We start from the raw sequence: 57,671 nt of genomic DNA on the forward strand, positions 1-57,671 counted from the left end.
TTAAGTAGAAGGAGGAACTATTTTATGAGAAAGAAACTCATATCGGTACTAATGGTAACAGCAATGACCGCAGGTCTGTTGATAGGCTGCGGAAGTTCCAGCTCAAATAAAGAGGATGGCAAAACCGAGGACGGCAAAAAGAAAGTAACTGTCTGGGCCTGGGATGTAGAGTACAATATCCCTGTAATGGAAGAGGCAGCAAAGCGGTATGAGGCAAAACACGATGATGTAGACATTGAAATCATGGAATATGCTTACGATGATATTACCCAGAAGCTCAACACAAACTTAAGTTCTGGAATCACAGACGGTCTTCCTAATATTATCTTAAGTGAAGATGCAAACGTTCAGAAATATATCCAGTCTTATCCTGGAGAATTCAAAGATATGTCTGATATTGTAGATTTTTCAAAATTTGCGGATTACAAAATAAAAGTTCTCACATTTGAAGATGGTATATACGGTGTTCCATTTGATATCGGAACAGAAGGACTTTTCTACCGTAAAGATTACATGGAGCAGGCAGGATATACGAAAGAGGATCTCACGGATATTACCTGGGATGAACTCATTGAGATTGGAAAAAAAGTAAAAGAAGTAACGGGAAAAGATTTGATGACAATGGATCCCAACACAATGACTATCATGAGAGATTTTATGCAGTCTTCCGGTACATGGTATTTCACAGAAGATGGGGAGCTTAATATTTCCGGCAACCCTGTCATAGAAGAGGGATGCCGCATATACAAAGAGCTGATGAACAGTGGATCTATCAAACTAACAACCGGATGGGGAGATATGGCAGCAGCACTTAACAATGGAGATGTAGCTTCCATCATAAGTGGATGTTGGATCGTACCGACCATCACGGCACAGGAAGACCAGTCCGGCCTTTGGGAAGTTACAAGAATGCCGCGTCTTAATATTGATCAAGGCACCAACTACGGAAATCGCGGCGGGTCCAACTGGCTCGTTTTGGAAAATGCAGAAAACAGCGATGTAGCTGCAGATTTTCTTAATGAGATTTTCGCAAATGACACGGAGTTCTATGAAAAAATCCTTATCGACATTGGAGCTATCGGGGCATATATTCCGGCGCAGTCAAGTGAAGCGTACAATGAACCGATTGAATATTTCAGCGGAGAACCAATCTGGGCCAACTTCGCAGAGTGGGCAAAAAAGGTTCCGCCGATCCAGGTAGGAGTATATTCTGACGAAGTAGATTCTGTTCTTGTCACACAGATGGCAAACATTTTGGATGATTCTCAAGATATACCGGATATGTTGGAAAAGGTAGAAGAACTTGTAAAAGCGCAAATACAATAGAAACAGATTTGGAGTGTAAGCTATGAACAGAAAAACATCAAAAAGCTGGTTCCGGCTTGCAAGCAATGGATGGGCATTTGTGCTCCCATCCATTGTCCTCTTCCTCTGGCTCGTACTTTGGCCGATGATCAGTGCATTTCTCATGTCACTGCAGAAAGGAAAGGGTACAGTAACAGAGTTTGCAGGTTTGGATAACTATATAAGATTATTCCATGATCCGGTCTTTATCAGCAGTACAATCAACACGATTACTTATTTCATTATTCAGGTTCCAATCATGCTGATTCTGGCCTTGATTATTTCCTCGATTTTAAACAATCCTAGGCTTCGGTTCCGTGGATTTTTTCGAACAGCCATCTTTGTACCATGTGTGACGAGTCTTGTAGCATATTCTCTTTTGTTTAAAAGTATGTTTGCACCAGACGGCATAATCAACCAAGTTCTTATGGCAATGCATATCATAAGCGAACCGATTCCATGGCTCCTGGAAACGTTTTGGGCAAAAGTTGTCATCATCTTTGCAATTACATGGCGCTGGACTGGATACAATATGATCTTTTATCTTTCCAGTATGCAGAATATCGACAAAGGGGTTTATGAAGCAGCAGAAATCGATGGAGCAGGAGCATGGCACAAATTCTGGTACATCACAGTACCCCTTTTAAAACCGGTCATCCTTTTGACTGCCATTCAGTCCACTACCGGAACACTGCAGCTTTTCGACGAAGTTGTAAATATTACATCCGGCGGACCGGCCAACAGCACGATGACCATCTCCCAGTATATTTACAATCTGTCCTTTAAGTATGCCCCAGATTTCGGATATGCATCAACTGTATCGTACGCAATCTTTATCATGGTTGCAGTGTTGTCTTTGATTCAGATGAAAGTGAGTGGTGACAGAAATGACAAATAAGCAGACAGTAATCAATACCGGAAAGACAAGAAAAAGAGTGATATATGCCGTACAATATCTGTTTCTCGGAATCATTTCCATCGTCTCTATCTTTCCCTTTGCATGGATGATCATTGGATCCACAAATAAAAGTATGGATATCACGCTTGGAAAAATGACATTCGGAGATCAGTTTTTTATCAATCTTAAAAATTTGTTAGAAGCAGGGGACTTGCTGACCTGTCTGAAAAATTCGGCAATTCTCAGCATTTTCATTACATGCCTCAGTATGCTGGTGTGCTCCCTTGCAGGATACGGATTTGTAGTATATCAGAGTAAAAAGAAGGAATTTTTCTTTTCACTGATTCTTCTATCGATGATGATTCCGACCTCCTCACTTGTAATCCCGATGTTCAAAATGTTCAACGGTATGCAACTTCTGAACACTAAAATAGGCGTGGTACTGCCGGCCCTCAGTACAGCTTTTTTGATTTTTTTCTTCCGGCAGAATACAAAAAACTTTCCTTTCGAGACGATCCAGTCTGCCCGTATTGACGGACTTGGGGAATTCGGTATATTCTTTAAAATCTATATGCCTATGATGAAATCCACATATGCGGCAGCGGCTATCATCACATTTATGTCCAGCTGGAACAACTACATGTGGCCTCTCATCTCTCTGCAGACAAAAGACCAGAGGACACTTCCGCTCTTGATCAGCTCCCTCGGGACTGCCTACACACCGGACTACGGCATGATCATGGTCGGTATCATCATAACGACGATCCCTTCCGCTTTGATCTTCTTCCTGATGCAGAAGAATTTTGTAAACAGTATGATGGGATCTGTAAAATAAATCAGGAAAAGGAGAAAGACATGCAAAGAGAATTGGTTAAACAACATTTGGCAGATCCGCGATTTTTCGAGGAAAACAGACTTCTTCCAACATCTGATCACTTTTGGTATGAAACAGAAGAAGAAGCCTTGAAAAAAAGAAAAATGAAACTTTATTTCTCGTTAAATGGTGCCTGGAGTTTTTTTTATGCACCAAATCCAGACAGTGTTCCGTCTGGATTTGAAAATCCGGATTTTTCCTGCTCTGGATGGGATACAATTCCAGTTCCGTCACATATAGAGCTGAATGGATACGGGAATCCACAATATACTGACACCGACTATCCATGGGATGGAACAGAACAGGTCATTCCCCATAGAATACCTGTGAAACACAATCCAACCGGATGTTATGTAAAAATGTTCCAGATTCCACAATACATGAAAGGGAAACGTCTAATCCTCCAGTTTGAAGGTGTAGAAACCGCTTTTCACTGTTGGCTAAACGGCACATATGTGGGCTACAGTGAAGACAGTTACACACCTGCTGCCTTTGATATTACTGAACTTGTAAAAGAAGGTGAAAATAAACTGGCCGCGGAAGTATATCGTTTCTCTACTGGGAGCTGGCTGGAAGATCAGGATTTTTGGAGAATGGGCGGAATCATGCGGGATGTTTCCATTTTTGCATTGCCAGATCTTCATATGAAAGATCTGGATATATCAGCAGATTTAGATTCATCCTACAAGAAAGGGATACTAGATGTTCGGTGTACCTTTACCGGGACAATTCCTCCCGGAAGTTCTCTTGCTTGGAAACTCCTTGATGGAAGGATTCGGATGGAGGACATTGCAGAACGAGAAGAAGACATCATACTCTCTGGAAGTATGGAGCTAAACAAAAATAATTTATCATTCCATCAAGAGATTACGGATGTAAAAGCTTGGAGCGCAGAAATTCCCTATCTCTACCGTCTAGTCCTGCTTCTCCATTGCAAAGATGGTCAGATTATAGAAGCAGTCTCTCAGGATATCGGATTTAGAAAGGTGGAAATTCGCAATTCTATTCTTTGGTTTAACGGAAAACGTATGCGTTTGAATGGAGTCAACCGACACGAATTTTCTGCCAGAAAAGGGCGTGCCATTGGAAAAGAAGAGATGGAATGGGACATCCGGTTCTTGAAACGAAATCATTTTAACGCGGTGCGCACAAGTCATTATCCGAATCAAAGCTACTGGTATGAGCTTTGCGATCGCTTTGGTGTCTATGTCATGGATGAGACCAATCTTGAAACACATGGCACATGGCATACGAGAAATTATGACTACACACTTCCAGGAAACTTTCCTGAGTGGCGGGATGCCGTCTTGAGCCGCGCCAGTGCAATGCTGGAGCGTGATAAGAATCATCCTTGCATTTTTTGCTGGAGTGTCGGAAACGAGTCATGGAGTGGACAGAATCTCTTCGATATGAGTATGTATTTTCGCAACAGAGACAAAAGCCGTCCTGTACACTATGAAAATGTCTGTCATGACCGGATGTGGGGGAAAACTACAGACTTTGAAAGCCGGATGTACGCCACACCTGCAGAGGCGGAATCATATCTGAAAAACAATCCTGAAAAGCCATATCTGTTATGTGAATATTCTCATGCTATGGGGAATTCTTGCGGAAATCTTCATGAGTATACTGAATTGCTGGACAAATACCCACAATATTGTGGCGGGTTCATCTGGGATTATATCGATCAGTCTTTGTATAAAACTGGACCGGATGGAAAAGAGTATCTGGCATATGGGGGCGATTTCTCTGATCGGCCAAGCAATTTCAATTTTTGTACAAATGGCATCCTCTGTGGAGATCGTACGATTTCTCCGAAGCTTCAGGAAGTCCGCTATTTGTACCAACCATATCGGCTTTTTCCGCAGGCAGATGGAATCCGTATCGAAAGTCTTCAGCTTTTCGAAGATGGTCATCGATATTATGTCAGATGGAGATTGGAAAAAGAAGGAGACTGCCTGAAATCCGGAAGCGTTCCTCTTTCCATAAAAGCAGGGGAAACCGCCTTTATTCCTGTAGACTTTTCTCTGCCGGATGAAGCAGGGGAGTATGTGCGGACCGCTTCACTGATTCTGACATCAGATACACCATACGAAAGGGCGGGAGAGGTAATTTGCTTTGGACAGTCGGTAGAATGTAGGACTAATAATTCTTCTTGCCACCCGGATATACACGCCACTATCCAAACCGTAGATGGGGACAGTAATTTTTCCGTTATCGGCACGGATTTTCGGATCACATTCCAAAAAAATACTGGAAAACTGATTTCATTTCATATCGGCGATCTAGAGCTTGTGTACGATCCTGTCAACACACTGAAACCTGAATTCTGGAGGGCGCCTACTGACAATGATGAAGGGTTTCATATGGCACAAAAATGCGCTGTCTGGAAAACGGCGTCTCTTTATCCAGAGGTAAAGCAGACTGTTTTTCGCTCAGAAAATAGCACCGCACTCATTTCAATTTTGTATGATCTTGGAAATGGTGCATCCTGTCAGGTAGATTTTCAGATTGATTCCTTAGGGACGATGGATATTCACGAGACTTACCATGGATTAGCTGGACTTCCGTATTTGCCATGTTTTGGACTTTCCTGGAAATTTCCAAAGGTATTGTCCAGGGTCTCATGGTACGGAAAGGGTCCCGAAGAAACTTACCAAGATCGCCAGTCCGGAGGGTATCTAGGCGTCTATGAGACGACAGCGGAGCACAGCATATCCCCTTATGTCGTACCGCAGGAGTGTGGAAACCATACAGAAACTCGCTGGGTGGAACTTACAGATACTAAGGGAACAGGTATCCGTGCAGAAAGTAGCGTTCCATTTGAATTTTCCGTACTTCCATACACATGCCATGAAATGGAATCTGCAAGACATCACTATGAACTCCCTGCTCCTTACGCGACGGTCCTTCGCCTTCTGGAAGCGCAAACCGGCGTTGGCGGCGACAACAGCTGGGGTGCCTGGGCCCACGAACCATACATTCTAAAGGGGGATGAAGACCGTATTTTCCATCTCCGCATCAAAATCGTCCGGAATAACAATGGCCAGCAATAAAGCTAAAGAAAAATTCACGACAGCGGGAAATAATCCCGCTGTCGCCGTAATTATAAACGCATCGGGCCAACTATAGAAGAATCGCTTTTGTAAACGTAACTGTATGAATATACTACTCTTTTTGGGGCAAATTTTTTGTTCGTATATGTTGATTCCGCAAAAACTTTCAATTCTTCTTTCGAGATGATCCCTTCTGTATGATTACTTTTATCTATACTGACCGTCCGTCAAATGATAGATTGAGCCTTTTTGAAAAATGAGGTATAATCAATGAAACAACTACCCAGAAGGAGAATATTTCCATGTATACGAATAACCTGATAATCAGGCCTGCCGTTCCGGGAGATGCAAAAGATCTGATATCGATCTATGCACCTTATGTGAAGGAGACAGCTGTAACATTTGAGTATGATGTTCCCGACATCCCAGAATTTCAGCGCCGCATCAAACAGACACTAAATCGGTATCCTTACCTCGTGGCGGAGGAAGGGGAAACCATCGTCGGCTATGCCTATGCAGGCCCGTTCCATACCCGTGCAGCATATGACTGGTCTTGTGAGATCTCCATCTATCTGAAAAAGGACAGGAGAAGGCAGGGACTTGGAAAAACTCTTTATAAAACACTGGAGTCTGTCCTTGCAGCTCAGAACATTCTGAACGTGTATGCCTGTATCGCAGCTCCAAAAGAGGAAGATCCGTATCTTACGGAAGACAGTATGCGCTTCCACAGTCATATGGGATTTCGGCTTACTGGAAGATTTATAAGCTGCGGCTATAAGTTTTCCCGCTGGTACGATATGGTCTGGATGGAAAAGCAGATTGGTCCCCATCAGACATCCCAGCCGCCTGTCCGTTCTTTTGATGAAGTAAAGGATTTCTTTTTCTGATCTTCTGATTTTTCTAAGAAAATTCTTTCGTTTTTCCTGTTATGGAAGCACTGGAATTGCGAATCAACCAACTTACCAAACAATACAAATCAAAAACTGCTGTAAACAACTTAAGTGTCACATTGACGCCTGGAATCTACGGACTTCTCGGAGCAAACGGAGCGGGAAAAACGACGCTTATGAGGATGCTCTGCGATATCCTGGACCCGACGTCCGGCTCGATTACCTATAACGGTATGGATATCCGACAGGCAGGGAGCAGCTACCGTAACCGTATCGGCTACCTTCCTCAGGATTTTGGATATTATCCTAATATGACAGCACCGGATTTTCTTTTGTACGTAGCTGCCCTGAAACACCTGCCATCTGATGAGGCATCGGCACGCACTGGGACTCTATTAAAAGCGGTAGGTCTTTCCGATATCGGGAAAAAGAAGATCAAGACATTTTCAGGTGGGATGAAACAACGGCTTGGTATCGCTCAGACGTTTCTGAATGATCCTGCTGTCCTGATTTTGGATGAACCGACAGCAGGGCTTGATCCAAAAGAGCGGATACGTTTTCGAAATATGATTCAGGATTTTTCCGAAAATCGAATCATCCTTTTTTCTACTCACATTGTCTCTGATATCGAACATATTGCCACTGATATCCTTATCATGAAGGAGGGCAGCCTTCTTTACAAAGGACGGCCTCAGGACATTTCCACAACATTGGAAGACTTTCTTGCGACAGACTTTGTCATGGAACGCCTTGTAGATGATTACGGAGTACTGCACAGTGTAAAAGATCTAACAGGTATGGATGAACTTCCGCGTCTTGAGATGGCGGATTTCTATGTGGAGACCGTCCATGATATCGGATCTTCCATGATGTTTCTCTTCGGGAAACCAGGCTGTATGGACCTATGCTGTCTACGGTATGGCATCCCTTCTCCTTGCAACGTTGTTTGCCTGTGGATCTGTAAAAATCTTCCGGAGCAGACAGATTACATAAAACGAAAACAAACCACAATGCCGATTGAAAAGATCGGAAATTGTTTGCAATTTGTCATTTATATATTGTATAATTGCATAATAGCGAAAAGACTGGAAGGAGATAAGCAAGGATGCATCACGACACACAGACAGCAGCCAAAATGTTAAAAGAAGGTAGTTATACCTGCGTATTTTGTAAAGGAGACTCCTATATCACAAGTACAGAACGCGGAGTAAAGCCTCTGCTTAGGCTGATTGACACCAAGCGTAATGTACATGATTTTTCCGTGGCAGACAAAGTGGTTGGAAAAGCAGCAGCGCTATTGTATGTGCTTCTTGGAGTAAAAGAAGTCTACGCTATTGTCATAAGCAAGGCCGCTTCTGAAGTTCTTCATAAAAACGGCATTCCTTTCACATGCGGCACAGAAACTCCTGCCATAAGAAATCGGACAAACACCGGATTTTGTCCAATGGAAGAGACAGTCCGGGAGATAGAAGATCCATATCTTGCATATGATGCAGTCTGCAGAAAATTAAAAGAAATCGAAAATCCCAGTTGATGGGATTGTGAACACTATCAAAAGAGTCAGCGTAAGCTGGCTTTTTCTGTTCTGAAGTAACAGAGGAAGAGCAACAGGCAATTCACAGCCAAGTTTTACGTACAACCAACGAAGACTTACGCAAATTTTCCGAACAGTTAAGTAAACTTTGCGAGCAGCTGTCGCTGTGTGCTTTGGGAAGCCAGAATATGCTCGACACCTGTAAAGACCTCCTCGAACAGGAAGATGTTTGCGGGGGCTGAAATAAATAAAGTTGGAGAGAACACGGGAAAAGTCATGAGAGCCTTGCATATTTTGCACAGAAGGTTTTCATGACTTTTTTCTGTATTTATTGTTTTGTATCTGTCAAAACAGCAGTTTATCTCTGAAAATAGTTTAGCGGACAAATACAGATTTATCCGAAAAAGTATGGTAATTTCCATTGTTTTATGTTAAACTACTCTCAGAAACCATATTTTGGACTGATTCATACAGACATCATTTTGGAGGTATATTTTATGGCAAAACCTGTTTCCTACCGTGAACAAGTAAAAATTGAAAATACTGTACGGCTTCGTGAATTCTTATCGGAACTTCCTCCTTACGTAAAGGAATATTTCCGGGCCAAGGAACCTACGACATCTGATAAAACCAGATTGTCATACGCGTATGATCTGCGTGTGTTTTTCCGTTTTCTTCAAGAAACCAATCCTTCGCTTCATGACAAACCGCTTTCCGAGATTTCTCTTCAGGATCTTGCTATGCTAAAACCCGTAGACTTCGAAGAATTTGAAGAATATCTCAAAGCCTACCGCACGCCTGACAACCGGACTGAAACCAATTCCCGTACCGGAATTGCCAGGAAAATGTCTTGCCTTAGAAGTTTTTATGACTACCTTTGCAAACGGGAACTTTTAAGCAATAATCCTGTTCGTCTTGTCGATATGCCGAAAATCAAGGAAAAAGCGATCATCCAGTTAGATACCGATGAAGTTGCAGCACTTCTGGATTATATTGAAAATTATGGAAATGATCTGACCGGTGTGAAGCTGTATCATTATCAAAAACAGAAATACCGTGATATCGCAATCGTTACTCTCCTGCTCGGAACAGGCGTTCGAGTTTCTGAGCTGGTTGGGCTGAACATTCAGGATGTAGATTTTAAAAATAACGGCATCCGGATCATCCGGAAAGGTGGAAATGAAATGATCGTCTACTTCGGCGAGGAAGTGGAAAAGGCACTGAAAGAATATCTGGAGCTCCAGAGAAACGGCATCACTCCCCTCTCCGGCCATGAAGATGCACTATTTCTTTCCGGTCAGAAAAAGCGGATCAGCATCGATGCTGTGGAAAAAATGGTAAAGAAATACTGCTCTGCTGTCTCTGTGAAAACCATTACTCCGCATAAGCTTCGCAGTACCTATGGCACTGCCCTGTACCGTGAAACCGGAGACATCTATCTGGTAGCAGATGTACTCGGTCATGCCGACGTCAATACCACAAAGAAACATTACGCCAAACTAAGCGATGAACGCCGCCGAAGTGCTTCCAAAGCCGTGGTTTTACGAGAGAAATAAGACATCCTCCTAACAGTCCCATATACATTTTTTTATATCCACATGTGTACTGTCCCGAAACGGTACACCTTCTTCTTTCAGGAGCTCCCCCTGTTCCTTCCATCCCGGAACAAGTCTTCCTGCATGATTTACAACTCTGTGACAGGGGTAGTCTCCATAATACTGGGCCACGCTGAGGGCTTTACCGACAAGCCTTGCATTTTTCTCTCTTCCGATCAGCCTTGCAATCTGCCCGTAAGTCGCCACATTCCCTTGCGGTATCTCTTCTACGACCGAAAGGATCTCATAAATCAGGTCTTCTTTCACGCTCTCTGTCTCCTCTTTTTGTTATTTAGAATCCTATTGATACACAATTTTGCAGAATTGTCCAAAATTCCCCCATTTTCCCATCCGTGTCCAATGACATTCTCCTCTTCTTCTCTTAAGATAAAATATAATATGATCCATTCATACAAGCAATATGATTTTGCTGTTACTTACAGAGGAGATCAGAAATGTAGAAAATTATAAAAAAACATTCCGCATCGAAGGGCAGAACTCCTTTGCGGAATATTTTTCCTCTGTTATATTCAATATTTTGTCTGAAGATCTTTCCGGAATATTCGGGGAAAAATCGGTACATCCATATGCCGAATTTTACACCGACGCCATTGTTTGTTCATTTAAAAAATGGATCACAACAAAAGACTGCATCCAGCCTCAGCAATTTGCTCTTTTTCTCAAAAAGACGATTATCGGCGTATCAAAGCATGTGTGCGACCAGTGTCCGCCTGATCTTACAGATGAAATTCTTTCATAATTTTTATTCTGGCAACTGCCTTGTATACCGGATGAGCATACATACCACATAAACAGCTGTCATCAGTTCCGTTAGAGGCATTGCAAACCATAGAGAAGATGCCCCTGCGGCAATCGGGAGGAGTAAAATCAGGATTCCGCTGATGACCAGCCCGCGTGAAATGGAAACAACAAATGCCGCCTGCGGTTTCATGAGAGCCTGAAAATAGTATGTAGAGAAAATTCATACTAATCTCTCCAGCATTGTTTTATCTGATGTTTTGTTTTTCTGCTTCCTGCATTGAGGCTCATCAGCAAACATCTGCCCTATCATTTGTTGATCTTTCTCAAGTTCCATATAAAATATCGGATACCTCTGGTTCATTCTGACAGACACAATGTGTTCATAAATCTCATCTTTCTCGTCCTCACTCACAGATTTGTCTGCCTGCAAAAAACAAAGTGGGGATGGAGGGGCAGCTGCCTTTTTAGCCATGAGTCATTTAAAATTTCCTCTCTGTTCCCTGTTCCATAGTCGGCATGTACACCGTAGAGAAGCCCTTTTTCGTGCATCTGTCTGCAAATTCTGCCGGCTTCTTTATTTTCCCGAACGGATATCAGTGCATTCCCAATTTTCCTGACTGTCTCAAGAAACAAATCTGATATTTCTGTATGTCCAAGCAGAACGCAAAAAGCACATTCCGCATTTTTCTTCAGTATCTCGGCCAGTTTCATCAGATTGCCTTCCTCTAATTTCAGCACATAAGTTCCACGCACCGGTAAAATCTCTGCTTCAGACAATCATCCAGGTGTTTGAAGATTACATTGCCGGGCAGTGCAAAGAAGCCTTCATCCTCGGTGTTCTATGCTTTTGTGGGATGACAGTACTAAACCTGGACTACGCCGGGCTTATCAGTGTAGTCATCACATTTACTGCCCTTGTACTGATACTGGGAGCCTATATCGGCGGCGCGATCGGCGTGCTTCTCCTGTTGTTTATTTCTCCAGGAAAAGCACTCCTGTTCCTTGTTTTTCTCATTGTATTGCAGCAGTTTGAAGGCAACGTGATCTATCTGCGGGTCGTAGGCCGAAAAATCGGGCTGCCCGGAATCTGGGTATTAGTGGCGATCAGTGTCGGTAGCGGGATTATGGGTATCTGGGGTATGCTGATCGGTGTTCCGCTCACAACGATTTTGTATCAGCTGATCCAAAAAAATGTAAGAAAACAGGAGCTTCGGATCAGCAATTCAGAAAACACGAAAGGGTAAAACAAGCATCAAAACACGGTTAAAACTCTTTTTTCTCCATAATACGGACCGAAATGAACGCAGATAAAATGACGAACAGTGCTGCCACCGCTGCGACAACCGGTATAAAAAAGTTTCCGGACATGAAGACATTCATATTCTTCAGAATTTTTTGAAGCACTTCTGGCGCCGCTTTTCCCAGCACTCTGCCTCCAAGGACAAAAGCGACGGTAAGGGCCATCAGGATCAGAACAGCTACGATCCGGCCCTTTTCCCCGCCCATTTTCAGCTGAATCGGCATAGAAACACTCATGAACAGCAGCCCTACAGCAAAGAAAATGACTCCCTGAAGCAGGATGACCAAAGGGCTTTCTGCTTTTGGCGTATTGAGCATCTCATTTCCTATACTAAGTACCATCCCGAAGATCCACCCCAGCAGCAGAAGAAGAATTCCAAGTATATACTTTTCTATTACGTACTGCTTCCGTGTTACCGGGAATGTCATGAGAAATGGAAAACCATTGTTCATCTCATCGTACCCTATCGTCATGACAGCCATCATGGACATCATGATCATCAGATATCCGAAAATAAAAGAGATGGAATTTCCTTCGCCCCCATTTCCGATAAACAGAAAGAAACATACCAGCACCATGACTACAATAAGCCGTTTGATCTCTTTTAGTTGATACCAATCTTTTACCAATAATCCTTTCATATTTCTTCCCCCTTGATCGTCATCATGATTACATCATCGATACCGCTTTTTTCGATGACCATATCCGGATAGTTTTCTCTGTAAAATCGAATCTGGTCTGTCATACAGCTGTAGCCGTAGTGCTCCTTCTTTACCCGCAGAAGATAGGATTTGTCAAGTTTGCGAAACTGTTCTTCGTCCGCCTTTAACAATCCGTAATTGGAGAGCAGAATATCTGTCTCTTCATGCAGAATGATCTTTCCATTGTGTATCATATAGAGATCATCACACAGTCCTTCCAAATCCCCTGCTATATGGGAGCTGATTAAAATAGAGCGTCCGGCGTCCTCTTCCATGTATTCACGGAGAAGATTTAAAAGTTCATCTCTTGCCACCACATCCAGTCCCGCCGTCGGTTCATCCAGTATGAGAAATTTTGCCTCGTGACTCAGCGCGGCGGCGACTTTTAGCTTCGCCTTCATACCGGAAGAAAATCCTTTGATCTTCTGATCCAGTGGAATTGACAACTTCCCGCACAGGTTTACAAAACGATCTTTCCTGAAATTACGGTACATGCTGTCCATGATCCGAATGATCTCTTTCCCGCTCAAAATCTCACTGAACATACTTCCGGAAAGCACGATTCCCATCTTCTCTTTGTCTTCCAGTGTCATCTCCGTATGGCGTTTTCCAAACACTTCTATTTCTCCGCTGTCGATAAAAATCAATTTTTCAATAGCTTTAAATGTTGTACTTTTCCCTGCGCCATTTTCCCCTATCAGACCGGTAATACATCCGTCCGGCACTTCCAGTGTACAGTCAAGCTGAAAATTTCCATAATTCTTTTTCACATTTTTCATCTTCAACATAGCCTATTCCTCCAAAATGAGTGCAAATATTTCTTTCAATTCCTCGTCGTCCATGCCATACCGTCTGCCTTTTTGAATGGCCAGTTCAAATTCGGCTTCCACTTCTTTTCTCTGTTCCTCTTTCATCAATTCGGTATTGGCTGCTGCCACAAACGTTCCTTTCCCGTGAACTGTGACCGTAAATCCCTCCTGTTCCAGATTATCGTACGCTTTCTTCACAGTGAGGGCGCTGATCTTCAGTTCTTTTGACAACGCACGAACAGATGGAAGAATCTCATTTTCCTGAAGCGTGTGATTCAGGATCATCGCTTTGATCTGATCTATGATCTGTTCGTAAATTGGAACCATTGAGGAAGTGTTAATGATCAGTTTCATTATCAAACCCCCTTCTTATAAACAGTATAGAACAGTATATAACTGTTGTCAACTGTTCTTTACTGTTTATTCAAGATTTTTTCAAGAAAAAAGACAACCTCGGACTGCAAGGCTGTCTTTTTGTTCTTTGTATATTAAATTAATTCCGTGTACTCTTTTTGATAACGAGGTCTTTCTCCGGTAAGCACGAGGATATCGTCACAGAGCGCCAGCAGTTTTGCCGTCTCTTTCATACTTTTCGGAGCTGCCGCTTTTCTGAGTTCCTGTATGATTTCTTCCGTAACCGCTTTCTTTTCTTCCGGGAAACCAGATTTCACTTCGTCAAATCTTCGATTTTGCATATAGATTTCTTTTAGAGCAAGTTCATTTTTTGCCTGTGTCAGCAAATTTTCCGGAATTTCTTTGTGAATTACGGCGCTGTGGCATCTCCACAAAAGCTCTGCGTCATACAGCGCATTATGCCATTCCCCATCAAGTCTGATATCGAGCACTCTTCCCAGTTTTTCCAAAGAAATACTCCCCTCTCTGTCAAACAGGGACAGAAACAGCTCTTCTGCAATATCTTTTATGCCGTCTGTAAGATATGTGACTTTATCAGGGATTTCGTTCAGCTCTGCATTGTTGCGCAGAACCGGACTGTCTGCATTTCCGTAAACATAGGTCTGCCGGATTCCCCATTTTCGGTAAAATTCTTCTACCTCCGCAAACACCTCCGCAAACGAACGTGCATGGTCGATTTCCTTCTGCTTAAGGCCTGTAAGTTCCATGCAATATGGATTTAGTGTTGTGTTGATCCTCGGATGGACAAGAGAGTAGTATGTCTCTTTCTTTTTCAGATTTTTTCTGTCTGCCACGACGATCCCCACAGAGATGATCTCTGTGGGAATTCCCGGCTCCTCTCCTGTGTTGTATTCCAAATCCAGGAAAGCAAGGTACTTTCCATACATGCTTTCCTGGTATTGATTCCATCTTTCCAAGGATATCCTTCGGATAGCCCGGATCTGATTTTTATATTTTTTTCTGGCGGCCGGGATGGACTGCTGCCCCTTTACAATCTTTGTGCTGCCATCCGCCAGGCTGATTTCGTACCATCGGTTTCGATGTATCTTTTGATTCTTTCTCATCCCATCACTCCTGTCCTGACATACAAGCCTATTATATGGGCATCAGTAAGAAAAATCAAGACAAAACCTGGTACTGTCTCCGTGCTCTCTATCGTCCTGAAGTATTGGTAAGGGTAACTTCCACTTCTTTTTCTGCATAACTTCCGCTGTTGTCCGGATATTGTACCGTCAATGTAACGGTTTCCCCCGCCTTGCAGTAGCTTAGCTGATTCTGCAGCTTTTCTGCAGTCGATACCTTTGTACCATTGATTCCCGTAATGATATATCCCTGCCGAAGTCCAGCTTCTTCTGCATTGCCTCCCTCGGTAAATCCTCTGATATACACACCCTCCGGCATCTGATACTGTTCTGCTGTGGCAGCATCAATATCCAATACCTGTACCCCGAGACTTCCTCGTTCTTCATCTGCCACCTTTTCCTTTGTCGCCTGATTCATCAGGTCTTCAATGATTCCGGACACATCCGATATCTGAATTGCATATCCCATACCCTCAACAGATTGATCATTGATCTTTGCGCAGTTAATTCCGACAACTTCTCCTTTGCTGTTTAAGAGAGCACCGCCGCTGTTTCCCGGATTGATAGCCGCATTCGTCTGAATAAGCTTTCCATTATATCCGTCGATTTCCCGGTCTTTCGCACTTACAATACCGTTTGTCACGGACTGCCCGTATCCAAGTGCATTTCCGATAGCAATGACTTCTTCCCCTACCTGCAGATCATCGGAACTTCCAAGTGTAGCCGTTTTGATCTGAGACTTTGTGTCACTTCCAATATCGTCAAGTGAAGCGGCTACAACAGCCAGATCCCTCTCTGAATCTGTACCTTTCACATTGACTTCAACGCTTGTTTCATCTACAAAAGTTACCGTCAAAGTATCAGCGCCCTCAATCACATGATAATTTGTTACGATCAAAAGTTCATTGTCTTTTTCGCCAATAATGAAACCGGACCCTGCTCCCTCCTGAGTCTGCTGCTGCGTCCCTCCAAAGAAATCCTTTACCTCCTGTACGCTCATACTCTGTATGGAGACAACGAACGGCATGGATTCCTCCACAAGTTTTGTCAGGTCGGTTTCGGTTGACCCTGAATCGGACACCTGGGTAAGTCCGCTCGTATCTGCCTGAGCAATCTGATTTCCTTCTCCTATTTTTCCTCCGATATAATTTACTCCCTGAAATGCGACGCCGCCGATCACGCCGAATAAAACGGCACACCCGGTTACAGCCACTGTTGTTTTCAACATTTTATTCCATCTTGTTTTCATAACCGTCACTTCCTTTTTTCACTGCTTCTCTTTTACAATACCTACTATAAAGCATGTGTTTGTTAAAGCTGTGATGAAATTTTGAAAAAACGATGTCCTTTCTTTCTTTATTTTTTTCTTAAATTGTAAAAATGAGATGCAATCATCCTGTCTTTGAAATATAATGGTACTACCACATAATATAAGGAGGGGAAAGGAAATTATGCCAAGACGAAGACGAAGGGGAAGGAGACGACGAAATCAAAAAAAACGGATGTTTTGGATCCTCATTCCGATCATCCTTGTGATTGCTCTGCTTGCAGCAGCCGTTTTCTTCTTCAAATGGAAAAATAAAGGACCCGAACCGGAGAAACTTCTCAAAACCTACATGTCCTATATCGAAAAGCAGGATTATGAAAAGATGTATGAAATGATCGATCCGGATTCCGAGAAGAAAAAAGAGTTTTTATCACGCAATGAAAATATTTACGAAGGGATCGGCGCATCAGACATACAAATCAAGATCAAAGAGACGAAAGAAGATGGTGCAAAAAGAATCGTCTCCTACACAACTGTCATGCAGAGCCTTGGCGGGGAGATTTCCTTTGATAACACAGCCACTTTTCAAAGGGACAAAGACAAGGGATATGTACTTGAATGGACTGACAGCGTCATCTTCCCGGATCTGTCTGCAGAAGATAAAGTCCGCATTTATTCTGACGAAGCTGCCCGTGGGCAGATTGTAGACCGAAACAATACCGTCCTTGCAGGAACCGGACAAGCCTGGTCCTGTGGTCTCGTTCCCGGAAAAATGAACGAAGATGCATCCGCCGATATCACAAAACTTGCGGGCCTTCTTGGCCTTACAGAAGATTCGATCCAGTCATCTCTGTCTCAGAACTGGGTTGCGGATGACTCTTTTGTTCCGCTTTCCACGATTTCCATGTCCGATGAGACGCTTGTGGATCAGCTCCTGGAGATACCTGGTGTGAAACTGACTGCCACAGAAGTGCGCAGCTATCCGCTTGGTGCAAGTGCTTCGCATCTGATTGGCTACACTGGAAGCGTGACAGCCGAAGATCTGGAAAAACACAAAGGCGAAGGTTATACATCTGACAGCGTCATCGGAAAAAGCGGGTTGGAATCTCTGTATGAGAAAGAACTTCGCGGAGAAAATGGCTACACCATCGCCATCGAAGACGAAAACGGAGAGCAGAAATCGATCCTGGCTTACAGAGAAAAGAAAGACGGAGAGACCATCAAACTTACCATCGACGCGTCTCTTCAGCAGTCTCTCTATGACCAGTTCCGGGAGGATGAGGGTGCTTCCGTTGCAATGAATCCTTACACTGGAGAAGTTTTGGCCCTCGTGAGCACACCATCCTACGACAACAATGCATTCATCCTTGGTATTAGCAACAGCGAGTGGGACGCGCTCAATAACGACGAGAAAAAGCCGATGTATAACCGCTTCCGCCAGACGTTTGCTCCCGGATCTACTCTGAAGCCGTTTACCGCGGCAATTGGTCTTGCTGAGGGTACCATCAATACGAATGAAAGCGGCGGAAGTCAGGGGACAAGCTGGCAGAAAGACGAAAGCTGGGGAAGCTACTTTGTCACAACCCTTCAGGGGTACTCTCCAGTCAACCTGGAAAACGCTCTTGTCTATTCAGACAATATCTACTTTGCACAGGCTGCTTTAAACCTTGGTGCAGAGAAGTTTACGGCCGGCCTTGAAAAGTTTGGATTCAACAAAGAGCTGCCTTTTGAAATCCGGATGACTGCTTCCCAGTACGATAACGACGGGGAGATCACAGATGAAATCCAGCTTGCAGACAGTGGTTATGGACAAGGCGAAATCCTTTCAAATCCTCTGCATCTCGCATCTATGTACACTGCTTTCTCCAACAATGGGAATATGCTGAAGCCTTATCTCCTCTACAAAGACGATCCCCAGTCCGAAGTATGGATTTCCGAAGCGATTTCCCCGGAAAATACGTCTCTCCTTGTAAATGACCTGATTTCTGTTGTCAACAAACCGGAAGGTTCAGGGTACGCAGCCCACCGGGATGACACGACTCTTGCCGGAAAAACCGGGACAGCAGAACTAAAATCAGAACAGGGAACACAAGGGCATGAAATCGGATGGTTCAGCGTCTTTACGACCGATGCCAACATTTCCAAGCCAATCCTTCTTGTGAGTATGGTGGATGGCGTAGATGGTAAAGGCGGAAGTAACTACGTCGTGGAAAAGGACGCAGCAGTGTTGGATCAATATTTGCAGTAGTCTAAGAAACATTTCTTTTGCATAAAGAACTGCCGGAGAATCACATCCCCGGCAGTTTTTATTTTTATTATCTTTATTCCTGATTTCGCAGCGTTAGTGTCCTCGCCGTATCTTCTGCACTCACATCAAGTGTTTTCTTTCCAAGGCAGTAATCGTTGGCTCCATCTATGACCATTTCTCGTACCTCAGCCTCAGCATACTTTACTTTCTTTGCCGTACTTATTTTTTCCTGAAGTTTTTTACACTCTTCTTCCTTCCATGTCTTTCCTTTGACATCGGTCATTTCCGGATCTGATTCATATCCAAAACTGCTTATCGTATAAATATCTTTTCCGTCTAAACTTTGTTTCAGCTGAGCTTCCAGAACAGTAGGGTTTACCGGGAGTATCATCAGATTACTGCTTGCCTTCCTTAATCCTTCCTTCAGGACAAACTCGATAAATTTCCCTGCCGTCTCCTCCTGCTCAGTATTCTCAGGAACTCCAAAGATCATCCGGTCGTTATAGAGAAGCTCTCCTTCTTCTTCCAGGTATCCGCAGGAATAGCCCTGCTCATCCTCCAAAAACTTTGCCGCTTTCAACCCATCTGACGACATATACGGAGCCATAACAAACGGCAGCTTGTCATAATAGATCCATTCGATTGCCCGATCCATAGAATTGATTTCCCATCCATTTCCTATTCCATCTTCCTGCAACTCTTCGCCGAAAGAATTACCGGAAATACGATAGACTCTGTCAAAATAGGAGTAGAGTTCTTTCAGTTTCTCTTGATCTGCTGTTCCATCATCTCTGAAGCATTCGGAAGCATGCTGGAGATATATGATATTTGCAGTTTCGGACAAGTTATAATCATGGACTGCAAATGGAAGACCGGTATTTTCAGCCAAAGTCAGAAAATCATCGGTATCTGCAAAAGAATTTACATATTCTTCTTTTCCTACGATTCCATATAAAAGGAAACCGCATGGGACAGCATATTGACCCTTTTCATCGGCATAGGGCTCCAACATATTTTTAAAAAGGTCATCGCTAAGCGTATCCATATCTGTTATCTCATTCAGATCTTTCAGCATTCCCTCTCGAATGTAAGATTCCACAGGAAGATCGTCCAGCAAAAGAAGATCGTATCCTTTTCCAGCCAGCAGTTCTGTATTGAGAAGTTTTAATGCATCTGCCTTTGTTGTCCCGTCTTCCCCGGACAAGCCATATTTTATTTCAATCCGTATCTCCGGATATTTGGCACTGAAAAGATCCACCTGCCGCTGCAAACCGTAATTTTCTGTCAGGCTGTATATTGTAAACGCCTCTGCTTTGACCTCGATTCCTTCTTCTTTATAAATATATTTTCCAAGTGCGTATGTTCCATCCTGCAGAAGATACAAAACATAAATATCTCCATTTTCATTCGGCAGTATCTTAAAATTGTATCCATTTTTCAGACCATAATGGGAAAAATCCAGCAGCTGTTCTGACGTCTTTTTTTCCAGATCGTACCGATACATTTTCTTGCTGTTGATCTTGTATATGGACTCCTTTGTTCCTCGAATGACATATTCTCCGTCGGACACTTCCAGAAACTGTTTGATCTTTTCTTCGCCATCTGCCGGCTTACCGGACTTTGCATCCAGACAGAGAATCTCTTGGGAACTGAAAGCTACATAGAGAAGCCCGTCGACTTTTACCATTCCGTTGATAGATTCTGTCTCTTCAATTTTATATTTTTGCTGTCCATCCAATGAAAAACAGTAGATGCTGTCCGAATTGTCTTTCCCTATCAGCATATCTTCGTCACAGATCATACACTGAAATATATTTTTTTGCTGTTGGTCATCTTCCGCCGGCAGTTCCATCGGAATTTCCTTCATTCCCCCGTCCTTTTGGAGCACGTAATATTTGACAGCAAGCTGACTCCACGCCTCTTTATCCTGGGTCAGCATCGCATCCTTGAGTACGGAAACGTAAATCACATCTTCATTGAATGCTTTTGCATCGATGACCACACTGTCTGACAGCTCTTCCCATGGCTTGTTTGTCTGCTCCCAACTTTTGTCTTTCTCACTGTAAGAAAAAGTACCTATTCCGTTTCCCGCATCTCCAAGAACAGAAACGCCTCCATCTTCATATATGTCATAGAGCATCTCCGTTCCCTCCGGAAGCGGAATGTTTGTTTCTTCATAATAAATCTTGTTTCCTTCTTTTTCTTTCGGTTCTTCCCCACATCCTGCTGCGCTCAAAAGCAACAAGAAAAATCCGCTGATCATCACTAATACTTTTTTCATACTCTTTCCCTCCTCGCACATGTATGCTCAATTTATCTGTTCATATCTTTTTCACAACTTATATTTTCTGTTATTTTTATAATACATCGTTCTTTTTGAAATATCAATATTTATATGCATATTATATTTTGATATTTCATCTTAGCACAAACTTTATTTTATTATTTCACACAATAAAAGACATCTATATTTCTTGGAAAACCTGGAAACTTCCGATATAATAATAAATAGGTATAAAATAGATTCTCGATATTAAAGAAAAGGAGTTTTCCATGTCCAAGAAACTTTTATTTCGCAGAAAATATCTTCTGCTTTCCGTCATTCCAGTCTATTTCATCATCGTTGGTCTGTTGGTACAGCCGTTTTCAGATATCTGTTCCGGATTTGTCCGCATCGTAAAAGAGCCTGATTTTTTGATCACAGATTACTTTGTGATCGGTGGGATCGGTGCGGCCTTTCTGAATGCCGGATCTATCACTTTGCTTCTGCTTTTTGTTCTGTACCGGATGAAAATGGAAGTGGATGGCCATACTATCACGGCCTGCTGCCTGATCTTTGGGTTTTCCCTTTTTGGAAAAAATGTGGTAAATATATGGACCATTCTGTTTGGTGTATTTCTTTACGCCCGTTACCACCGCGTTTCCATCAAAAACTATCTTTATGTGGGATTGTACGGTACGAGTCTCTCTCCGATTATTACCCAGCTGATGCAGATCGGCGGGCTTCCGCTTTTGCCCCGGCTTTTACTGAGTGTCTTTGTCGGTATCGCCATCGGTTTTGTCCTTCCGCCTCTTTCCACCCATGTGCACTATTCGCATAAGGGTTACTCTCTTTACAATGTCGGATTTTCTTCCGGTATCATCGCAACCGTAGTGATCTCTCTTTTTAAATCCTTCGGTCTTGAGATAGACTCCAGACTCATCTGGTATACGGGGAGCAATACATTTTTTACGATCATCCTCGGTGTTCTCTTTTTAGGAATGATTTTTGCCGGTTTTTACTACGGAGGAAAAGATGTGGGCAAGTCCTATTTACGAATCCTGAAATGCACGGGGATCGGCGGCACTGATTATCTGAAAGACGAGGGAGAAGGCCCTGTTCTTCTCAACATGGGCATCAACGGGATCTTTGCCGTCCTCTGCGTCCTGGCTGTCGGAGGCGACCTGAACGGTCCTACGATCGGCGGCATCTTTACTATCGTAGGTTTCAGCGCTACTGGAAAACACCTGCGCAATATCGTGCCTATTATTATAGGTGTTGTGATTGCGGGCAATACAAAAACCTGGTCCTTAAACGAACCAGGTCCGATGCTTGCGCTTTTATTTTCCACTACCCTTGCTCCAATCGCCGGAGAATTTGGAATTTTGGCCGGCATTCTGGCCGGATTTTTGCAGTCCTCTGTCGCTCTGAATGTTGGGATCGTGTACAGTGGAATGAATCTTTATAACAATGGATTTGCAGGCGGACTTGTGGCAGTCTTCATGGTGCCCGTCATCAAGTCCATCCGGGATCGGAGGGCCAGGGCCAAAGGTGATCTGTCTTTATGAGTCCCAGCTTCTTCTCATCTTATTGAACTGTGGTATGTACAGTACAAGCGTCACAAACATGATAAACATCTCTGCCAGAATCAAAAGTTCCGCTGTCTTCTCCTGTATGTCCGGGAAAAATACCAGGCCAAAAAGAAGGAGAAACAGCGTTGCTGTACATACTTTCCCATACCACTTTGCTCCGTCGAGCTTCCTGTTGTGTCTCAAATTTACAATTCCCATAACGATCATGAACCCTTCTTTGACAATCATCAATAGAACAAGATATTTCATATAATCATACCGAGTCATAAGACACAGAGCAATGGCAGCATGGGTCAGCTTGTCTGCCACAGGATCGAGAAATTTTCCAAATTCTGTGATCATATGAAAATGTCTTGCCACCTTCCCATCAAGAAAATCTGTTATAGCAGATATAAGGAGTACGCCCGCTGCCAGATAGTATTCCTCCGTCGTCTCCGCCCGAAGATAGATGACGCAAAATACAGGGATCAGCACGATCCTGAAATACCCCATCAGATTGGGAACCGACAAAAACTCTTTCTTATCAAACTCTTTCATAAATGTTACCTCTTTCTTTTGTCTCTTTTAAAAGGTATTATATCAGATTTTCCTCGTTTCTCCAACACTTTCCCTGTTGCCAAATCTTTCTCCCCGTGATATAATTCGGTATCTTTGTGTTTCATATAATAAACGCAGCGCCATCGGATATCACGATGCGTAAGAAAAGGAGAAGAACATGAAAAAAGCTATGATCGCTATGAGCGGCGGCGTCGATTCCAGTGTGGCTGCCGCCTTGATAAAGGAACAAGGATATGACTGTATCGGGATCACGATGCGTCTTTACCAAAATGAAGACGCCGGGATTTCCTGCAAAAACACATGCTGCTCTCTGGACGATGTGGAAGATGCAAGGCGGGTGGCTTACCGGCTTGGCATGCCATTCTACGTACTGAATTTTACAGCGGATTTCCGAAAGGAAGTCATCAGCCGGTTTGTGGAAGCATATGAAAATGGAGCCACACCAAACCCGTGTATCGACTGCAATCGCTACATCAAATTTGACCGCCTCTATCAGCGTGTCAAACAGCTTGGATTCGATTATCTTGTAACAGGTCACTATGCCAGAATCGAAAACAAAAACGGACGTTATCTTTTAAAAAAGGCGCTGGATCCATCCAAGGATCAAAGCTACGTCCTCTATTCCATGACCCAGGAACAGCTCGCCCATACAATTTTCCCTCTGGGCTCCATGAAAAAATCTGAGACTCGCGCCTTGGCTTCTGAGCATGGACTGGGAACAGCAAAAAAACCAGACAGCCAGGATATCTGTTTTGTTCCGGATGGAGACTACGCAAAAGTGATCGAGCTGCACAGTAAAAAGACATATCCATGCGGAGATTTCGTCGACAAAGAAGGAAATGTCCTTGGACAGCACAAAGGAATCATACGATACACGATCGGGCAGCGCAAAGGTCTCGGTCTCTCCCTAAAAGAACCAATGTATGTCTGCGAAAAATGTCTCGAGGACAACACAGTAATTCTGGGACGCAATGAAGATTTATTTTCCCGGGAGCTGGATGCCGGAGAGATGAACTGGATCGCCTTTGAGCAACCGAAGGGGCCGTTCCGGGCAAAAGCAAAGATTCGATACAAGCAGGAAGAACAGTGGGCAACTGTCACGCCGACAGATTCCGGACAGATCCACCTTGTTTTTGATGAGCCGCAGAGAGCCATCACGAAAGGTCAGGCTGTTGTCCTTTACGACGGAGATCTTGTTGTCGGAGGAGGAGTAATCTGGTAGAATAATGCCAAGGAGATGATACAATGCAGCGCAATATTGATATGAATGAAATTTCAGACGGAAATCTTTATACTTCCAATGATCTTGTGAGAGCGGACTGCGGCGGATGCCTCGGCTGCTCTGCATGCTGTCGGGGAATGGGAACGAGCATCGTCCTGGATCCCTATGATACCCAAAATATACAAAAAGCAACCGGACAGTCCATGGAAGAACTTCTCTCCACGTGTCTGGAGCTTCACGTGGTGGACGGTCTCATTCTTCCAAATATGAAAATGGCCGAAAAGACGGATGCGTGTGTGTTTCTCAACAGCGATGGCAGATGCAGCATCCACGCGCTTCGCCCTGGTTTTTGCAGAATGTTCCCTCTTGGACGAATCTATGAGGAGCATTCTTTCCGCTATTTTCTGCAGACAAAAGAATGCCGCAAATCCGCAAGAGCGAAAATCCGAATCCGAAAATGGCTCGGAATTCCGGATCTGAAACGTTACGAACAGTTCATCTGTGACTGGCACTATCTTTTGAAAGATCTCGGCAGACATATAGAGACTGTTCAGGATGACGCCTATCAGAAACAGGCTTCCCTCTTCCTCCTGAAACAGTTTTATATGACCCCATATGCCCCAGAACAGTTCTACGAAGAGTTCAATACGCGCCTTCACGGCACCCGCAGACTTTTCCATCTTTCCTGATCAGTTTTACAGCTCGTCCGAATTGAGTACGATCGTAAATGGTCCATCGTTGATGAGGGAAACTTTCATGTCTGCTCCGAACTTCCCTCTCTCTACCACCGGGACTTGTTCTTTACACTTGGCAATGACATATTCGTAGAGTTTTTCTGCCATATCTGGCGCCCCTGCCTCGATGAAGCTTGGCCGGTTTCCCTTTTTGCAGTTGGCGTACAGCGTAAACTGGGAGATCAGCAGAAGCTCTCCTTTCACATCGGCAAGCGCCAGGTTTGTCTTTCCGTTTTCATCTTCGAAAATCCGCATGCCGATCAGCTTTTTGACCATTTTATCTGCGACCTCTTGCGTATCATTTTGTCCCGCACCAATCAGGACCATCAGCCCTTTCCCGATACTTCCAAGGGTTTCGCCGTCTACTTTTACAGAACTTTCCAGTACTCTTTGGATAACAAATTTCATTTTTTTCAATCCTTTCTTTTTGTCTTTTCCTATCTTACCTTTTTTTGTTCTTTTATGCAAGAATTTCCTTGTATTCGCCGAGCAAATACGCTATAGTTAACCGGTAGCGTCGATGCAGACTGACGCTATGGGAAAATCAGATACAGGAGTTGAACATACAGATGAAATTACAGCAGTTATTGAGTTATACAAGAAAAGCAATAGACGAATATCAGATGATAGACGAAGGCGACAAAATCGCTGTCGGAATATCAGGCGGCAAAGACAGTCTCACTTTGCTTTACGCCCTGCACGGGCTCCGGCGTTTTTATCCAAAGCATTTTGATCTCATCGCTGTTACCGTTGATCTTGGATATGAAAAATTTCACACGGAGAAGATCGAAGCGCTTTGTCAAAGCCTCGATGTCCCTTACTATGTGGTGGAGACAGATATCGCCAAAATCCTGTTTGACGAGCGAAAAGAGCCAAATCCTTGTTCCCTCTGCGCCAAAATGAGAAAAGGCGCACTCAACGAAGCGGTCAAAAATCTCGGCTGCAACAAAGTTGCCTACGCTCACCATAAGGATGACATCATCGAGACAATGCTCCTTTCCCTGATATATGAAGGACGTTTCCATTCCTTTTCTCCGAAATCTTTCCTGGACCGGATGGAACTTACGGTAATACGTCCAATGATGTACGTCAATGAAGCGGATGTCATCGGCTTTCAGCATAAATATGATCTTCCGGTAGAAAAAAGCCGCTGTCCGGTAGATGGGCATACAAAACGTCAATATGCCAAAGATCTTTTAAAACAGTTAAACATGGAAAATCCAGGCGTAAGACAAAGAATGTTTACCGCTATCCAGAATGGAAATATCGAAGGATGGCCTGCTCGACTTAGCCGGGAAGAAGTATATAAAAAGTAGTCCCATTAAAGGACTACTTTTTGTATACTTTCTTTGATCTTTACTATCTCTGCGATGGCTTTCACGCAGCCGTCCACTCCTAAGACACCGCTGTCGAGACACACGTCATAGCTCTGGATCGCAGACCACTTTTTATTTGTATAATAATTATAATAGCTTCCACGTTTTTTATCTGTCTTCAGGATCATCTCTTTTGCTTTTGCATCCGTCATATCATACATTCTGCTGATACGTTTTACCCGTTTTGCGACGTCTGCATGGATAAATACACTTAAAACGTTCGAATATTCTTCCAGTGCGTAGTCCGCGCAACGACCGATAAGAATACAAGGTCCTTCATCTGCAATCTTCTTGATGGCATCAAACTGTGCCAGAAAAATCTTATGGTTGATCGGCATGTCGGAGTAGCTGCCGGATGTATATCCGAGAGAATAAGTATCCATTACAAGGGAATAAAGAAAACTGCTGGTCGGCTTCTCATCGTGTGCCTTCAAAAGCTCCTGGCAGATGCCGCTCTCTTTCGATGCACGGTCCAGCATCTCTTTGTCATACAATGGAATCTCCAACAATTCAGAGAGTCTCGTTCCGATCTCATGTCCACCACTGCCGAATTCCCTTCCGATCGTGATAATTGTATTTGTTTTTTCCATATAAGTCACGCTCCTTCATGATCCATGGACAGCGCCGGTTTCTTCCGCTGTTTTCCATTTAATAAAGACATTATACCGCAATCCCACGAAAAAGTATAGAACTTTACCAAAAATTTATGTCTGATTCCTTAATTTTTCCAACAAATTAACAAAATACTCCGGTAAATGAGCGTCAAACTCCATGTATTCTCCAGTAGAAGGATGGATCAATCCAAGGGTCTTTGCATGAAGTACCTGTCCTTTTACACTGGAAAACGGGCACTTGGAAGGTCCGTACACTGTATCGCCAAGAAGCGGATGATGGATACTTGCCATATGGACACGTATCTGGTGCGTGCGTCCTGTTTCAAGTCTGCACCGGATGTAGGTATATTTGCCAAACCGTTCCATCACATAGAAATGTGTCACAGCTGATTTTCCATTTTTATAATTCACACTCATTTTTTTCCGGTCTGTTGGATGTCTTCCGATAGGTGCATCTATGATTCCTTCGTCTTGGGAAATATTTCCATAGACAATGGCATGGTATTCCCTGCGAATGGAATGCTCCTTCAGTTGCTGTGCCAGTTTTCTGTGCGCATCATCATTTTTACAGACAAGAAGTGACCCTGTTGTATCCATGTCGATCCGATGCACGATTCCTGGACGCATGACACCATTGATACCGGATAAACTGTCCTTGCAGTGATATAAAAGCGCATTGACGAGCGTTCCGCTGTAGTGTCCTGCTGCAGGGTGAACAACCATCCCCTTTGGTTTGTTGACGATCAGAATATCCTCATCCTCATAGAGAATATCCAACGGGATATTTTCCGGAAGAATATCCGGTTCCACTGCATCCGGAATCTGCACCGTAATTTGTTCCTGCCCGTTTAGTTTATAATTTGCCTTGATTGATATTCCGTTCACAAGAACCATTTTATCCTTGATAAGCCGCTGGATATAAGATCTTGAGACATCCTCTAATTGTAAAGAGAGGAATTTGTCGGCCCGTTCTCCGGCAAATCCCTCCGCTGTAAATTCTCTGCACTCCATTTTATTGCTCCTTTTTTCTTCCCACAAAAGCAAGATCTTCCTCCTTGTACACAAAGAAGATCAAAATGATCAGCGCTGCAAAAGAAACAGTTATATAAATATCCGCCACATTAAAAACCGGAAAATCGATCGGTTTAAAGTAGAAAAAATCTACCACGTATCCAAGCCGGCTCCGGTCGATCAGATTCCCAGCCGCACCTGCAAAAATAAATATACCGCATATACGGAGCGGCAAATACTTCCTTGTCTTTGGAATCCAGGTATAAAGAAAAATGATCAGCCCAAATATAATGATGCCGGTAAGAACAAAAAACCATGTCTGATCTTCCAGTATCCCGAAAGCTGCCCCTCTGTTCTCCACATACGTTAGTTCAAATACATCTTTCCACACAGAGATGGACGGCTGGTCTTTGAGATAAATGACCGCCAGATATTTCGTATACTGATCCGCGGCAATGGCAAGCAAAATCCCCAATACCGCCATAATATAACTTCTGCCTTGCTTTTTCTGTATCATTGCTTTCTCCCGTATTTAGATATATTTTCGAATCTCCACATAGCAGCGTCCTTTTCTTGTCTCAGATAAAATTCCCATATATTTGAATTTCCCAAGTCCGCGGACGGAAATCACATCCTCTTCCTTTATCCGGTATCCGTTGCTCAGAATGAGTTTTCCATTCACAAACACTTTTTTCCCTTCAATCAGTCCGGAAAGTCTGCTCCTGGAGGAGCCAAAAGCCTGGGCAAGGAGGGAATCCAGACGTACAGAGGCTACTGTTCCTTTGATGACTTCGTATGCCGGTTCATAATGAAACGAACTTATGTCCTCTCTTTTTGCCATGACGGAAGTGTGCCGGATCCTCGTGAGATTGTCAGTTAAGAAATCTGCTATCTGATCTTCCACAAAGACAACGGCTTCTTTGCCGAGCACAAGAATATCTCCGATCGTACACCGCTCAATTCCAAGATTTAAAACAGCGCCCAGATAATCCCTGTGACTCAGCTCTTCCGCAAACTTCTTTCCAAGTGGACAGATTCGGATTGCAGAAAAAGGATATTGATATTCATAACAAAGAGCATCAGGTAGAAATGCAGCCATCTGACGCTCCGAACTTGCATAGCCGCCGAAAGTCTCATACTGGGCAAACAGCATGTCTTTCGGCGTCGTATGTAAAATATTCAATTCATTTAAGTTCAGAAAATCACTGAACATAACAATTCCCCGCTGGTATGCTGTGCGGGACAGTTCGATCAGCCGCTTCTGAAGCAGAATCTCTTCTTTTTCCATTCTGATTTACTGTACTTTCCCTTTTTAATATCTCTTGCTGATAGAAGAAACATCAAACGAAGTATTGAGCAGATCCTGAAGATCTCCCGAAATTCCTACATTCGTAGGTGTCAAAAGGAAGATGAAGCTGGATATCTTCTGGAGATTACCGTCAATGGCAAATGTAGCTCCTGAAGTAAAGTCAATGATCCTCTGTGCAATCTCAAGATCCAGTCCTTCCAGGTTCAAAATCACAGTACGTCCGCTCAGAAGAGTCTCTGTAATCTCTCTTGCATCATCCACTGAGCTTGGTTTGATCACACACACTTCCATGTTTGTTACCTGCGGACGGCGATTCGAATGACGCATCGGAGTTACTTTATTAGCAGATGCGGAAGAAGTTTTGGATGTATATTCTGCGCTCTCCTCATGGTCAAACTCATCATCCTGCTTTTTATCTCTTCCAAATAATTTTTTCTTTGGCTTCTCGTCAAAATCATCGTCCAAGTCGTCTTCATCAAAGAAATCATCATTCTCGTAATCATCGTCATCATTTAATTTCATGATGTTTAAAACTTTGTCTAACACTCCCATTTTTTACACTCCTATCTTGTGTTCTTATCTAAAGCATAATTTCTTTTACCAAAGATTCCTGTACCGATGCGTACCATGGTGGCACCTTCTTCTATCGCTACTTCATAATCATTGGTCATACCCATAGAAAGTACGCCCATATGGATATTATCAATGTTTTTTGATGCAATGTCAACAGATAATTTTCTCAGACCTGAAAAATATTGTCGATTTTCTTCTGGATTGTCTGTATCTGGCGCAATCGTCATAAGGCCACGTACAATCACATGCGGGAAGTCCTTTAGTTTATCGGTAAACGAAAGCACTTCTTCCGGGAAGAGTCCAAATTTACTTTCTTCTTTTGCCATATTTACTTCCAAAAGTACGTTCGCCGTCACGTTCTTTTTCTCTGCTTCTTTTTCAATTGTCTCCAGCAGACGGATGGAATCCACTGAATGGATCAAATCCACCTTGTCAATAATGTTTTTCACTTTATTTCTCTGGAGGTGTCCAATCATTTGCCAGCGGATATCTCCCGGAAGTTTTTCGTGTTTTTCTGCCAGCTCCTGCACTTTGTTTTCTCCAAAAACCCGAATCCCTGCATCGTACGCTTCTTCTATCATCTGCAGCGGCTTCGTCTTGCTTACTGCCACAAGTGTTACTTCGTCCCGATTTCTTCCTGCCCTTTCACAGGCTTTCTGGATTCGTTCTTCCACTTCTTTCAGATTTTCTTTTATAAATCCTGTTTCCTGTTCCATATATGCATCCTTCCCTTCTACTGAACAAGTATCTCGTCGTCTTCCACGGAATCAGCGTCCAGCACAATCCGATCATAATTGGAAAGAAGATTGCTGATCCCATTTCTTGTGATATAATAGTCCTCATTCTCTTCTGCAATATCGATTGTCGTAAAAACTGCATATCCGCTTCCAGCCTCATAGACGCCAGGTTGTTCCACAGGATCTGACAACGTTTTCGTATTATTGGAATCCTGCATTCGGATAACCGTCCCTTCCGGGAGATTTTCTGCAGATACACAAGCCTGCTTTTCATTTTCATCCTGGTAATAAACGTCTGCTGCCTGGAACCTTGTCTTTCCGTTCTTTTCTTTTACCAGGACGCCTTTCTCTTTCGTCTCCCCGTTTGTCACGATATAGTCAAGCGGCAGCATGTAACAGTCCTTTTTGATTACCGCCGACTTCGGCACTCGAAGTCCTGTCACATCTTCCAGTATCAGTTCGATGTCCAAATACCGTTCAGACAGATATCGAACCATGGAATTATCAAAGGTCAAGTATGCATAATACCGGTCTTTGTCTTTCTGTTTGATTTCAAGGCCGGCAATCATTGTCATATTGTCTTTCAGAAATCTTACCTGAATACTTGTCTTTTCTTTTGCAAGAAGATCTTTTGCTGTGTCCGGCGAAATCTCAGTTACGACATACCACTCTTCTTCCGTGATAAGTTTATATGCCCCTTTGCCTGACTCTGCTTCTGAATTTTCTGTTACCTGCTTCTGTGTATACTTTTTCTTGTCCAGCACGGATTCTGTCACATCTTCTTTCTTCAGTTCTTCATATCCATCAATGTGGTATGCCAAAACTCCGTCTCTCGGACTGTAATATATCTCATAGCTTCCTTCCCCTTCGTCCTGAAGAGCATTGGAAAGTTTTTGTGTTCGGCTCTGGTTTGTCTTGTCTTCACAAAAAGTTTCCATCTGATCTTTCATCACATAGACATCTGAAAACGCATCTTCGTCATAATTTCCCATGAAAGACTGCATTGAGGACAAAAGCGCCTTTTGTTCATCTGACGAAAGTCCTGACTCCTGTCCCTCCGCCGTATCAGACTGGTTTTCAAGATTCAGTTTTTCATCCGATACAGTGCAGATACTGTCTCCAGCCGCAACCTTTGTACCTTCTATCTCATAAAAATTCAGATAACCGTTCCGGTTGGCTGGAATGACTTCCTCCGTACGGATGGCTATCCCTGTATAAATCTCATCTTTCAGGATGGAGCCTTCCTGAACTTCATAAAATGTGACATGTTTGCCTGTAATGTAGAACAGCACTGTGACGATGACATAGATCAATATCACAGTGAACAGGAAAACGCCGATATTAAAATTCCATTTTCTCCGGTAGTCCTGTATATTTGTAGGTTCCTTTTTTCCCACCAAAACACATGCCTCCTGCTATTCTAATGTTTTCAGTGCGCTTCCATTCAGATAATGAAACCGATCACCTTGACGCACATCATTTTCTTCCATCTTTTTCATGACCATATCCTTCAATTTCCACCAACTTGTATTCCAGTTGGAAAACAGTGCATCCTCCTCCGGAATCCGACTGAAAAGCCTCTCCACCACTATATCCGGGGACAGGTACCTGAGAAAGCGGATCAGGCGGTCTATATATTCTTCACAACTACATATCGAAAATTCTCCTCTGGCGAATTGATCCGCCATTTTTGTTCCTTTTGCAATATAAAGAGAATGGATTTTTACGATGTCGCAGTGCAGCGCCGAAAGGATCTTCGCAGTTTCCACTGCGTCTTCGTCCGTATCCCATGGAAGGTTTAATATCACGTGAGTACAGATTTCAAACGGATATTTTTGGATCTGCAGCACGGCATCGATGTATTCGGCAAGGGTATGCCCACGGTTAATCTTCAGAAGCGTGTGATAGTTTGCTGTCTGAAGTCCTAGTTCTATTGTAATTTCAACACCTGTTCTTTCCATTACCTCATGTAAAAAAGCCAGGTATCGGCTGTCGATACAGTCGGGCCTGGTGGAGATGGAAATTTCAACAATATCTTTTACACCTGCAGCTTCTTCGATATATTTGCGGAAAACATCCAACGGAAAATAAGTGTTCGTGTAATTCTGGAAATATGCAATGTATTTATTTGCGTGATATCGTTTCCGTATATACTCCTTGGTCTTTTCAAGCTGCTCTTTTATCGGAATTTTTGCTTCCATCGCTTCAAATCCCGTCCCTTTTTCTGCACAAAACGTGCATCCGCCTTCTACTCGACGGTTCGGGCAGGTTCCAGGGAGATTGACCGGGAGTTTATATACCTTTTCCCCGTATTTTTCTTTCAGATAGCTGCTGTATGATCGATAACGTTCCTGAATCATAAAATTTGTTTTTCATCCTTCCTGCTGTAAATTGTATATTTTTCCTTTTTTTGACGATACTAAAGGAAGAACTGATAAAGGAGGATAATCATATATGAAATGGTTTGACAACATTGCTTTGACACTTGTCATCATCGGAGCTCTGAACTGGCTTTTGGTAGGCATTTTCCGCTTCGACCTTGTCGCATATCTGTTTGGAAATCTCTCGGTTCTTTCCCGTATCATCTATGCGGCTGTAGGTCTTTGCGGACTCTACCTCATCAGCCTGTTCGGCCGTATCCGCGGATTTTCCGAACAATAGGAACTGGCTGTTTATTTAGGATATGCTATTTGTCCCTTCCAACAGAGCTGACATATCCTGATAAAGGGCATCTTTGGTCCCGGCCCCCATTACAACGGAGATGTATGGATTGCCTTCCTGATTCTTTTCAAGAAGAATCAGACAGAATCCTGCCTCTCCTGTGGTGCCGGTCTTACCTCCCAGTACAGTTACGCCATCTGGGGCAGCAGCAAGTCCTTTGGCATAGTAGTTCGTCGGCTCCCATCTGTCAGTGCGGATGCTTCCATCCGCTTCCTTGATGGACACATCTCTTCCATCGCTTTCTATTATCTTGGCAAAATTCTCATTCTTGATACATTCACTGAAAATCAGGTACAGGTCATACGCTGTCGTATAATGATCAGCATCATGAAGACCATGCGGGTTCATATAATGCGTACCTGTGGCCATCAATTCCTTCGCCCGGCTGTTCATTTCTTCCACAAAAGCCTCTTCGCTTCCGGATATATGCTCTGCGATGGCTGTCCCGGCATCATTTCCAGAATACAGCAAAAGCCCATAGATAAGATCTTCTAAAGTGAGCTGATCCCCCTCTTTGAGTCCGCAAAGCTGTGCATCTGACGGAAAACTTTCTGCAGCGGCATGGCTGCTTACAGTCACGATATCCGAAAGGTTGCCCTTCTCCAGAGCGATCAGCGCTGTCATGATCTTCGTCGTACTTGCCGGATACAGTTTTTCATGGATCCGGTCTGCATAAAGGACTTTTTTCGCATTTATGTCAAAAAGCCCTGCTGCATGGACATTTGTGCTGCCACTGTAGGAGATTTCGTCCAGGTCTTCGGCTGAAACACACAAATCTGTCGCATAAAGTTTTTCTGTCTGATAGACAGAATTGCCGTACATTTTTTCTTCATACGGCACGACACTTGCTTTTTTCTCTGCATTTTTTATGGAAACAGCATAAACCCCGGCTCCGCCGGCAGCTGCCACCAAGACGAAAGCTGCTGTCGCTGCCAGGATCCTTGCTCTTTTTTTCTTTTTCCGTTTCTTCTCCCGCAGTGCTCTCTGATGTGCGATCCTACGGCGTCTTTTTTCATTTTCTGTCTCAGATGGTTGTCTCTTTTCTCCCATTTTTACACCCTTATCTTCTTTTTTATTTATACATTTCCCTCCAGTCAAGGTCTCCCCTGTCGATGGCCAGTATGATCAATTCGGCTGTAGCCAGATTGGTTGCCACCGGAATATTGTACGTGTCACAGAGCCGGATCACATCGTTTACGTCCGGTTCATGCGGCTTCGGATTGGACGGATCTCTCAAGAAGATCAGCGCATCAATTCCATTCTGCGCAATCTGGGAGCCAAGCTGCTGCTTACCCCCAAGCGGTCCTGCCAGATATTTGTGTACATTCAGATTCGTCACTTCTTCAATCAAACGCCCGGTCGTTCCTGTTGCATACAATTCATTCCTGCTTAATATTCCACGATAAGCTATACAGAAATTCTGCATCAACGTCTTTTTTGCATCGTGCGCGATCAATCCGATATTCATTTACCTCACTCCTTATTTATATTTTTTCTGCTGTAACCCAACATTCAGAACAATACCAATCCCGATATACATACTCAAAAGGGAGGACATGCCGTAACTTACAAACGGAAGCGGTATACCGGTATTCGGGAAAAGGCCCGTCGCAACGCTGATGTTGATAAAACTCTGTATGGCTATCTGCGAGGCGATCCCGCAGCAAATAAGCCTTCCCCCTAGATCTTGTGCTCTCATACCTATCAATAGGCATTGTATTACAATTAATAATAGCAGACCAATCACAATACAGCAACCCACAAAGCCTAATTCTTCTCCGACAATCGCAAAAATAAAGTCGGTCTGAGGTTCCAGTATGAAATTTCCATTTTTCACGGAAGTAGTTGTATTGTTATTGAGTCCTTTTCCAGTAAGCTGGCCGGAACCGATAGCCATGATGGAATTGTTCTGCTGGTAGGCCTCATCGCTTTTATATTTCTCCGGCTGCAGCCATGCAAGTATACGCGTCTCCTGATAGCCATGCAGAAGATCCAAATCCGAATGCACGATCAGGCTCAGAAGGATGATGACTGTTGGTACAGTAACCAGAAGAACCACTCCGATAAATTTATAGCTCAGTCCGCCTACATACATCAATACGCAAAATACAAGGGCTATGGAAATCGTTGTGGAAAGATCGGGCTGCTGGTAAATAAGAAAACATGGAACAGCCAGAAGTCCCACGGCCCTAATGATCGTGAGCGGTTTTTTCATCTCGCCCTCATGTTTCATTATAAATTTAGCAAAAAACAGCACAAGTAATATCTTGGCAAGTTCCGACGGCTGGAATGTGGTAAACCCCAAATCTATCCATCTTGTGGCTCCATTGACATCTTTTCCAAAGAAACGCACTACCAGCAAAAGTCCCACCGTCAGAGCGTAGAGCAGCCACTGAAGATTCAGGATCCATACATAGTCTATCAAGGATACAATGACCAGTGCGATCAGACCGATAATCAGACCGATGATCTGTTTTCCCTGCACAGACTGTTTGGCGCTCCCAATAAGCATAATCCCAAGGGATGTGAGGGCCAGCACCAGAACAAGCAATGTGAATTTATAATCTTTTAAACGATAAGGTTTCGTAATATTCAGTATTTTCAAAGCTTTTCTCCTGTCAGTGTAATGGTAATCCGGGAACGGCTGATGGAAACATCAAAGGTTTCCGGTGTTGTATCAATGTATTTTGAAATTGTTGCAAACAAATCTTTTTGAAACAATTCTCCCACATTCGGGTTACAATCAATTCTGTCAGAAACAATCAGAGTTCGCAGACGGTCTTTGGCAATTCCGACAGACGCTTTTCTTTCCATTCCTTCAAATATACCCATCTCAAAGCCTCCTGACTAATTCTTTTTGAATAAATGGGAAAGTCTGGAAAGCAGACCTCCTTTTTCATCCATATTCATAATCGGGATGTCTTCTCCGATGATCCTGCGGCAAATGTTCATGTATGCCTTTCCGGAAAGGCAATCCTGATCGATAACCGGTTCCCCCTGGTTGGTAGCCACCACCACCTGCTCGTCATCTGGTATCGCACCGAGAAGATGGATTGGAAGGATCTCCGTCACATCATCCACGGACATCATATCTCCTCTTTTTACCATATCGATCCGGATCCGGTTGATGACAAGCTCCAGATTTCGAAGCTGCTGTGTTTCCAGAAGTCCAATGATCCTGTCCGCATCACGTATAGCAGACACTTCCGGTGTGGTTACAACGATGGCTTTGTCTGCCCCTGCCACCGCATTCTGAAATCCCTGCTCAATACCAGCCGGGCAGTCCAGAAGAACATAGTCGTACTCATCTCTCAATTCGGCCGTAAGCTTTCGCATCTGTTCCGGAGAAATAGCGGATTTATCCTTTGTCTGTGCGGAAGGAAGAAGGTACAGACCTTCATATCTCTTGTCTTTGATAGCCGCCTGTTTAAGCCTGCATTTTCCCTCAATCACATCCACAAGATTGTAAACGATTCTGTTTTCGAGCCCCATGACCACATCCAGATTCCGAAGTCCGAGATCTGTGTCGATCACGAGAACTTTCTTGGAAAGTTTCGCAAGACCTGCTCCTATATTCGCTGTCGTTGTCGTCTTCCCGACGCCTCCCTTTCCTGAAGTAACTACGATGATTTCACCCATTTTCTTTTCCTCCTGCTAAATCCTGATGAACCGGCAGGGGCCTCTCGCCGCCTGCCGCAATGTCTTTGGTAAACTCTCGTCTGCTTCTTCTTTAGTCTCCGGATACGACAGATCCAAGAGAGGAAGCATGTCCTGTCACGATTTCATCTTTCTCATCCAGGTTGTAATAGTAACGAATGATATCCCTGCCCACTTCGGAAGGATAAGTTGAATTATATCCGTTTGCGATACGGATCGCAAACGCGATCTCCGGATCACTGCTCGGTCCAAAACCGACAAACAGACCGTGGTTTGGATGCGTTGTGCTCTGCTGTGCAGTACCCGTTTTTCCGGAAAGTTCAAAATTTCCGAGACTGCCGAATGTGTACGAAGTACTTGTGACTACTCTTCTCATACCGCTTTGAACCGCATCCCATGTGGAGGAAGAAACTCCTTCAACCTGATTTTTAACCTTTGGCTCATAATCTTTCACAAGCTTTCCATTTACATCCGTCACTTTATCCAGCAGACTTAGGTCATAGACTGTTCCTTCGTTGGCAATCGCTGTAATGTATCTGGCCAGTCCTGCTGTCGTGTAGTTGTTGTTGCCCTGTCCGATAGAAGAACGCACGGCATCCGTATCGGAAATCTGAGGAGCTGATTCTGTGATCTCCACTCCAGTCGTGTCTCCAAGACCGAATTCTTCTGCATACTGTTTCAGGACATCTGTTCCTGCATCTGTACTGTATTTTCCCGTACTCTGAGAACCGAGTCTGTATCCCACTTCATAAAAGAAATCGTTACAGGAGTGCTGAATCGCACTTACCACATTCTCGCTTCCGTGAGCACTTGGATATACCCAACATCTTGGATTCGGGAAAATTTTGTCAAATATACCGCTGCATGAGATGATGCTTCCGGTGTTGATGACTCCTTCCGTCAACCCTGCCACCGCAACAAGCGGTTTGTATGTGGACCCAGGCGCCGTCTTTTCCTGAGTCGCCCTGTTGTACATCGGTCTTGAATTCATGACTGACAGTTTTGCGAAATAGTTCGAGTCAATGGTGTTAGCCAGACGGTTATTGTCATACCCAGGATAGGATACCATAGCCAGCACCTGCCCGGATTTCGTGTCTGTGATGACAATAGACCCACTGCAAGGTTCCAGTCCAAGTTCTCCTGGTGTGATCTCCAGATTTCGGATTTTCTCCCGGACAAATTCATAAGCACTCACGGTCCCTGATCTTAGCCGATTATACTGTGTCTCGTCATATTTGATGATATTTTGTTCATATAATAAAAGACATACCTGGCGTCCTGTGAGTTCGCCGCTTTTGATCATATATTTATAGATGATTTTCTCAAAACTACTGTCTGTACTGATGGAACTCTGCACATACTGAACAATCGCCTGATATACTTCAGATGCATCTGAATAGTTTGCCTGGCCTTCCAGATAGTCTGTAAGCTTGGACGTATCAATCCAGTTTTTGGAAATAGCATAATTCAGATATTCATGGATACTGATCGTCTCATCTTCTTTCCATGCCAGGTACGTTGCGTCTCCTTTATCAATTTTATCTTTCAAAAGGATGCCTGATTTATCCGTAAGAAGATCATCTACCACGTAGTCAATATAAGCTTTCATTTTTTTGGAAAGACTTTTATATGGTGTTCCGTTCTCATCCTGCATTTCATTGGCAATTGCTGCGATGGCGTCTTCCTGCTCTCTGGAATATAACTCCAGCACCTGCTTTTCCGTTGTCTTTGCATCGCTTGCTTTAAAATGCTCCGTGTCCAGGATCTGGTTTTCAAAAAACGCATTGTACACATCCCCAACCGGAATGATAATGTTGTCCGCGTCTGTAATCTTGCTCCTGTCGTAATCCAGCTGATTTGTCATCTTTGCCAGAAGGATGGCGGCAAGCTTCTCCTCCAGAATATTATAGGCAGCCATCTGAAGATCCGAATCAATGGAAAGATACAAATCATTTCCTGCTTTTGCATCTGTCACCTTTTTAGTATCGATGACTTTTCCTACATTGTTGACATAAAACTTTGTCTCGCCTTTTTTCCCCTGAAGAATGCTGTCCATGGATTTCTCAATCCCTGCTTTTCCCACGATATCTGTGAGAGAATAGTTTTTCTGCTCTTCATCTGAAAGGGCATTGTATTCTTCCTGTGAAATCTGACCAGTATATCCGATGATAGAAGCAAAATATTTGCTGTTGTTATACTGACGAATGGAACTTTCCTCAATGCTGACGCCTGTCAGTTCATCCTGTCGTTCCATGATCTCCGCCACCGTCTTATCGCTCACATTGGTTGCGATAGTCGTGGCGATATATTTTCGGAATTTATTCAGGCTCATGGCATAACGGATATTCACAAGTTTCAGAACATCCTCTTTCTCGTATTTTTCCTCATCGATCCCATACCCATACTGCTTGTCCGTACATAGATAGTGGATCATATCATCCGCTGTGTAGTTCTTCTGCTCTTCCGAAAGCTTGTCGATCGTGGCAAAGCCAAACACATCAGCTATAAACCGAAGCCTTGCAGTACCCTCAGAAGAATAAGCATATTCTCCATTATCATTTAAAATGATTCCGAAACTATTGATGACAGAGTCGCCGTTTTTCTCTATGATATCGATGACAGTTCGGATTGTTTTGTTCAGCTCTTTATTTTTTTGCGCAGTTGTGTCGTAATCTCCGTTATCCTCGATCGTCACGGAATAGGCAAGCACGTTGTCCGCAAGCACTTTCCCATTTCGATCCAGAATCCTGCCTCTTGTTCCCTGAACTTCTCTTGTTTTCTGAATCTGTAGCTTATAATCATTCAGGTAACTTTCCCCTTTTACAATCTGAAGGTAAAATACTCTCTGTACCAAGATCGCTGCCATCACACAGAATGCTATCATTACGATAAACATCCGTGAACTGAAAACTCTGATGACAGTCTCCTTTATGCGTTCCCATATCTTATACAAATTTGCTTGCACTCCTTTTTTCTTCATCTTCCAGTCTTCGGTTGATCCTAAGGATGATCTGATAAAGGATCAGTGTGACCAGAATCGTATATACAAGTTCTGGCATGATGATATGCCCCAAGTAATACAGAAAATGGAAATCGCTTTGCAGCATAAACTGAAAAACGTATACCCAGAGTCCGTAGATCAGCTCGCTCCCGCTGATCAGAAGAAGTGGAAGTTTCATATCATCACTGTAGTAAAGCCTTTTGAAAAACCCGTTCACATATCCGATGACGGAATATAAAAGCGTATAAAACCCAATATATCTGCTGAAACAAAGATCCAGCAAAAAACCGCTCAAAAAGCCGACAAACATTCCCTCATTTTTTCCTCTCATAAATCCAAAAGATGCTGTCAGGATAACAAGAAGGTTCGGCTTAATGGAGGCTATCTCAAGATACTGAAACACTGTCGTCTCAAGGAGAAAGAAGAGGATGATCATAATGACCTCTATAGCCTTTCGTTTTACTGTCTGCATTCCCATTCTCCTTCCTGCACTACTGCTGGTTCCCGTTGTCGATCAGATCCTGTTTTGTCGTGGTAATGACCATGACTTCCTGCAGTTTCTTAAAATCCACCGCCGGGATGATATATCCGGAACGCGTCAGATTGTTGGAATCCACCTTGACATCGCTGACATAGCCGATAAGAAGTCCCTGAAGATACTTGCTGCTGATGTTGGATGTGACAATCTGTTCTCCCACAGCCACTTCATTGTCATTGTTCGGCAGCTGCTCAAACTTGATTACTCCATCGTTGATCAACTTGAGATCTCCACTCACAATACATTGGTCGAACGTCGTCATAACCATGGCAGATACATTGACTTCATCGATGATGGAACGCACGGTAGACGAATGTTTCCTTACCTCTGTAACAATTCCCACAAGTCCGCTTCCGGACAGAACATTCATATCTTCCCGGATACCGTCCTCACTTCCCTTATCAATAATAAAAGAAGTAAACCAGTTGCTTCCGTTATTGGCAATCACTCTGGCTCCTACTTTGGGGTAATCGGATGTATTCTGATCCATCTTGTACAGCTCATAGAAACGGTCAAGTTCCACTGATTTCTGCTGAAGCTGGCTGTTCTCCATTTTTAGGGTCTCATTCTGCTCTTTCAGCTTTTCATTTTCTTTCTGGACTTCCTTCAATGTAGCGAAGTTTTCTCCCACATCTCCGATCCATGTCCCGATCATATTTATCCCTTTCTGCATCGGGATAACAGTATAGTCGGCAATGACCCTGAGCGGTCCGCTTTTGATATCTGCAAAGAAGGATGCTCCCATGCAGACAACACAGATGACAGCGATCGCCAGCAGCCAGTATTTACTTTCGAATTTTTTCTGTTTATTCGGTTTATTCGTCTTCATCCTATCTCATCCACCTATAGTTTTCATCTTTCATGGAGTACGCAAGTCTCCCAAGTTCCGGAGACCGTATGATCTCCCGAAGTCCTTTTGCCACGCAGTATTCCGGCTCTTTTACCGTATGAAACATAAGACCGGTCTTTCCTTCCAGATAATCCGTGATCCCAGGTGTCCTTGCCACACCGCCGGTCAAATAGATTCCGGATCTGCGGATACTGGACAGTACTTCCGGTGGAGTCCTCTCCAGCATCAGCAGCACCGCATCTGCACACTGTTTCAGCGGTTCCCGCATGGCCGCCCTTACCGCATGTACCGGTATTTCCTGCTGTCTGGGCCCGCCTTCTGCCAGATCGATACCAGCCGCAGTAACTTTCCTTCCCTCATCATCCCAAAATACATTCATCTTTTTTCTAACGGCCTCCGCGGTAAGACGGCCGATAGCAAAATCCTGATTATGCCTTACGAGTGTGACGAGTGCATTGTCAAATGTCACTCCACCGATTTTAAGCAGCCGGTTCATGACAATTCCTCCGGATGCCACGATAGAAATATCTGTCGTCTCTCCTCCGATATTGACGATCGCCGCTCCTGGACTTGACATAATATCAAGTCCCAGTCCAACTGCATCGGCCAGAGCACGTTCAACGATGTTGACCTTCTTGGCCTTGGCCGAAGAATAGATTGCCAGGTCGTAGAATGCTTTTTTCTCTACCTCCGTTACATCTGTCGGAACGGCAACCACATATTCTGTTCCTCGAGAGAAAAGTCCGTCATCCGGTTTCAGAAGACGCGTCAGCAGAATCTGCATGTCATAAAATCGGGAGATGACTCCCTCTTTCATGGGAAATTCTATGCGGATATGCTCAGGTGCCCGTTCAAACATACTGTAAGCCACATCCCCATAAGCAAACATCTCATTTGTATCCTCCGAAATGGCCACCACATTTTTTTCCATCCATATCCGGTCTTCTTTTTTGTCATATATTTTTAACTGATATGTTCCAAGATCCAGGCCATACACATTTCTGGTCATCGATTATCTGCCCCTTCTGTCTTTTATATCCATCCTTGCTCTGCCAGACTTACATAAGTCTTGTCCCCGATAATGATATGATCCAAAAGCGTAATGCCGATCAGCTCTCCTGCCTTCGCGATCTTTTTTGTCACGAGAATATCTTCTCTACTGGGATTCGGATCCCCACTCGGATGGTTGTGCAGCAAAATGATCATTACCGCATTTTTCTGTAGTGCTTCTATAAAAAGTTCTCTGGGAGAAATCACAGACATGTTGACTGTTCCTTTGGAAATCTTTGTCTCGCCAAGCAGCCGTGCCTTCGTATTCAGCATCAGAAGCATCAATTCTTCCTGCTTCAGATGGCGCATATCTTCCATATAATAAGCTGCGATCGTCTCCGGTTTGTCGAAACAGAGAGGTTCCTTTGCCTTTTCTTTTGCCATTCTCCGTGCCATCTCACAAAGGCACATAATCTGAACTGCCTTTACCTCTCCTATCCCGGGGATCTTCATCAAAGCCTCTTTTGAGTAGGCGGGAAGCCTGGACAGTCCACCCTTTCCACCATCCGGATACAGGATTCTTTTTGCTGTTTCCAGTGCATTCTTCCCTTTTATCCCGCTTCTGAGCATCACGGCCAAAAGCTCCGTATCTGTCAGGCGCTCAGCACCAAAACGTCCACATTTTTCATATGGACGTTCCTCCTCAAGCAGATTTTTAATTGTATTACTCATATCTTTTGTAAACTCTGACGATATCAGCAGACTATAAGAAGCGATAAATAATAATAGACAGTACCATGCCAAGTATGCTGGCAATAGAAATTTTCACTGTAAGTCCCAATGTGAGGACCAATATCCCCAAGTCCAGCACGATCGGCTGCTGAAGCCCAAATGTCTGCCCGTAGGCAAGCCAGTCAAGCGCCGGGATGTCTTTTGCAAGCATTCCGATAAAACCGCCAAGCACAACACCGGCGAGAATCATCAGGAACAAGGCCCATCCGTTCTTGCTTCCTGCTCCCTTCATCTTATGTCCTCCTCAACTCCTCAAATGATTTACAAACCGTCTCTATTTTAGCATAATTCAAAAAATGTGTATAGACTTTTCGAGCCTTAAAATTTTCTTAAACTTTAACAGACAATGCCGTATAGTAAAAATTATATGTGCGCTTTGCCCGGATTATAACTTCTGTTTTCAAAAACTTTCTATATAAAAAATGCCGAAAATAATCCCCGTTGGATTCAGACTGCAGCGTCTGATTTTCCGCCGGGGATCATCTATTGTCCATATCGCTTTGCTATTTTTTCAGCTGTCTTTATCCCGTCCATGGCTGCGGATGTAATGCCCCCCGCATAACCCGCTCCTTCCCCGCATGGATACAGACCTTTTACACCTGTACTCTGGAATGTCTCATCCCGTTTGATGCGAAGTGGCGATGATGTCCTTGCCTCTACACCGGAGAGGATTGTATCTGGGCTTGCAAATCCCTTGATCTTCCGGTCGAAATCCCGGATTCCTTCCTCAATAGCATTCCCAATTGATTCTGGGAAAATCCCCCGGACATCCCCAAACTGCCAGTTTCCTTTCATTTCTGGTTTCACTTCTCCGAGCGCTTCTGTCACACAGTGCTGACAAAATCCCCGGAAGCATTGAACCGGAATCTTTCCCTGTCCTGCTTCAAAGGCCTTCTCTTCCAGGCGTCTCTGGAATTCTATTCCAGAGAGGGCATTGTCATCTCCGGTTCCATAGTCTTCCGGTGTGACCGTCACGATAACGGCACTGTTTGCATTTTTTCCTGCCCGGCCGTGATAACTCATCCCGTTGACGCATAATCTTCCTTTTTCGGAGGACGCATTGACGACATAGCCGCCCGGGCACATGCAGAACGTATAGACCCCTCGCCCGTCAGATGCTTTTGCTGTCAGCTTGTATGCTGCAGCCGGGAGATGCGGATGGGCCTCAACACCATATTGGCTTTTATTGATCATCTTTTGAAGATGCTCCACCCGGACACCGACAGCGAAGGATTTTGCCTCCATAGGAACTCCTTGTTCGAACAGTGTCTGGAACGTGTCTCTGGCACTGTGTCCCAAAGCCAGCACCACCGTACTGGCCTCCAGAAATTCTTCTTTTTTTTCTCCCGTTTTCTTATCCAAAAATGAGATCCAGATACCATTTAGAATCCCATCGCAGATAGACAGCCTTGTCATTTTTGTATGGAACCGACAGGTGCCTCCAAAAGATTCAATGGCATTCCGCATATTTCTTACCACATCGATCAGAATGTCTGTTCCGATGTGTGGCTTGTTTTCGTAGAGGATTTCCGGCGGCGCTCCATTTTCCACAAAAATCCGCAGAACTTCCCGGTTTCTTCCTGCCGGATCTTTCACGAGGGTATTTAACTTCCCATCTGAGAATGTCCCGGCTCCTCCTTCTCCGAACTGAACATTGGATGACGGGTTTAAAACCCCGGTTTTCCAGAATTCCTCCACATCTTTTTTGCGCTCTTCCACCATAGCTCCCCGCTCGATGAGAATCGGACGGTACCCGTGTTTTGCCAGCAGATAGGCGCAGAAAAGGCCGGCCGGTCCACTTCCGACGATGACAGGCCGCTCCGGTATCGGAGATGCGGACGGATTTACCGGAAATCTGTAGGTTTCTTCCTTCGCCTCTGTAATCGCCCCGTTTTTTCCATGACGCTTCAGGATTTTCTGTTCCTTTTTTTGATGCTGAAGCGTCACATCTACTGTGTACACATAGTATAGTTCCGGCTTCTTCCGCGCATCAAGCGACTGTTTTCGGATCTCATAGTATTGTATCTCCTCTGCCGCAATGCCCAGCACGTTGGCGAGCTTCTTTTCCAATTCCGCTTTTGTATGTCCTGTTTTTAATTTGAGCTGTCCGATCCGAATCATATGTTCTCCTTTCCATCCTCTATGGCTGCATGCCTCCCGGCAATTTGTCCGCTGGACCAGGCCCACTGAAGATTGTAGCCTCCGCAGATGCCGTCCACATCCATGATCTCCCCCGCAAAGTAAAGTCCTGGTACGATCCTGGATTCCATTGTTTCTCCATCTATCTCCTTTGTGGAGACACCGCCGGCGCATACCTGGGCCTGTTCAAATCCATTGGTCCCTGTCACAACGGCCGAAAGGCATTTTGTAAGCTTTATGATCCTCTGGATTTCGTCTTCTTCCAGATCCCCCGCCTTTTTTTCTCCCCCAAGAGATGCAAGGCGAACAAGTAACTGACCTATTTTTTCATGGAAAAGCCCGACAAAGAATTGATCCATTGGACGATCTTCCAGGAGACGAATTCGATTTTTCAGAAATGCCGCTGCCTGCTCCATCGTAAATTCCGGCAGAAAATCAATCTCCGCCCTTACTTCCGGCATCTCGTTTTCCTTCCTTCCAAACGCTTTTGATGCATAGCGGCTTACCTGGAAGGCAGGAATGCCGGAAAGGCCGTAATCCGTAAACTGCACCTCTCCTGTATCCGCCGCTTGGATTTCCCCGTCCACGAGCAATCTTATACCCGCAGATGCACGGACACCGGACAGTTCACGAAACCAGGATTCCCTGCAGCAAATCTGCACGAGAGCCGGCGTACACGAAACGATGGAATGTCCCAGTGTTTCAGCCAGTGCAAGCCCGCTTCCGTCAGATCCCGTCGACGGAGCTGCCATACCTCCACAGGCAAGAATGACTGCGTCCCCTTTAAAGGGAACTGCTTCTTCCCCTGTCTTTACAAGGATCGTCCTTTTTTTGCTTTTGCGTTCTTCTGAAAAAAGATGGCGGACTGCCCGTACGCGAAATGGTTTTCCAGGAAAGATTTCTTTTACTTCTATATTCGTCTCTACCTGCACTCCAAGTCGGTCCAATTCCGCCAAGAGAACAGACAGGATAGCGGACGCCTGATCGGAATGCGGATAAAGGTACCCATTTCTGTTTTTTGAGTAGATGCCAAGTTCCAGGAAAAAACGGATGGTATCCTGGGCGGAGAATTGTCGGATCCCATTCCATCCAAAGGTTGGCTCATCCCCCCGGTAGCAGTCCGGGCGCTGCTCAATATTTGTAAAATTGCATCTCCCGTTTCCTGTGGCGAGAATCTTTTTCCCAAGCTTATTTCCGTGTTCCAATATCACAACGTCCGCCCCGCTTCTCTTTGCAAAGATCGCTGCCATCATTCCGGAGGCACCTCCTCCGATGATCAATATCCGCTTCATACTCCTCTTTCCTTTTCTACAATTTTCTTATGATCATTTTGGAAATCTTTATCTTTGATTACAGTTTCACAATTCCTTTTTGCACCAGTTTCTCAAGCGTCATCAAAATGCCGAACTTGGCATGTTCCCACGTAAGTCCGCCCTGGAAATAGACCGCGTACGGCGGTTTGATCGGCGCGTCAGCAGAAAGTTCAATAGATGATCCCTGAACAAAAGCGCCTGCTGCCATGATGACATCACTGTCGTAGCCTGGCATTGCCCACGGTTCCGGCGTCACATAGCTGTCCACCGGAGCTGCCGCCTGAATTCCTTGGCAGAATGCGATAACCCCTTCCGGTGTGCCAAACTCTACTGCCTGAATGATGTCGTGGCGTTCTTCGTCTTTTCCCGGTATCACGTGATATCCAAGGGTTTCATAAATAGCGGAGGCAAAAATTGCTCCTTTTACCGCTCCTTTCACAACTGTCGGAGCAAGGAACAGTCCCTGATAAAAGTCTTTCGTCACTCCAAGTGTTGCGCCGACTTCCTTTCCAAGTCCAGGTGAAGTCAGTCGGAATGCGCAGTTTTCGATAAGGTCTTTGCGCCCTGCAATATATCCTCCGATTGGTGCAAGTCCTCCTCCTGGATTTTTAATCAGTGATCCCACGACCATGTCCGCTCCCACATCGCTTGGCTCCTGCAATTCTACAAATTCTCCGTAACAGTTGTCTACCATCACAATGACATTCGGGAACTGTTCTTTCACAAACCGGATGGCTTCCCCGATCTGAGCAACGGAAAAGCTTGGTCGTGTCTGATATCCTTTTGATCTCTGGATCGTGACAAGTTTTGTATCCGGCTGCACCGTCTTTTCGATAGCTGCAAAGTCAAAACTTCCATCCGGCAGAAGATCCACCTGCCTGTATGTCACACCGTACTCTTTTAAAGAGCCTTTGGATTCGCGGATTCCGATGACTTCCTCCAGTGTATCGTATGGTTTCCCCGCGATAGAGATCATCTCATCGCCTGGGCGGAGATTCGCCGCCAGCGCAATGGCAAGAGCGTGTGTGCCACAAGTGATCTGTGGTCTTACAAGGGCATCTTCTGTGTGAAAAATATTGGCATAAACCTGTTCCAGCGTGTCCCTGCCAAAATCGTTGTATCCATACCCGGACACATAATTAAAACATTCTGCATTTACCCGCGCCTCCTGCATAGCGTGCACGACTTTCAGCTGATTGTACTCCGCGATCTCGTCGATCCGTGCGAATCTTTCTTTTAATTCTTCCTCAATCTTTGCGCCAAATGCATATACTTCTTTTGAAATTCCGGCTTCTTCATAAAACTGTACGAGCACATCCCGAAAGTTTTCGTTATTTATCTCCATTTTGTATGATTCCTCTCTCTTCTAATTGTCTCAGTATTTCCTGCAGAATACGATCTTCGTCATAATCAAAATTTTCTTTTGAGATCCAGATGACATCTCTCTCTCGCTTAAACCAAGTGATCTGGCGTTTGGCAAAATGTCTTGTATCCCTTTTCAAGATCCGGACCGCCTCCTCAAAATCCATTTCCCCGTTCAGGTACGAAAGGATTTCTTTGTATCCGAGTCCCTGCATAGACACCATGCCCGGCTTACATCCTTCTTCTTTTAATGAGGCGACTTCTTCCACAAGTCCTTCTTCTATCATCGCATCAATCCGATCCTCGATCCGACTGTAAAGCTTCTGTCGGTCGTCATTCAAAACAAAGTAGGCATACCGGTACGGCGACTCTTTTTTTCGCTCTTCCTCATTGTGCTGGGAGATTTGTCTCCCTGTCCGATGATAGTATTCTAAAGCCCGGATGACCCTTTTCACATTGTTTTCGTGTATCTCTTCTGCGGATTTCGGATCCACTTTCTGCAGTTTTTCATGCAGTATGGCTGCTCCTCCATCCATAGCGATCTGTTCCAGCTCTTTTCTGTAAGAATCGTCCCCGTCTTCTTCTGTAAAGTCGATATCATACAAAAGGGCCTGGATATAAAATCCGGTTCCGCCTACTATGACAGGGATCTTTCCCCGCTCATAGATTCCGTCCATGGCTTCTTTTGCCATCGCCTGGAATTTCACAACATTAAATTCTTCCTTCGGATCCAGCACATCGATAAGGTGGTGCGGCACCCCTTCCATTTCTTCCGGCCGAATCTTTGCGGAACCAATATCCATCCTCCGGTACACCTGCATGGAATCAGCAGAAATGATCTCTCCGCCGATCCGTTTTGCAAGGCTGATGGATGCGTGTGTCTTTCCGACCGCAGTCGGTCCTGTCAAAATTACAAGCGGTTTTTTCATCTCTCTGCCTTTCTGTCCTCTTTGCTTTTTATATGATTCGTTTGAATTTCTTTTCCAGTTCCCGTTTTGTCATGGCGATGATCGTCGGTCTTCCGTGCGGACAATGATAAGGATTATCCAGCTTTAGCAATTCATCCAGAAGTGTTTCCACTTCCTTTCTGGACAGTCTGGAGTTTCCTTTTACCGCAGCCTTGCACGACATGGATGCAATCTTTTCATCCAGAATATCCGGCGTAAGATTCGGACTGATCTCATCGGAAAGGCTGTCGATCATCTCCAGCAGCAGTTCCTTCTTTGCCACACTAAACAAATTGTCGGGAACTGCGCTGACTGTGAACGTGTCTCCGCCAAACGGCTCGATCTCGAATCCGATTCTTGTGAATTGATCCATGTATTTGCGAAATAGCTCCGCTTCCTGCATAGACAAATCCAATACAATCGGAGGGCTGATATACTGAGATGTGTATTCCCTTGTCTTCATTCCGCGCAGCGTCTTTTCATAAAGCACCCGCTCATGAGCCGCATGCTGATCGATAATGTACATATTGTCGTGAAGCTGTACGATCCAGTACGTGTCAAAAACTTGCCCGACAATTTTATAATCCGGAACGGACGACTCGTCCAGCAATTTCTCCTCAAAAAAGGAAAGCTGTTCCGCTTTTTGCTCTTTCTCTGCTTTCGGCTCCTGTTTTGTTTTCTCTTGGCGGATTCTGTAGGAGACTGCTTCCCGTATCTTGTCTGCCTTCTGCGCAGGCTCATGGATCTGTCCCTTTTCCTTTACTTCCGCAGACGAGAACTGCTCGTGGTAGGAGCGCACACGCTCCCTCATTTTTCCCATAAAGTAATCCAAATCCCGGTCTTTCGGCTCTTCCTTCCGATCGTCCGGCTTCTTTTCTGCAGGTTCTTTTGGGAATGACGGCTCTTTCGGAGGTTCTTTTTTTTCAAAGTATTTTTTTTCTTTCTGAACCGGCACAGGCTCAGGCACTTCCACTTCCGGGATCAATTCCCGCTCGTGAAGCGCTTCTCCAATTGTCTTATACAGAAACTGATACACTTCCTGCTGGTGGTCGAACCGCAGTTCCATCTTTGTGGGATGGACATTGACGTCGATCATTTCTCCCAATATCGTAATGTGAAGCACGACAAAAGGATATTTATGCTGCATTGTGAAATCCTTGTAAGCGTCTTCCACTGCCTTGGACAAAATGCTGCTTTTGATATACCGCCCGTTCACAAAGAAAGTTTCATAATTCCTGTTTCCCCTCGTGATAACAGGTTTTCCGATAAACCCACTCAGCTGAATGTGCTCATTCTGGGCGGAAACTTCAATCAGATTCCCTGCGATTTCTCTCCCATACACATGGTAGATCACATCTTTTAACTTTCCGTTTCCGGAAGTGTGAAGCCTCTCCTGACCGTTATTGATAAACTGGAAGGAGACATCCGGATGGGACAAAGAAAGCCTTGTCATAAGGTCACTTACATGGCTTGCCTCTGTCATCGGTGTCCTCAGGAACTTTCTTCTTGCAGGCACATTGTAAAAAAGTTGTCTCACAAGAAATGTCGTCCCATCCGGCGCCCCAGTCTCCTCCATGGAAATCTCTTTGCCGCCGGATATCTGGTAGGACACGCCAAATGGTTCCTTTTCCGTCTTTGTTATCATCTCTACCTGCGAGACAGCTGCAATACTGGAAAGCGCCTCTCCCCGAAATCCGAGGGAAGAAATGTGGGTTAGATCATCCACTGTCCGTATCTTGCTCGTTGAGTGCCTGAGAAATGCATTTCGGACATCGTCCTTTTCCATTCCATTTCCATTGTCTGTAATCCGGATCAGGGAGATGCCGCCCTCCTGGATCTCCGCCGTGACAGCCGTGGCATTGGCGTCAATGGCATTTTCTACGAGCTCCTTCACGACAGAGGCCGGCCGTTCCACCACTTCTCCGGCCGCGATCTTATCGATCGTAACTTGATCTAATACCTGAATCTTTCCCATGTCCTTTCCTTCCTTCCGCTACCATCGATTGTTCAGTTTATTCTGAAGCTGATACAGCGTATTCATCGCATCCATCGGTGTCATATGGCTGATATCCATTGTCTTGATCTCTTCCAGTACGTCGCTGTCTGAAACCGTGTCAAAAAGAGACATCTGAGCCATGTCTACTTCGTCGAGACGTTTTCTCTTCTTCCTTGTCTCGCTTCCCTGCATATCCAGTTCCCGTACCCGGGTCGTGATGTCTGCATCGGAAAGCTGCTCGGAAAGCTCTTTCGCCCGGTCAATGACCGTCTGCGGAACACCCGCAAGCTTTGCCACCTGGATTCCATAGCTTCGGTCTGCCCCTCCCTTTACGATTTTCCTCAGGAAAACGATGTCGTCCCCTTTTTCTTTTACGGCGATACAATAGTTGTGAACGCTGTCTATCTTTCCTTCCAGCTCCGTCAATTCATGGTAATGAGTTGCAAACAGCGTTTTTGCGCCCAGAAGTTTGGCATTGCTGATATGCTCTACCACCGCCCATGCGATAGAAAGCCCGTCGAATGTACTCGTTCCTCTCCCAATCTCATCCAATATCAGAAGACTTTTGCTTGTAGCATTTCGGAGAATATTTGCCACCTCTGTCATCTCAACCATAAAAGTACTCTGACCGGAAGCCAGATCGTCGGAAGCCCCAACTCTTGTAAAAATCCGGTCCACCAGTCCGATGTTGGCAGAGGCAGCAGGGACAAAAGATCCGATCTGAGCCATCAAAACGATCAGCGCAGACTGCCTCATGTAAGTGGATTTCCCCGCCATGTTCGGCCCTGTGATGATGGATACGCGGTTCTTTTTGTCATCCAGATACGTGTCGTTTGCGATAAACATATTGTTTGGAATCATTTTTTCCACTACAGGATGTCTTCCATCCTTGATGTCAATGATCCCTTTTTCGTTGATCTTCGGCCTTACATATCTGTTTCTCTCTGCCACGAGTGCAAGAGAAGCAAACACATCCACTGCCGCCACTGCCTTTGCCGTCTGCTGGATTCTGGCAATCTCTTCTCCAATTCGGTTGCGCACGTCGCAATACAGCTGATATTCCAAGGCAAACAGTTTGTCTTCCGCACCAAGGATCAGATCTTCCAACTCTTTCAGCTCCGGAATACTGTACCGCTCTGCGTTTGCAAGGGTCTGTTTCCGAATATAATAGTCCGGCACCATGGACTTGAAAGAATTGGTCACTTCCAGGTAGTAGCCGAATACTTTGTTGTATTTGATCCGGAGATTTTTGATCCCCGTCTTTTCCCGTTCCTTTTGTTCGAGTTCGGCAAGCCATGTTTTTCCATCAGTCTTTGCCTTTCTGAGACGATCTACTTCTTCGTTGTACCCATCTTTAATAATGCCGCCCTCTTTCATGGCAAGCGGCGGATCATCGATAACAGCCTGCTCTATCAGTCCATACAGATCCTCCAGCGGATCCATCTGGTCCCACAGATCTTTGAGAAGCTCCGATCGGAGATCCCCTAATATGTACTTGATATGAGGCAGCATGGACAGCGAACTTTTAAACGCGATCAGATCACGAGGGTTTGCCGACTGGTACGAAATCTTTCCCACAAGCCGTTCCATATCATAGACAGGGGTAAGATACTCCCTTATCTCTTCTCTTGCGATGGCTTCTTTTAAAAGCTCGTCTACCGCATCCAGACGTCTCACGACACTATCTTTATCGATCAATGGCTGTTCCACATATTTTCGCAGCATCCTGGCTCCCATAGCTGTACGTGTTTTGTCCAGCACCCAGAGAAGAGAGCCTCTTTTCTGTTTTTCCCGGAGTGTCTCACACAGCTCCAGATTTCTGCGGGAGGAGCTGTCGATCAGCATGTATTTTCCTGTCGTATAGTTCGTAAGTTTCGTAAAATGCGCCAAAGATGTCTTCTGCGTCTCGATCAGATAGGAAAGAAGGGCGCCTGCCGCCACGATCCCACAATCATAATCTGCCACTCCGAGACTTTCCAGCGAAGCGACTTTAAAATGATCTTTCAGCGTTTTTCTGCAGATGGCATCGTCGAAATACCATGCATCCAGCGAAGAAATGGCCACATTCATCCGATCTTTCAGCTCTTCCAGGCGGACTCCGCTCATATAGAGTGCCTCGTTGCAGACAATCTCCGACGGGCTAAACTTATAGATCTCATCAAACAGCTTGCCCCTGCTTTCTATCTCCGTGACAAAATAATCGCCTGTCGATACATCGGCTACCGACATCCCATACCTGTCGTCCGATACGTAAACGATGGCCATGATGTAATTGTTTTTTGTCTCGTCCAGCGCCTGGGTATTCAGGTTTGTCCCTGGTGTGACGATCCTGATAACTTCTCTTTTCACAATACCCTTTGCAAGCTTTGGATCCTCGACCTGTTCGCAGATCGCCACTTTATATCCCTTTTCCACCAGCTTATTCAGATATCCATCAACGGAGTGAAACGGCACGCCGCACATCGGCGCCCGCTCTTCGAGCCCGCAGTTCTTTCCGGTCAAAGTGATCTCAAGCTCTTTTGATGCAGTCAATGCATCGTCAAAAAACATCTCGTAAAAATCTCCGAGGCGGTAAAATAAAATGCAGTCCGGGTATTCCTTTTTCGTCTCCATATACTGCTGCATCATCGGTGTTAACTCGGCCAACTTTTTCTCTCCTTTTCTTTTGTCTCTTTTTTATTTATAAGAATCTATATATCTCATGTCTTCGGGGTACACAGACCCCTGGCAACATTACATTATAACATCAATCTCCCGCCAAAAAAAGCAAAATTTTCTTCCCAGCAGCTCTTTCCATCTGGTATACTGGATTTATCAGATGAGAAATGGGGGAATAAAAATGCAGGCAGAAAACACACAGCGTTTGACGGAAGGGGTAATCTGGAAACAGATTCTGTTCTTTTCCCTTCCCATCATTGCCGGGAATTTGTTCCAGTGGCTTTATAACACGGTGGACTCCATCGTAGTAGGAAATTTTGTCGGAGGAGAGGCGCTGGCAAGCGTCGGAGCCGGGACTTCAGTCATCAACCTCCTGATCGGTCTGTTTTCCGGACTTACCACGGGAGCCGGTGTCATCGTAGCAAAATACTTCGGAGCAGGACTGGAAGAAAAACTACGCCGTTCCATCCACACGTCAAGCGTATTTACCATTGTCTTCGGACTATTTATGACGATCCTTGGGATCCTTTCCTCCGACTGGATTCTTCGTGCCATCTCCACACCGTCCAATGTGCTGGATGGAGCAAACCTGTATCTGCGCATTTATTTTGCAGGTATCATTCCCATGATGATCTACAATATGGGGGCGGCCATTTTGCGGGCCGTGGGGGACTCCAAGACACCTCTTTATTACCTTGGAGTATCCAGCATCATCAATATTGTGCTGGACACCGTCTTTGTATCTGTATTTCGTATGGGGATCGCAGGTGTCGGGATCGCTACCGTCATCGCCCAAATCGTCTCTGCCATCCTTGTGGTCCTGAAACTTGCCAGGTCAAAAGAAGTATACCGCCTGGAGTGGAAACTTCTAAAAGCAGACCGTTCCATGCTTCTGGAGATCCTCAAAGTCGGAATCCCGGTAGGCATTCAACAGACGATCATCGGCTTTTCCAACATCTTCGTTCAATACTATATCAATCTTTACGGATCTGCGGCCATGGCTGCCTGGGTAACCTTCAATAAAATCGACGGACTCGTCTTTCTCCCTGTCTTAAGTTTTGGTGTCGCCATCACAACTTTTACAAGTCAGAACGTCGGTGCCGGCAAACCAGATCGTGTGCTGAAAGGCACCCATGTGACGCTCCTTATGAATATCCTTTACGCGGCAGTCAGCTCTTTCTTCTTCTTTCTTGCTGCGGAGCCGATTACCCGGATCTTCACGAATGAAGTCGATATCATCCAATACGGAATGCGCATGATCCGGACACTGATCCCATTTTATGTCCTTACGGCATTTATGCAGGTCCTGAGCAACGTTATCAGCGGCGCCGGCTACTCTTTTGCTTCTATGATGATCATGATCGGAAATCTGTGCATTGTCCGTGTCTTGTATCTCATGATCATGACGCCGCGAAGCAACGATATCGCTACGATCTTCCAGAGCTATATCATCACATGGGTCACATGTGCCATCTGCCTGCTCTTATACTATCGAAAAGGCGGCTGGAGAAAATCGCTTCATGCGAATGCCTGAAAGATACCATACTGAAAACTACCATATGGGAATATGAGGTTTTTCTTCCCCGTAAAGGAAATGCAGAAGATATCCTCCCAGATAGATCCCCACGGTACATAAAATCCCAAAAAGGGCCATAAACGGCAAACAGATCTGTCCGAAAAGCTGAAATGGGACATCGCTGTAATCCCACACTCCAAGTCCAAGCCACTTGTTGACAATAATCCCCGTGATAAATTCACAAGACGTCACAAACACAATACACCGGAGCACCTGAAATGCCAAAGGATCCTGCCATCGGCCGGCTCTCCCCTGTGCAGTACAAAATACAAGACATAACCCTCCAAGAACAAACATCGTCCAGTGGGAAAATCCTCTAAATGCCAGTTCAAATGTATAATAAAGGCAGCCTCCGACTGCCCACAAAAAAAGATATTCGCTTAATTTTTTCATGATAAAACGCCCTCACTTTTGCATGTTTACACAAATAGTCTGGGCGTTTTTTATCCTCTTATGCATGGCAGAAAGTGCCTGTTTTATTTTACCGCTTCTCCGATATAGTAAAATCCTTTGCAAGAAATCAGTTTTACATCCACAAGCTGTCCGATCATCTCTTTTGTGCCCGGAAAATGGACAAGAAGATTGTTGCTGAGACGTCCTGTCACAAGCGTATCGTCCTGCTCATTCATCTGCTCTACAAGGACAGTCTGTGTCGTCCCTTCATGTTTGCTGCATTCTTCCGCAGCAATTTTCTGCACTTCTTTCAGCAGGCGGTCAAATCTGTCTTTTACCACTTCCTGCGGCACCTGATTTTCCATGGCAGCAGCCGGAGTGCCCGTCCGCTTGGAGTAGATGAAGGTAAATGCACTGTCGTAACGGACTTTCTGCACTACATCCAGCGTCTCCTGAAAATCAGCTTCTGTCTCTCCCGGGAATCCTACGATGATATCTGTCGTAAGAGAAATATTCGGCATAGCAGTCTTTATCCGATCTACAAGGCTTAGATACTGCTCTTTTGTGTAGCGGCGATTCATTTTTTTCAAAATGTCCGTACTTCCCGATTGTACCGGAAGATGCAGATGACGACAGATTTTTCGAGATGTCTTCATGACTTCTATCAGTTCATCTGACAGATCTTTTGGATGAGACGTCATGAAACGAATTCTCTCCAATCCTTCGATCTTCTCCACTTCTCTCAAAAGTTCTGCAAAAGACATCGGTTCTTCCAGCGTCTTCCCATAGGAATTGACATTTTGTCCAAGAAGCATGACTTCTTTGACTCCGTCCGCCACCAGTGTCTCGATCTCCCGTAGGATATCTCTCGGATTTCTGCTCCGCTCCCTTCCCCTTACATACGGAACGATGCAGTAACTGCAGAAATTGTTGCATCCAAACATAATATTGACGCCGGACTTAAAAGGATACTTTCTCTCGCTTGGCAGATCTTCCACGATTTTGTCCGTATCTTTCCAGATGTCAATGACCATTCTCTCGGATTCAAACCTGGTCGCCAGAATCTCCGCAAATTTGTATATGTTGTGTGTACCAAAAATCAAATCCACAAACCGGTAGCTCTTCTTCAGTTTCTCCACAACATGCGGTTCCTGCATCATGCATCCGCAAAGCCCGATCAGCATATGAGGATTTTTCCGTTTTACCCTGTTTAACTGTCCAAGTCTTCCGTACACTCTCTGATTGGCATTCTCCCTTACCGTGCAGGTATTGTAGATGACAAAATCTGCTTTCTCCTCCACACTTTCCTCCACGTACCCGATCTCTTCCAGTATCCCGGTCAGCTTTTCAGAATCCCGTGCATTCATCTGACAGCCGAAGGTTACCGTTGCAGCCCGAAGCGGCCTGCCAAGTTTCTCTGAAATCTCTTTTACATACTGTCTGCATTTTTTTATAAAATAATACTGGCGCATCGGCTCCTCCGCCGGAGCGGCCTGCAAAAGATCGATCTCATCTATCAAACGTTCTATCTCTTTATTCATTCTTATCTTCCTTTTCGTGTAATGTTCCTCCATACCTTACCATATCAGGCACAAAAATGCAAATGGAAGAAGTGGGAATAAGAATATAGAAATCTCTCTCTACTATTCTGCCCTGCTTTTTTCGATGGGAATGATCCTGTCACACCACTTATACTCTCCTGGTTTATGAGAGATCATGAGGATCGTGTGGTTCTTCTTCAGTTTGCTTACCGTTTCCATAATCTCCGAGGCTGTTTTCACATCTAATGCACTTGTCACTTCATCCAGCAAAAGAATTTTTGCCTCCTTTAAAAGTGCACGTGCGATTGCCAGTCTTTGTCTCTGTCCTCCTGAAAAATTCGCAGCGCCTTCCTCCAGGATAGTATCATACTGTTCTGGAAGTGACATAATATATTCGTCAATCCCTGCATCCTTGCATGCTTTCCGAATTTTCTCAA

General features: G+C 44.6%; 55 protein-coding genes (1 of these 55 running past the window's edge). 17 read left to right on the forward strand and 38 right to left on the reverse strand.

Annotation, left to right across the window (positions count from 1 at the left end):
* Nucleotides 1-24: 24 nt before the first annotated feature.
* The 8 genes from FLB61_RS10100 (at nt 25) to FLB61_RS10135 (ending at nt 10,152) form a co-directional block, all read left to right on the forward strand.
* Nucleotides 25-1,326, forward strand: coding sequence for an ABC transporter substrate-binding protein (locus FLB61_RS10100; protein WP_221920064.1), 1,302 nt, complete (start codon nt 25-27; stop codon nt 1,324-1,326).
* Between the two features lie 22 nt (nt 1,327-1,348).
* Entirely contained in the window at nt 1,349-2,242 is an 894-nt protein-coding gene (locus FLB61_RS10105) for a carbohydrate ABC transporter permease (RefSeq protein ID WP_087200525.1), read from the forward strand.
* The gene (locus tag FLB61_RS10110) at nt 2,232-3,077 is read left to right on the forward strand and encodes a carbohydrate ABC transporter permease (protein ID WP_221920065.1); all 846 of its coding nucleotides are present in this window, start codon (nt 2,232-2,234) and stop codon (nt 3,075-3,077) included. The genes FLB61_RS10105 and FLB61_RS10110 overlap by 11 nt, the downstream gene beginning before the upstream one ends.
* 20 nt (nt 3,078-3,097) lie before the next feature.
* A complete protein-coding gene (lacZ, locus tag FLB61_RS10115) occupies nt 3,098-6,172 on the forward strand; it encodes a beta-galactosidase, LacZ type (RefSeq protein WP_087200521.1) in 3,075 nt (1,024 codons plus the stop codon).
* Nucleotides 6,173-6,474: 302 nt separating this feature from the next.
* Complete coding sequence (locus tag FLB61_RS10120; protein WP_087200518.1) at nt 6,475-7,059, forward strand: GNAT family N-acetyltransferase; 585 nt, start codon at nt 6,475-6,477, stop codon at nt 7,057-7,059.
* Nucleotides 7,060-7,115: 56 nt separating this feature from the next.
* Nucleotides 7,116-8,204: an ABC transporter ATP-binding protein gene (locus tag FLB61_RS13290; RefSeq protein ID WP_330625585.1), complete on the forward strand. Its 1,089-nt coding sequence runs from the start codon at nt 7,116-7,118 to the stop codon at nt 8,202-8,204.
* Entirely contained in the window at nt 8,168-8,596 is a 429-nt protein-coding gene (locus FLB61_RS10130; protein WP_087210822.1) for a DUF1893 domain-containing protein, read from the forward strand. Before FLB61_RS13290 ends, FLB61_RS10130 begins: the two co-directional genes overlap by 37 nt.
* Before the next feature lie 497 nt (nt 8,597-9,093).
* Nucleotides 9,094-10,152: a tyrosine-type recombinase/integrase gene (locus tag FLB61_RS10135; RefSeq protein WP_087200506.1), complete on the forward strand. Its 1,059-nt coding sequence runs from the start codon at nt 9,094-9,096 to the stop codon at nt 10,150-10,152.
* 9 nt (nt 10,153-10,161) lie between these two features.
* Here the strand turns inward: FLB61_RS10135 and FLB61_RS10140 are convergent, their stop codons facing one another.
* Nucleotides 10,162-10,458: an MGMT family protein gene (locus tag FLB61_RS10140; RefSeq protein ID WP_087210825.1), complete on the reverse strand. Its 297-nt coding sequence runs from the start codon at nt 10,456-10,458 to the stop codon at nt 10,162-10,164.
* 160 nt (nt 10,459-10,618) lie between these two features.
* Here FLB61_RS10140 and FLB61_RS10145 point away from each other — a divergent pair, with 160 nt between their 5' ends.
* Nucleotides 10,619-10,951, forward strand: coding sequence for a TetR-like C-terminal domain-containing protein (locus FLB61_RS10145; RefSeq protein ID WP_144018239.1), 333 nt, complete (start codon nt 10,619-10,621; stop codon nt 10,949-10,951).
* Nucleotides 10,952-11,361: 410 nt separating this feature from the next.
* Here the strand turns inward: FLB61_RS10145 and FLB61_RS10150 are convergent, their stop codons facing one another.
* Nucleotides 11,362-11,664: a hypothetical protein gene (locus FLB61_RS10150; protein WP_087210834.1), complete on the reverse strand. Its 303-nt coding sequence runs from the start codon at nt 11,662-11,664 to the stop codon at nt 11,362-11,364.
* 17 nt (nt 11,665-11,681) lie between these two features.
* On the opposite strand from FLB61_RS10150, the gene FLB61_RS10155 reads away from it, so the two are divergent.
* Nucleotides 11,682-12,197 (forward strand): AI-2E family transporter, encoded by a 516-nt coding sequence (locus FLB61_RS10155; protein ID WP_330625588.1) that lies wholly within the window; start codon nt 11,682-11,684, stop codon nt 12,195-12,197.
* Between the two features lie 19 nt (nt 12,198-12,216).
* Here FLB61_RS10155 and FLB61_RS10160 read toward each other — a convergent pair whose 3' ends face one another.
* From FLB61_RS10160 to FLB61_RS10180, 5 genes are all read right to left on the reverse strand, one after another.
* The gene (locus FLB61_RS10160; RefSeq protein WP_087200493.1) at nt 12,217-12,894 is read right to left on the reverse strand and encodes an ABC-2 transporter permease; all 678 of its coding nucleotides are present in this window, start codon (nt 12,892-12,894) and stop codon (nt 12,217-12,219) included.
* Nucleotides 12,891-13,742, reverse strand: coding sequence for an ABC transporter ATP-binding protein (locus FLB61_RS10165; protein ID WP_087200491.1), 852 nt, complete (start codon nt 13,740-13,742; stop codon nt 12,891-12,893). Before FLB61_RS10165 ends, FLB61_RS10160 begins: the two co-directional genes overlap by 4 nt.
* A 3-nt stretch (nt 13,743-13,745) precedes the next feature.
* Nucleotides 13,746-14,117, reverse strand: coding sequence for a GntR family transcriptional regulator (locus FLB61_RS10170; RefSeq protein WP_087200488.1), 372 nt, complete (start codon nt 14,115-14,117; stop codon nt 13,746-13,748).
* A gap of 134 nt (nt 14,118-14,251) precedes the next feature.
* Complete coding sequence (locus tag FLB61_RS10175) at nt 14,252-15,241, reverse strand: 3'-5' exonuclease (protein WP_087200486.1); 990 nt, start codon at nt 15,239-15,241, stop codon at nt 14,252-14,254.
* Nucleotides 15,242-15,329: 88 nt separating this feature from the next.
* Nucleotides 15,330-16,508: a S1C family serine protease gene (locus FLB61_RS10180; RefSeq protein WP_087200484.1), complete on the reverse strand. Its 1,179-nt coding sequence runs from the start codon at nt 16,506-16,508 to the stop codon at nt 15,330-15,332.
* A 202-nt stretch (nt 16,509-16,710) separates the two neighbouring features.
* Here FLB61_RS10180 and FLB61_RS10185 point away from each other — a divergent pair, with 202 nt between their 5' ends.
* The gene (locus FLB61_RS10185) at nt 16,711-18,774 is read left to right on the forward strand and encodes a penicillin-binding transpeptidase domain-containing protein (protein WP_246599198.1); all 2,064 of its coding nucleotides are present in this window, start codon (nt 16,711-16,713) and stop codon (nt 18,772-18,774) included.
* Between the two features lie 73 nt (nt 18,775-18,847).
* Here the strand turns inward: FLB61_RS10185 and FLB61_RS10190 are convergent, their stop codons facing one another.
* Complete coding sequence (locus tag FLB61_RS10190) at nt 18,848-21,055, reverse strand: type 2 periplasmic-binding domain-containing protein (RefSeq protein WP_221920067.1); 2,208 nt, start codon at nt 21,053-21,055, stop codon at nt 18,848-18,850.
* Nucleotides 21,056-21,327: 272 nt separating this feature from the next.
* Between FLB61_RS10190 and FLB61_RS10195 the strand changes: the two genes are divergently transcribed.
* Nucleotides 21,328-22,602: a DUF1576 domain-containing protein gene (locus FLB61_RS10195; protein WP_221920068.1), complete on the forward strand. Its 1,275-nt coding sequence runs from the start codon at nt 21,328-21,330 to the stop codon at nt 22,600-22,602.
* Here the strand turns inward: FLB61_RS10195 and FLB61_RS10200 are convergent.
* The gene (locus FLB61_RS10200; RefSeq protein ID WP_221920069.1) at nt 22,597-23,163 is read right to left on the reverse strand and encodes a CDP-alcohol phosphatidyltransferase family protein; all 567 of its coding nucleotides are present in this window, start codon (nt 23,161-23,163) and stop codon (nt 22,597-22,599) included. The genes FLB61_RS10195 and FLB61_RS10200 overlap by 6 nt on opposite strands.
* A gap of 178 nt (nt 23,164-23,341) precedes the next feature.
* Between FLB61_RS10200 and mnmA the strand changes: the two genes are divergently transcribed.
* Both mnmA and FLB61_RS10210 read left to right on the forward strand, forming a co-directional pair.
* On the forward strand, nt 23,342-24,406 hold the full coding sequence (mnmA, locus tag FLB61_RS10205) for a tRNA 2-thiouridine(34) synthase MnmA (protein WP_221920070.1): 1,065 nt from the start codon (nt 23,342-23,344) through the stop codon (nt 24,404-24,406).
* A 23-nt stretch (nt 24,407-24,429) separates the two neighbouring features.
* Entirely contained in the window at nt 24,430-25,095 is a 666-nt protein-coding gene (locus FLB61_RS10210; RefSeq protein ID WP_087200472.1) for a YkgJ family cysteine cluster protein, read from the forward strand.
* Between the two features lie 6 nt (nt 25,096-25,101).
* Here FLB61_RS10210 and dtd read toward each other — a convergent pair whose 3' ends face one another.
* Nucleotides 25,102-25,548, reverse strand: a complete 447-nt coding sequence (gene dtd, locus FLB61_RS10215; protein ID WP_087200620.1) for a D-aminoacyl-tRNA deacylase — start codon at nt 25,546-25,548, stop codon at nt 25,102-25,104.
* 161 nt (nt 25,549-25,709) lie between these two features.
* Here dtd and FLB61_RS10220 point away from each other — a divergent pair, with 161 nt between their 5' ends.
* Nucleotides 25,710-26,456 (forward strand): tRNA 2-thiocytidine biosynthesis TtcA family protein, encoded by a 747-nt coding sequence (locus FLB61_RS10220; protein ID WP_087200471.1) that lies wholly within the window; start codon nt 25,710-25,712, stop codon nt 26,454-26,456.
* 5 nt (nt 26,457-26,461) lie between these two features.
* Here the strand turns inward: FLB61_RS10220 and FLB61_RS10225 are convergent, their stop codons facing one another.
* From FLB61_RS10225 to mnmL, 8 genes are all read right to left on the reverse strand, one after another.
* Nucleotides 26,462-27,106, reverse strand: coding sequence for a cytidylate kinase-like family protein (locus tag FLB61_RS10225; RefSeq protein WP_087200468.1), 645 nt, complete (start codon nt 27,104-27,106; stop codon nt 26,462-26,464).
* A gap of 114 nt (nt 27,107-27,220) precedes the next feature.
* Nucleotides 27,221-28,141: an RluA family pseudouridine synthase gene (locus FLB61_RS10230; protein WP_087200617.1), complete on the reverse strand. Its 921-nt coding sequence runs from the start codon at nt 28,139-28,141 to the stop codon at nt 27,221-27,223.
* A 1-nt stretch (nt 28,142) separates the two neighbouring features.
* Nucleotides 28,143-28,658 carry a signal peptidase II gene (lspA, locus tag FLB61_RS10235; RefSeq protein ID WP_087200466.1) on the reverse strand — a complete coding sequence of 172 codons (516 nt, stop codon included), beginning with the start codon at nt 28,656-28,658 and terminating at the stop codon, nt 28,143-28,145.
* A gap of 15 nt (nt 28,659-28,673) precedes the next feature.
* Nucleotides 28,674-29,429, reverse strand: coding sequence for a YlmH/Sll1252 family protein (locus FLB61_RS10240; protein ID WP_221920071.1), 756 nt, complete (start codon nt 29,427-29,429; stop codon nt 28,674-28,676).
* Nucleotides 29,430-29,453: 24 nt separating this feature from the next.
* A complete protein-coding gene (locus FLB61_RS10245; protein ID WP_087211445.1) occupies nt 29,454-30,002 on the reverse strand; it encodes a cell division protein SepF in 549 nt (182 codons plus the stop codon).
* An 11-nt stretch (nt 30,003-30,013) separates the two neighbouring features.
* Nucleotides 30,014-30,739: a YggS family pyridoxal phosphate-dependent enzyme gene (locus FLB61_RS10250; RefSeq protein WP_087200460.1), complete on the reverse strand. Its 726-nt coding sequence runs from the start codon at nt 30,737-30,739 to the stop codon at nt 30,014-30,016.
* Between the two features lie 17 nt (nt 30,740-30,756).
* A complete protein-coding gene (locus FLB61_RS10255; protein ID WP_330625589.1) occupies nt 30,757-32,157 on the reverse strand; it encodes a biotin/lipoyl attachment domain-containing protein in 1,401 nt (466 codons plus the stop codon).
* Nucleotides 32,158-32,175: 18 nt separating this feature from the next.
* Complete coding sequence (gene mnmL, locus FLB61_RS10260; protein ID WP_087200456.1) at nt 32,176-33,120, reverse strand: tRNA modification radical SAM protein MnmL/YtqA; 945 nt, start codon at nt 33,118-33,120, stop codon at nt 32,176-32,178.
* A 94-nt stretch (nt 33,121-33,214) separates the two neighbouring features.
* On the opposite strand from mnmL, the gene FLB61_RS10265 reads away from it, so the two are divergent.
* Nucleotides 33,215-33,421 carry a DUF378 domain-containing protein gene (locus tag FLB61_RS10265; protein WP_087200454.1) on the forward strand — a complete coding sequence of 69 codons (207 nt, stop codon included), beginning with the start codon at nt 33,215-33,217 and terminating at the stop codon, nt 33,419-33,421.
* A 15-nt stretch (nt 33,422-33,436) separates the two neighbouring features.
* On the opposite strand, the gene FLB61_RS10270 is transcribed toward FLB61_RS10265, so the two are convergent.
* From FLB61_RS10270 to mutS, 17 genes are all read right to left on the reverse strand, one after another.
* A complete protein-coding gene (locus FLB61_RS10270; RefSeq protein WP_087200615.1) occupies nt 33,437-34,531 on the reverse strand; it encodes a D-alanyl-D-alanine carboxypeptidase family protein in 1,095 nt (364 codons plus the stop codon).
* Between the two features lie 22 nt (nt 34,532-34,553).
* Nucleotides 34,554-34,949 (reverse strand): methylglyoxal synthase, encoded by a 396-nt coding sequence (locus FLB61_RS10275; protein ID WP_087200452.1) that lies wholly within the window; start codon nt 34,947-34,949, stop codon nt 34,554-34,556.
* 12 nt (nt 34,950-34,961) lie between these two features.
* A complete protein-coding gene (locus FLB61_RS10280; RefSeq protein WP_246599199.1) occupies nt 34,962-36,086 on the reverse strand; it encodes an FtsW/RodA/SpoVE family cell cycle protein in 1,125 nt (374 codons plus the stop codon).
* Nucleotides 36,083-36,313 (reverse strand): cell division topological specificity factor MinE, encoded by a 231-nt coding sequence (locus FLB61_RS10285; RefSeq protein WP_087200448.1) that lies wholly within the window; start codon nt 36,311-36,313, stop codon nt 36,083-36,085. The genes FLB61_RS10280 and FLB61_RS10285 overlap by 4 nt, the downstream gene beginning before the upstream one ends.
* Nucleotides 36,314-36,328: 15 nt before the next feature.
* Nucleotides 36,329-37,120, reverse strand: coding sequence for a septum site-determining protein MinD (gene minD, locus FLB61_RS10290; protein WP_087200446.1), 792 nt, complete (start codon nt 37,118-37,120; stop codon nt 36,329-36,331).
* Between the two features lie 91 nt (nt 37,121-37,211).
* Nucleotides 37,212-40,118, reverse strand: coding sequence for a penicillin-binding transpeptidase domain-containing protein (locus tag FLB61_RS10295; protein ID WP_221920073.1), 2,907 nt, complete (start codon nt 40,116-40,118; stop codon nt 37,212-37,214).
* Nucleotides 40,084-40,611 (reverse strand): rod shape-determining protein MreD, encoded by a 528-nt coding sequence (gene mreD, locus FLB61_RS10300; protein ID WP_087200445.1) that lies wholly within the window; start codon nt 40,609-40,611, stop codon nt 40,084-40,086. The genes FLB61_RS10295 and mreD overlap by 35 nt, the downstream gene beginning before the upstream one ends.
* A gap of 19 nt (nt 40,612-40,630) precedes the next feature.
* Entirely contained in the window at nt 40,631-41,506 is an 876-nt protein-coding gene (gene mreC, locus FLB61_RS10305; RefSeq protein WP_087200442.1) for a rod shape-determining protein MreC, read from the reverse strand.
* 1 nt (nt 41,507) lies between these two features.
* Entirely contained in the window at nt 41,508-42,536 is a 1,029-nt protein-coding gene (locus FLB61_RS10310; protein ID WP_221920074.1) for a rod shape-determining protein, read from the reverse strand.
* A gap of 23 nt (nt 42,537-42,559) precedes the next feature.
* A complete protein-coding gene (radC, locus tag FLB61_RS10315; RefSeq protein WP_221920075.1) occupies nt 42,560-43,249 on the reverse strand; it encodes a RadC family protein in 690 nt (229 codons plus the stop codon).
* 31 nt (nt 43,250-43,280) lie between these two features.
* The gene (locus FLB61_RS10320; protein WP_087211434.1) at nt 43,281-43,541 is read right to left on the reverse strand and encodes a DUF4321 domain-containing protein; all 261 of its coding nucleotides are present in this window, start codon (nt 43,539-43,541) and stop codon (nt 43,281-43,283) included.
* A 251-nt stretch (nt 43,542-43,792) separates the two neighbouring features.
* A complete protein-coding gene (locus FLB61_RS10325; protein WP_221920076.1) occupies nt 43,793-45,430 on the reverse strand; it encodes an NAD(P)/FAD-dependent oxidoreductase in 1,638 nt (545 codons plus the stop codon).
* On the reverse strand, nt 45,427-46,740 hold the full coding sequence (locus tag FLB61_RS10330; protein ID WP_087200434.1) for a BaiN/RdsA family NAD(P)/FAD-dependent oxidoreductase: 1,314 nt from the start codon (nt 46,738-46,740) through the stop codon (nt 45,427-45,429). The genes FLB61_RS10325 and FLB61_RS10330 overlap by 4 nt, the downstream gene beginning before the upstream one ends.
* 58 nt (nt 46,741-46,798) lie before the next feature.
* A complete protein-coding gene (locus FLB61_RS10335) occupies nt 46,799-48,106 on the reverse strand; it encodes a methionine gamma-lyase family protein (protein WP_087200431.1) in 1,308 nt (435 codons plus the stop codon).
* On the reverse strand, nt 48,093-49,052 hold the full coding sequence (gene miaA, locus FLB61_RS10340) for a tRNA (adenosine(37)-N6)-dimethylallyltransferase MiaA (protein ID WP_221920077.1): 960 nt from the start codon (nt 49,050-49,052) through the stop codon (nt 48,093-48,095). Before miaA ends, FLB61_RS10335 begins: the two co-directional genes overlap by 14 nt.
* 28 nt (nt 49,053-49,080) lie before the next feature.
* Entirely contained in the window at nt 49,081-51,045 is a 1,965-nt protein-coding gene (gene mutL, locus FLB61_RS10345) for a DNA mismatch repair endonuclease MutL (protein WP_221920078.1), read from the reverse strand.
* Between the two features lie 18 nt (nt 51,046-51,063).
* Nucleotides 51,064-53,712: a DNA mismatch repair protein MutS gene (gene mutS, locus FLB61_RS10350; RefSeq protein ID WP_330625587.1), complete on the reverse strand. Its 2,649-nt coding sequence runs from the start codon at nt 53,710-53,712 to the stop codon at nt 51,064-51,066.
* A gap of 193 nt (nt 53,713-53,905) precedes the next feature.
* Between mutS and FLB61_RS10355 the strand changes: the two genes are divergently transcribed.
* Nucleotides 53,906-55,258 (forward strand): MATE family efflux transporter, encoded by a 1,353-nt coding sequence (locus FLB61_RS10355; RefSeq protein ID WP_221920079.1) that lies wholly within the window; start codon nt 53,906-53,908, stop codon nt 55,256-55,258.
* A gap of 18 nt (nt 55,259-55,276) precedes the next feature.
* Here the strand turns inward: FLB61_RS10355 and FLB61_RS10360 are convergent, their stop codons facing one another.
* From FLB61_RS10360 to FLB61_RS10370, 3 genes are all read right to left on the reverse strand, one after another.
* Nucleotides 55,277-55,693, reverse strand: a complete 417-nt coding sequence (locus FLB61_RS10360) for a putative ABC transporter permease (protein WP_087200421.1) — start codon at nt 55,691-55,693, stop codon at nt 55,277-55,279.
* Between the two features lie 83 nt (nt 55,694-55,776).
* Nucleotides 55,777-57,234, reverse strand: a complete 1,458-nt coding sequence (miaB, locus tag FLB61_RS10365) for a tRNA (N6-isopentenyl adenosine(37)-C2)-methylthiotransferase MiaB (RefSeq protein ID WP_087200419.1) — start codon at nt 57,232-57,234, stop codon at nt 55,777-55,779.
* A 102-nt stretch (nt 57,235-57,336) separates the two neighbouring features.
* Nucleotides 57,337-57,671, reverse strand: partial view of an ABC transporter ATP-binding protein gene (locus tag FLB61_RS10370; protein ID WP_221920081.1) — the end only. The gene runs 1,303 nt beyond the window's last position; 335 of the gene's 1,638 nt are visible here — the last part of the coding sequence; the start codon falls outside the window, past its right edge; the stop codon is at nt 57,337-57,339.

Source organism: Sellimonas caecigallum (assembly GCF_019754295.1).
Classification (GTDB): Bacteria; Bacillota; Clostridia; order Lachnospirales; family Lachnospiraceae; genus Sellimonas; species Sellimonas caecigallum.

What these genes read in the sequence shown, in the direction of transcription:
- FLB61_RS10245 (WP_087211445.1), bottom strand. Translation starts at nt 30,002, where the DNA reads ATGGGAGTGTTAGACAAAGTTTTAAACATCATGAAATTAAATGATGAC.
- mnmL (WP_087200456.1), bottom strand. Translation starts at nt 33,120, where the DNA reads ATGATTCAGGAACGTTATCGATCATACAGCAGCTATCTGAAAGAAAAA.
- FLB61_RS10200 (WP_221920069.1), bottom strand. Translation starts at nt 23,163, where the DNA reads ATGAAAGAGTTTGATAAGAAAGAGTTTTTGTCGGTTCCCAATCTGATG.
- lspA (WP_087200466.1), bottom strand. Translation starts at nt 28,658, where the DNA reads ATGATACAGAAAAAGCAAGGCAGAAGTTATATTATGGCGGTATTGGGG.
- FLB61_RS10180 (WP_087200484.1), bottom strand. Translation starts at nt 16,508, where the DNA reads ATGAAAACAAGATGGAATAAAATGTTGAAAACAACAGTGGCTGTAACC.
- FLB61_RS10165 (WP_087200491.1), bottom strand. Translation starts at nt 13,742, where the DNA reads ATGTTGAAGATGAAAAATGTGAAAAAGAATTATGGAAATTTTCAGCTT.
- FLB61_RS10285 (WP_087200448.1), bottom strand. Translation starts at nt 36,313, where the DNA reads ATGGGTATATTTGAAGGAATGGAAAGAAAAGCGTCTGTCGGAATTGCC.
- FLB61_RS10335 (WP_087200431.1), bottom strand. Translation starts at nt 48,106, where the DNA reads ATGGAGATAAATAACGAAAACTTTCGGGATGTGCTCGTACAGTTTTAT.
- FLB61_RS10110 (WP_221920065.1), top strand. Translation starts at nt 2,232, where the DNA reads ATGACAAATAAGCAGACAGTAATCAATACCGGAAAGACAAGAAAAAGA.
- FLB61_RS10225 (WP_087200468.1), bottom strand. Translation starts at nt 27,106, where the DNA reads ATGGAAAAAACAAATACAATTATCACGATCGGAAGGGAATTCGGCAGT.
- FLB61_RS10230 (WP_087200617.1), bottom strand. Translation starts at nt 28,141, where the DNA reads ATGGAGTGCAGAGAATTTACAGCGGAGGGATTTGCCGGAGAACGGGCC.
- minD (WP_087200446.1), bottom strand. Translation starts at nt 37,120, where the DNA reads ATGGGTGAAATCATCGTAGTTACTTCAGGAAAGGGAGGCGTCGGGAAG.
- FLB61_RS10100 (WP_221920064.1), top strand. Translation starts at nt 25, where the DNA reads ATGAGAAAGAAACTCATATCGGTACTAATGGTAACAGCAATGACCGCA.
- FLB61_RS10150 (WP_087210834.1), bottom strand. Translation starts at nt 11,664, where the DNA reads ATGAAACTGGCCGAGATACTGAAGAAAAATGCGGAATGTGCTTTTTGC.
- FLB61_RS10220 (WP_087200471.1), top strand. Translation starts at nt 25,710, where the DNA reads ATGAAATTACAGCAGTTATTGAGTTATACAAGAAAAGCAATAGACGAA.
- FLB61_RS10210 (WP_087200472.1), top strand. Translation starts at nt 24,430, where the DNA reads ATGCAGCGCAATATTGATATGAATGAAATTTCAGACGGAAATCTTTAT.
- FLB61_RS10130 (WP_087210822.1), top strand. Translation starts at nt 8,168, where the DNA reads ATGCATCACGACACACAGACAGCAGCCAAAATGTTAAAAGAAGGTAGT.
- mutL (WP_221920078.1), bottom strand. Translation starts at nt 51,045, where the DNA reads ATGGGAAAGATTCAGGTATTAGATCAAGTTACGATCGATAAGATCGCG.
- FLB61_RS10190 (WP_221920067.1), bottom strand. Translation starts at nt 21,055, where the DNA reads ATGAAAAAAGTATTAGTGATGATCAGCGGATTTTTCTTGTTGCTTTTG.
- FLB61_RS10185 (WP_246599198.1), top strand. Translation starts at nt 16,711, where the DNA reads ATGCCAAGACGAAGACGAAGGGGAAGGAGACGACGAAATCAAAAAAAA.
- miaB (WP_087200419.1), bottom strand. Translation starts at nt 57,234, where the DNA reads ATGAATAAAGAGATAGAACGTTTGATAGATGAGATCGATCTTTTGCAG.
- FLB61_RS10120 (WP_087200518.1), top strand. Translation starts at nt 6,475, where the DNA reads ATGTATACGAATAACCTGATAATCAGGCCTGCCGTTCCGGGAGATGCA.
- FLB61_RS10250 (WP_087200460.1), bottom strand. Translation starts at nt 30,739, where the DNA reads ATGGAACAGGAAACAGGATTTATAAAAGAAAATCTGAAAGAAGTGGAA.
- lacZ (WP_087200521.1), top strand. Translation starts at nt 3,098, where the DNA reads ATGCAAAGAGAATTGGTTAAACAACATTTGGCAGATCCGCGATTTTTC.
- FLB61_RS10295 (WP_221920073.1), bottom strand. Translation starts at nt 40,118, where the DNA reads ATGAAGAAAAAAGGAGTGCAAGCAAATTTGTATAAGATATGGGAACGC.
- FLB61_RS10360 (WP_087200421.1), bottom strand. Translation starts at nt 55,693, where the DNA reads ATGAAAAAATTAAGCGAATATCTTTTTTTGTGGGCAGTCGGAGGCTGC.
- FLB61_RS10355 (WP_221920079.1), top strand. Translation starts at nt 53,906, where the DNA reads ATGCAGGCAGAAAACACACAGCGTTTGACGGAAGGGGTAATCTGGAAA.
- FLB61_RS10275 (WP_087200452.1), bottom strand. Translation starts at nt 34,949, where the DNA reads ATGAATATCGGATTGATCGCGCACGATGCAAAAAAGACGTTGATGCAG.
- mreD (WP_087200445.1), bottom strand. Translation starts at nt 40,611, where the DNA reads ATGCAGACAGTAAAACGAAAGGCTATAGAGGTCATTATGATCATCCTC.
- FLB61_RS10270 (WP_087200615.1), bottom strand. Translation starts at nt 34,531, where the DNA reads ATGGGAGAAAAGAGACAACCATCTGAGACAGAAAATGAAAAAAGACGC.
- miaA (WP_221920077.1), bottom strand. Translation starts at nt 49,052, where the DNA reads ATGAAAAAACCGCTTGTAATTTTGACAGGACCGACTGCGGTCGGAAAG.
- FLB61_RS10135 (WP_087200506.1), top strand. Translation starts at nt 9,094, where the DNA reads ATGGCAAAACCTGTTTCCTACCGTGAACAAGTAAAAATTGAAAATACT.
- FLB61_RS10325 (WP_221920076.1), bottom strand. Translation starts at nt 45,430, where the DNA reads ATGATTCGGATCGGACAGCTCAAATTAAAAACAGGACATACAAAAGCG.
- FLB61_RS10310 (WP_221920074.1), bottom strand. Translation starts at nt 42,536, where the DNA reads ATGACCAGAAATGTGTATGGCCTGGATCTTGGAACATATCAGTTAAAA.
- FLB61_RS10160 (WP_087200493.1), bottom strand. Translation starts at nt 12,894, where the DNA reads ATGAAAGGATTATTGGTAAAAGATTGGTATCAACTAAAAGAGATCAAA.
- FLB61_RS10195 (WP_221920068.1), top strand. Translation starts at nt 21,328, where the DNA reads ATGTCCAAGAAACTTTTATTTCGCAGAAAATATCTTCTGCTTTCCGTC.
- FLB61_RS10320 (WP_087211434.1), bottom strand. Translation starts at nt 43,541, where the DNA reads ATGAAGGGAGCAGGAAGCAAGAACGGATGGGCCTTGTTCCTGATGATT.
- FLB61_RS10240 (WP_221920071.1), bottom strand. Translation starts at nt 29,429, where the DNA reads ATGGAAAAAGAAGAGATTCTGCTTCAGAAGCGGCTGATCGAACTGTCC.
- dtd (WP_087200620.1), bottom strand. Translation starts at nt 25,548, where the DNA reads ATGAAATTTGTTATCCAAAGAGTACTGGAAAGTTCTGTAAAAGTAGAC.
- FLB61_RS10105 (WP_087200525.1), top strand. Translation starts at nt 1,349, where the DNA reads ATGAACAGAAAAACATCAAAAAGCTGGTTCCGGCTTGCAAGCAATGGA.
- FLB61_RS10170 (WP_087200488.1), bottom strand. Translation starts at nt 14,117, where the DNA reads ATGAAACTGATCATTAACACTTCCTCAATGGTTCCAATTTACGAACAG.
- FLB61_RS10175 (WP_087200486.1), bottom strand. Translation starts at nt 15,241, where the DNA reads ATGAGAAAGAATCAAAAGATACATCGAAACCGATGGTACGAAATCAGC.
- mreC (WP_087200442.1), bottom strand. Translation starts at nt 41,506, where the DNA reads ATGAAGACGAATAAACCGAATAAACAGAAAAAATTCGAAAGTAAATAC.
- FLB61_RS10265 (WP_087200454.1), top strand. Translation starts at nt 33,215, where the DNA reads ATGAAATGGTTTGACAACATTGCTTTGACACTTGTCATCATCGGAGCT.
- mnmA (WP_221920070.1), top strand. Translation starts at nt 23,342, where the DNA reads ATGAAAAAAGCTATGATCGCTATGAGCGGCGGCGTCGATTCCAGTGTG.
- FLB61_RS10330 (WP_087200434.1), bottom strand. Translation starts at nt 46,740, where the DNA reads ATGAAGCGGATATTGATCATCGGAGGAGGTGCCTCCGGAATGATGGCA.
- radC (WP_221920075.1), bottom strand. Translation starts at nt 43,249, where the DNA reads ATGAGTAATACAATTAAAAATCTGCTTGAGGAGGAACGTCCATATGAA.